At 67.5% G+C, this 44,410-nt stretch carries 24 protein-coding genes and 2 pseudogenes (1 of these 26 cut by a window edge); 14 read left to right on the top strand and 12 right to left on the bottom strand.

Annotation, left to right across the window (positions count from 1 at the left end; translation table 11 throughout):
- Positions 1-286: 286 nt before the first annotated feature.
- The 3 genes from MED15_RS34770 to MED15_RS05540 form a co-directional block, all read right to left on the bottom strand.
- A complete protein-coding gene (locus MED15_RS34770; protein WP_425271067.1) occupies positions 287-1,129 on the bottom strand; it encodes an SAVMC3_10250 family protein in 843 nt (280 codons plus the stop codon).
- Positions 1,130-2,402: 1,273 nt separating this feature from the next.
- A complete protein-coding gene (locus MED15_RS33170) occupies positions 2,403-2,633 on the bottom strand; it encodes a hypothetical protein (RefSeq protein WP_146766689.1) in 231 nt (76 codons plus the stop codon).
- 54 nt (positions 2,634-2,687) lie between these two features.
- Complete coding sequence (locus tag MED15_RS05540) at positions 2,688-2,930, bottom strand: acyl carrier protein (RefSeq protein ID WP_112583061.1); 243 nt, start codon at positions 2,928-2,930, stop codon at positions 2,688-2,690.
- 395 nt (positions 2,931-3,325) lie between these two features.
- On the opposite strand from MED15_RS05540, the gene MED15_RS05535 reads away from it, so the two are divergent.
- Positions 3,326-4,012 carry an HflX-like GTP-binding protein gene (locus MED15_RS05535; protein ID WP_244220369.1) on the top strand — a complete coding sequence of 229 codons (687 nt, stop codon included), beginning with the start codon at positions 3,326-3,328 and terminating at the stop codon, positions 4,010-4,012.
- A gap of 5 nt (positions 4,013-4,017) precedes the next feature.
- On the opposite strand, the gene MED15_RS05530 is transcribed toward MED15_RS05535, so the two are convergent.
- On the bottom strand, positions 4,018-4,362 hold the full coding sequence (locus MED15_RS05530; protein WP_425271071.1) for a cyclic-phosphate processing receiver domain-containing protein: 345 nt from the start codon (positions 4,360-4,362) through the stop codon (positions 4,018-4,020).
- A gap of 769 nt (positions 4,363-5,131) precedes the next feature.
- On the opposite strand from MED15_RS05530, the gene MED15_RS05520 reads away from it, so the two are divergent.
- Both MED15_RS05520 and MED15_RS05515 read left to right on the top strand, forming a co-directional pair.
- On the top strand, positions 5,132-5,704 hold the full coding sequence (locus tag MED15_RS05520) for an RNA polymerase sigma factor (protein ID WP_112583064.1): 573 nt from the start codon (positions 5,132-5,134) through the stop codon (positions 5,702-5,704).
- Between the two features lie 92 nt (positions 5,705-5,796).
- On the top strand, positions 5,797-6,846 hold the full coding sequence (locus MED15_RS05515) for a hypothetical protein (RefSeq protein WP_146766688.1): 1,050 nt from the start codon (positions 5,797-5,799) through the stop codon (positions 6,844-6,846).
- A gap of 150 nt (positions 6,847-6,996) precedes the next feature.
- On the opposite strand, the pseudogene MED15_RS05510 reads toward MED15_RS05515, so the two are convergent.
- Both MED15_RS05510 and MED15_RS05505 read right to left on the bottom strand, forming a co-directional pair.
- Positions 6,997-7,332 (bottom strand): annotated as a pseudogene (locus MED15_RS05510) (helix-turn-helix domain-containing protein); the annotation flags it as partial.
- 388 nt (positions 7,333-7,720) lie between these two features.
- On the bottom strand, positions 7,721-8,314 hold the full coding sequence (locus MED15_RS05505; protein WP_112602370.1) for a carboxymuconolactone decarboxylase family protein: 594 nt from the start codon (positions 8,312-8,314) through the stop codon (positions 7,721-7,723).
- A 490-nt stretch (positions 8,315-8,804) separates the two neighbouring features.
- Between MED15_RS05505 and MED15_RS05500 the strand changes: the two genes are divergently transcribed.
- Positions 8,805-10,418: an FAD-binding oxidoreductase gene (locus MED15_RS05500; RefSeq protein WP_112734900.1), complete on the top strand. Its 1,614-nt coding sequence runs from the start codon at positions 8,805-8,807 to the stop codon at positions 10,416-10,418.
- A gap of 99 nt (positions 10,419-10,517) precedes the next feature.
- Here MED15_RS05500 and MED15_RS34515 read toward each other — a convergent pair whose 3' ends face one another.
- The 3 genes from MED15_RS34515 to MED15_RS05485 form a co-directional block, all read right to left on the bottom strand.
- The gene (locus MED15_RS34515; RefSeq protein WP_258397758.1) at positions 10,518-10,649 is read right to left on the bottom strand and encodes a hypothetical protein; all 132 of its coding nucleotides are present in this window, start codon (positions 10,647-10,649) and stop codon (positions 10,518-10,520) included.
- Between the two features lie 263 nt (positions 10,650-10,912).
- A complete protein-coding gene (locus MED15_RS05490; protein WP_112731030.1) occupies positions 10,913-13,981 on the bottom strand; it encodes an AMP-binding protein in 3,069 nt (1,022 codons plus the stop codon).
- 128 nt (positions 13,982-14,109) lie between these two features.
- Complete coding sequence (locus MED15_RS05485; protein WP_167457596.1) at positions 14,110-19,341, bottom strand: non-ribosomal peptide synthetase; 5,232 nt, start codon at positions 19,339-19,341, stop codon at positions 14,110-14,112.
- 45 nt (positions 19,342-19,386) lie between these two features.
- Between MED15_RS05485 and MED15_RS33385 the strand changes: the two genes are divergently transcribed.
- Positions 19,387-19,641, top strand: a complete 255-nt coding sequence (locus MED15_RS33385; RefSeq protein ID WP_167457595.1) for a hypothetical protein — start codon at positions 19,387-19,389, stop codon at positions 19,639-19,641.
- Here MED15_RS33385 and MED15_RS05480 read toward each other — a convergent pair.
- From MED15_RS05480 to MED15_RS05470, 3 genes are read right to left on the bottom strand one after another with little or no spacing between them, the layout of a single operon-like run.
- Positions 19,617-20,642, bottom strand: a complete 1,026-nt coding sequence (locus tag MED15_RS05480) for a TauD/TfdA family dioxygenase (RefSeq protein WP_112583070.1) — start codon at positions 20,640-20,642, stop codon at positions 19,617-19,619. The genes MED15_RS33385 and MED15_RS05480 overlap by 25 nt on opposite strands.
- On the bottom strand, positions 20,639-21,667 hold the full coding sequence (locus MED15_RS05475; RefSeq protein ID WP_112734898.1) for a TauD/TfdA family dioxygenase: 1,029 nt from the start codon (positions 21,665-21,667) through the stop codon (positions 20,639-20,641). The genes MED15_RS05480 and MED15_RS05475 overlap by 4 nt, the downstream gene beginning before the upstream one ends.
- Positions 21,664-24,825, bottom strand: coding sequence for a non-ribosomal peptide synthetase (locus MED15_RS05470; RefSeq protein ID WP_146766687.1), 3,162 nt, complete (start codon positions 24,823-24,825; stop codon positions 21,664-21,666). The genes MED15_RS05475 and MED15_RS05470 overlap by 4 nt, the downstream gene beginning before the upstream one ends.
- Positions 24,826-25,404: 579 nt before the next feature.
- Between MED15_RS05470 and MED15_RS05465 the strand changes: the two genes are divergently transcribed.
- The 9 genes and pseudogenes from MED15_RS05465 to MED15_RS05425 form a co-directional block, all read left to right on the top strand.
- Positions 25,405-26,781 (top strand): phosphotransferase, encoded by a 1,377-nt coding sequence (locus tag MED15_RS05465; RefSeq protein ID WP_167457594.1) that lies wholly within the window; start codon positions 25,405-25,407, stop codon positions 26,779-26,781.
- Positions 26,782-26,827: 46 nt separating this feature from the next.
- A pseudogene (locus MED15_RS05460) lies at positions 26,828-27,001 on the top strand (MbtH family protein); the annotation flags it as partial.
- Between the two features lie 58 nt (positions 27,002-27,059).
- Positions 27,060-28,805: an ABC transporter ATP-binding protein gene (locus MED15_RS05455; protein ID WP_112583074.1), complete on the top strand. Its 1,746-nt coding sequence runs from the start codon at positions 27,060-27,062 to the stop codon at positions 28,803-28,805.
- Positions 28,802-30,544 carry an ABC transporter ATP-binding protein gene (locus MED15_RS05450; protein WP_146763095.1) on the top strand — a complete coding sequence of 581 codons (1,743 nt, stop codon included), beginning with the start codon at positions 28,802-28,804 and terminating at the stop codon, positions 30,542-30,544. The genes MED15_RS05455 and MED15_RS05450 overlap by 4 nt, the downstream gene beginning before the upstream one ends.
- On the top strand, positions 30,541-31,554 hold the full coding sequence (locus MED15_RS05445; protein ID WP_112726897.1) for a TauD/TfdA family dioxygenase: 1,014 nt from the start codon (positions 30,541-30,543) through the stop codon (positions 31,552-31,554). The genes MED15_RS05450 and MED15_RS05445 overlap by 4 nt, the downstream gene beginning before the upstream one ends.
- Before the next feature lie 150 nt (positions 31,555-31,704).
- On the top strand, positions 31,705-32,463 hold the full coding sequence (locus MED15_RS05440) for a thioesterase II family protein (RefSeq protein WP_112602315.1): 759 nt from the start codon (positions 31,705-31,707) through the stop codon (positions 32,461-32,463).
- A gap of 135 nt (positions 32,464-32,598) precedes the next feature.
- The gene (locus tag MED15_RS05435; protein ID WP_112734896.1) at positions 32,599-35,793 is read left to right on the top strand and encodes a non-ribosomal peptide synthetase; all 3,195 of its coding nucleotides are present in this window, start codon (positions 32,599-32,601) and stop codon (positions 35,791-35,793) included.
- A 136-nt stretch (positions 35,794-35,929) separates the two neighbouring features.
- A complete protein-coding gene (locus MED15_RS05430) occupies positions 35,930-37,246 on the top strand; it encodes an enoyl-CoA hydratase/isomerase family protein (protein ID WP_112583079.1) in 1,317 nt (438 codons plus the stop codon).
- Positions 37,247-37,337: 91 nt separating this feature from the next.
- Positions 37,338-44,410, top strand: partial view of a non-ribosomal peptide synthetase gene (locus MED15_RS05425; RefSeq protein ID WP_167457592.1) — the 5' portion only. Its footprint extends 724 nt past the window's final position; 7,073 of the gene's 7,797 nt are visible here — the first part of the coding sequence; the start codon lies at positions 37,338-37,340; the stop codon falls past the right edge of the window.

The following is a 44,410-nucleotide window of genomic DNA, read 5'->3' as shown; positions in this document are numbered from 1 at the left end:
CCTCTTCGGCGGCACCGAAGAGGTCAGCCATGGTGCTTCCGGTCGTCACTCGGGCGGCGTCCGCTCATCCAACTCGGCATCCCACAGCTGAGGAATTCCAACGCTTGATGCATCGCCCCCACCTCACCCAATGCCCCTGTCCTGTCGCCGGTGCCATCACCCGCCAGCTGCGGATCTTCGACTTTGACGAATAGGCGTAGGAAGTCCTTGTATCGAAGGTTCGTCGATCGAGTGAGGCGTTGCATTCCTAGCGTTCACCGGACGCGGCGACTCCTCAAACCATGGACTAAGGGGTAGATCTGCGTCTTGACTGCTGGCCCTGATTCGCTCTCTCAACATACAGTGGACTAGCGATAACGAGGCGGCCCTGATCGAACCGCGTGTCCAATTCCAAGACCGTAGTGACTTGGGCGAGGCCGACCATCTTTTGAGCCATGCGAACGGCCAGTTGGTCGATGAACCGGTCAGCGGCCTCGCTGCGCTTAAGTTGGAGCGCGTGTGAATCGTTGCCGGCCCGCTGAGTGGGGGGGCCGCCATCAAGGTCACGAAGAACTTGGCCCGCATACTTCTCTACGTCAGCATGGTCGCGACGAACATCGCCTTGATCGTTGCGAGTATAACTATCATCATCCCTAGCTATGCCTTCCGATACTCGCGAGAGCCACTCCGCGAAATTTGGACCATACGAGAAGCCAAATTCACGGTCGGGGGCGGCGGCAGCACCCACAAGATGGGCAGGCGAGCCATGAAGGAGGATCCGTGTTGTAGTACCCGACTCAAGAGGTGCCGGTTGCCAGAATAGAAGAGCTGCGCGGGCTTGATCATTCCGATCTCTCCACGTCCTACACTTGAAGCTTAAACGAGCGTCGAACGAAACCCACTGTCCCGACTCCAATGACTCGTTCTGGTATGAAGTGATGGGTCGATTCGCGCGTTCGACCAATTTGATCGCTTCGGCGAGCTTAGGCCGGGAAGCTTCAGCCCCATCTGCTAACGAGAATGTTAGTTCACCCAATCCTAGCGGAGCTTTAAACCCTAAGCTGCTAATCCGACTCCACCACCTCCTCCTCTCATTTCCAAACTGGATCTGAGAAACTTTCCGTGTTGACACGTACACGAAGTCGCGCATGCCTAAGCTTCGCTGCAACGAGAACCTCGCGCAACAGGCACTTCGCCATCACGGACCGTTAAAGGACATCGACAGGAAGCCACCTGCGGCGAGCCAGTTCATGGTCGTCTTGGTAGAGCCGGTCTCGCCCGTCATCGCCACCCACTTCGCCCGGCTTGTCAACACTCCAGATCGATGCGAACGCCGACACCAAGCTCATGCGGGCGTCACCGGCGGGCGTCGCGCCGGCTCAGGGACTGGCGGGCGTCGGGAGCGTACGAGCCAAGAAACCCGGCGACGATCTCCACCTGGGCGAGGCTGTCATCGACTCGCATAGGTGGGCCCAGGTCCGTGACACTCCAGCGCGCTTTGGCCGGTCTTCAGATAGACCGACGCGTCCAAGGTGCGTACCAAGCCGCCGGGCAGCCAGGGTTGTTCACCTGTACGTCGATCCGGAAGCCACGCGTTCAGCCTCGCATCCCGTCCGGACCGCCCGCTCACCCGCAACGTCACGGGGTCATTCCCAACGCGCACATCTGCCGCTGACAAGGCGCGGCGATCGTGAGCGTGCTTCCCGATCGATCAATGCGGCTGCGGGAGTCAGCGCTGCCGCCAACCACGGCACTGAGCCGGCAGCTCACGATCGGTCGGCGGCGCGGTGCGAGCCCGGTTGAGGGGGAGCAGGTTGGGAGCAACGGGGTGCCCTGAACGGCCTTGAACTGCGTCCAACGGCATCGAACGGGGCTCAACTGCACCCACCCCTACCTGCGGCTTTACGTTTCCCCAGGCCAGAGTCGGTCCAGTGTCCTGTTTCCCGCGGAGTGCTCCGCGGTTCTATATAGCGGTCGACAGCGCTCTATGTCGCCTGGTGGGCGAGTGTGCGCAGGTCAAGACGGTAAGGAGCCGTTGGTTGGCCTGGCCTTTCATGTGGGAGCAGATTGGGTGCAGGTTGGCGAAGAGGTCTCCGCGCCCGAAGTGCTCACCGTTGCCGGACAGAGACGAGCGGCCTTGACCTGCGGTGATGGAGGTCGACCGGTGTGGCGCGACCTCCCAGTAGAGGTCGAAGTGGTCAGGCGTGTTGCTCCAGGATGGCCGTCGCCGGCCGGCGTCTCGGGTCGCCTAACGCCACGCCTGTAGGTCTTGCTGTGGATCGATGCGAAGCTTCGCGGGCGAGCCTGGAGTCCGTCACGGTTCCGTCATCTGAGACGCCGATCCCACGGGCAGCGCCGTGACCAGGACCTTCAGTCTGGTGACCTCTTCGGCGGTTCCGAAGAGGTCACCATCGCAGCTCGACTTACGCGAGCTTCAGAGTCGCGCTGAGGGTTATCGGCGGTGGGGCAATGGGTCGTGTCGCCCCTCGGACACAAATGATTTGCCCACGGTGTGCGCTGAGATCGATTGCAGCGCGCACCGTTTGCGTTTCAGGCTGGTAGTTCAGCCGGAGAACGAGTTGCCGGTGGACCTCGGCCTTGTCGGCGGGATCGGCGTCGCGCAGCACGGCGGTGATGTCGCCGAGCGCGTTCACCAGGGTCGTCTCCGCAGTCTCGGCGCTATCTGAGCCTGCGGAGACGCCGGTGGTTCAGCCGTTCTGCGGGCTGGTGTTGTCCGTGCCGCCGAGGCGGGCCAGGAACTCGTGGCACTTGTGGGCACGCGCGGAGTCCTCCGCCATGACCTGCTCGAAGAACGACGCGATCTCGTCTTGGCCGGCGTTCTTGGCGTCGCGGACGTATTGCCCGTAGTCGTGCCCCGCTTTGAGCGAGTGGTACTGCACGGAGATGAGGTCGAACGTCACGTCGTCGAAGCCGGTTTCTCCGGTAGCCATGTGCTCTCCTTCCCCTCAGGGCCGCGTTCGCACGCGTCGTCCAGTAGTCCTACCCATGCGGACGTCGTGCACTCCCCAAACCTCATGCCACGGCGGTGGCGCACTCCAACGCCGGCAGTCATGACGGTCTCAGGCTCTGCCGAAGACGGCACCGCTCTCTGAGCGCGGAGGGCGGCGGTGCTGTCTGCCGGCCCGTTGTCGGGCCCGTTCTTGAGACCATCTCGCTGCCGGGGAGGGGGCGTACGCCTCGTGCGCGGGGGACTGGTGCCGGCGCCACCAAGGGCCGACGCGGCGATCGCGGGGCAGTCGACCAGCCGGGCTGGGAGCGGGTGGCCGGCATGGTCGCTTCCGGCGGGGGTAGGTGACACGCACCTGAGACGAGGTGAGGTGGCACCATGGCCGGATCGTGGTTGCTGGGGCCGGACACCGGTGGCCAGGGCGAGCGCCCGACGGCGGTTCTGGTGGCGGTACGTGACGACGGCGCAGCCGACAGTAGTCCCGGCTCGCAGACCTCGCTGACCGAGCCGCGCCGGCTCGCCGCCACCGACGGCCTGACCGTCGCCGACGAGGTGGTGCAGAGGCGGCCAAACCCCGACCCGGCGACCTACGTCGGCTCCGGCAAGGTCGACGAACTGGCCGCGCTGGCCGAAAGCGCACACGCCGACCTGGTGATCGCCGACCCCGAACTGACCCCCGGTCAGGTACGCAACCTGGAGGAACGCGTCGGCGTACGGGTGGTCGACCGCACCGCACTGATCCTCGACATCTTCGCCGAGCACGCCCGGACCAGCGAGAGTCGCGTACAGGTGGAACTGGCGCAGCGCGCCACCCGACTACGCCGCAACGCCTCCGAACTCGCCCGACGGCGCGAGCGCACCCGCACCCGCACCCGCACCCGCCGCGCCCGTAACCAGGTGCCCTCGGTGTCGATCACCGGCTACACCAACGCCGGCAAATCGGCGCTGCTCAACCGGCCGACCCGCGCCGACGCCCAGGTCCATGACGTGCTGTTCGCCACCCTGGACCCGACCGTCCGTCGAATCAGCACCGGCGATTTGACCTACACCGTCACGCGCGTTTGAGCCGGTCAGTTCATTGCTTGGCCGTCGAGATAGCCGACCTCGGTTGAGCCCGACGCGACACGGACGTAATACCCCCAGCGTCTTAGGACCAGGGCGACCTTCGCGGCGCCCGCCGGGTTGGCGGAGTGGACGTTGATGACACCGACGTCAAGGGGGCGTTTGTCGAAGGCCGCCCGCTCCAGGACCTCCACGACCGGCCAGATCGTGTCATCCCCGCCGAGGTCATGGTCCAGCCACAGTTCATCCAAGCGCCGATCCCGGTACCGACCGAGTAGTTCAACTCCGGCGTCGCTGGTGCGGGCCACCTCGGCGATACGGCCATCCACAAACGAACGCAGGTCATCCACCATGACGATCGTTCGGCGGGCGTCCACACGATGATGATGCCTGCTGGGAGACCCTTTCGGTGGATCCGAAGAGATAGGACGCCGCGTCCGTGACGGTGCTTCCCAGCGACCAATGTGGGCGCGGAAGCCAACGCTGGTAACAGCAAGGTCTAGGGGTGCCAGCTCACGATCAGTCGGTGGTCACCGGTCTGGCCCGAGCCGGTTTTGGGGGAGCCGACTGAGAGCAGCCGGATGCCCTGAACGGACTTGAACTGCACCCAACGGCGTCAAACGTCGCTCAGGTCAGCACGCCCTAGGTGTTCTGCCCAGCGAGGTTGGGGACGCGGCTGACGGGTGGGCCCAGAGTGCGGTCTGATGGCGGTGGTGATTGTAGGCGTGGAGCCAGGCGGGTAGGGCCGTCCAGAGGGGTAGGGCCGCCCGTCGGGCGGTCTCGGATCGGTAGGCCCGGTCGTCGCGCCCAAGTCGGGCGAGCCGCCATTTCTCGGCGCCTCTGGCAGCCCCGTCGAGAACCAGATCCAGCCCTGAAAACGGCGGAGAGACTGTCGATGTGGGGTGGCAGCCTCGCTGCCGCGACGCTGCCTCTACCTCCCGGCTTCGGCTCTCGGCCCTGGCCTGGGCGCCACGCTTGGGCCCACGCTGACCGCGCCGCAGCCGCTCATGCTGCCCGGAGGTCGCTATTGGGCGACCGCTTGCCGTCGGACCTCGGGGCCTGAACACTTTCCCGCCTGATCGGCAATGACAGGTTGAAGCGCCGACTTTGCCGAGGAGGGCCATGGCTTCGGATGCGGATTTGATAGGCCGGTCGCTGGATGGCGATGTCGACGCCTTCGTGGAGGTGGTCGAGCGTCATGAGGCCGCTGTCGGTTTGTACCTCGTTCGCCGGGCGGGGCGGGATGCGGCTGAGGACCTCCTGGGCGAGGTTTGGGTTGCGGCGTTCGAGTCGCGGCGGTTGTACGACCGGTCGTACAACGATGCGCGGCCGTGGCTGTACGGGGTGGCATTGAATCGCTTGCGGCGCTACTGGCGGTCCCGGCCGGCCGAGGACCTGGTCGCGGACGTACCGGACGTGGCTACTGGGTGGGATCCGTGGTCGGCGGTGGACCTCGGCGTGGACGCCCGGGCGGTGCTCCGGTCGGCCCTGACGCGGCTCAAACCCGAAGAGCGGGAGGTCCTGAGGCTCGTCGCCTGGGAGGACCTGACCGCAGCCGACGCCGCGCGGGCACTCGGCATACCGGCCGGCACCGCGCGGCGGCTGCTGAGCCAGGCCAGGACGGCATTGCGCGACGCGCCGGGAGTATCCGCGCTTCTGAAGGACCGCAACAGCGCGAAGGAGAGACACCGATGACAGACGAGCTCGATCTGGTCGGTGCGTTGGGCAGCGCAGAACCACTGCGCCCGGAGGCGTATCAGCGGGCGCGGGCGGTGCTGCGGGCGGCTATGGCCGACCCCGGAACCGTGCGGCTGCTGGGCGCGATATCAGCGGAGGACACGACTATGGAGGCGACTTCAACCATGGAAACGACGACAACCACGCGGGACCACGAATCCAGCCCGGCGATTCAGCGCCGCCGCCGGATCGGTATCGCGGGCCGACTGGGCATCGGCGCCGGGGTGGGGGTTGCCGCCGCGGCGGCAGTCGTCACTGTGGTGCTCAACTCGCCGGCGACCGGGGGCTTGGAGGCCGGCAAGGATTCGTCGGCCGCCACCTCGGCTTCGACCACCGTCGACGGGTCCGCCGAGCGCGCACCGCTGATGACCCTGGCCGGGTCCATCACGACGGTCACCCCGTCGGCGGGCGACGCGTGGCTGGTGAAGGCGACGCAGGTCCACGGCACCAAGACCATGCAGGTCGTCTACACGCTGTACACCGACGGTCACGCGATCTATACGGGCAACAGCGTGCAGGACATCAAGCGTGCGATCGCCCGTCACCAGGACCAGATGACGGACGGCGGCTACGCTCCGCTCCTCAAGGCAGCCGTCGCCGCGGCGGACATCAGCCCGGCCGACGGCCGGACCCAGATGCTCAAGGCGGCCAAGGATCCGCTGGTGGGCCTCGACCCCGCAGCGCAGAAGGCGGTGTGGGACAAGCAGCAGGCGGCCGCCCAGGTGATTATCAAGCAGAAGGGCGGCAACGCCGAGCCGAAGCCGTACAGCCCCCAGGCCGTTCAGCGGCACTTCGACAACGCCCTGTGGACGTTCAGCACCCAAGCGCTGTCCGCTGGCGACGGCAACACGCAGGTCCGGGCCGGTGTGTTGCGTCTGCTGTCCACCATCTCCGCGGTCAGCGTCAAGAACTCGACCACCCACGGCAAGGCCACGCTGACGATCACCGCTGGCCCCGAGGTGTTCGGCGGCGGGGTCAGCGAGGTGCTGACCATCGACGCCAAGACCGGCATGCTGGTCAAGGACGTCTCCACCGTGCCGGGCCTCCCCCAGTCCTTCACGACGTACGAATCCTCCCGCGTGACGAAGGCCGACCTGTAGGCCGGGAACTCCCACCCGCCAGCATTCCGGCAGACGGGCGTAACGCGCCCGGCGTTCGGTAACGGTGCGGGCCGCCTCCAGGCGGCCCGCACCGTTTTCTAGTTGTTTGCACGGCCGAGGGTTGTGTGCACCTGGCGGAGTAGTACGCCCCTGATCGGCGACGCGGTCGATCGGGATCAGGATGCCACCGAGGCTTGCGTACGCCAGCTGGCGGATCCTGCTTATCGCGGCTTGTAGGTCGTCGGTGCCTGCGTCGAGCAGGGTGATCGCCTCGCGGACGTAGCTCCAGGCGGTGGCCACACCGATGTCGAACCCGGCGGCCAAGCGGGTGAAGGTGTCGCCGTTACGCAGGTGAGCCAGAGCGAGCAACGCCTGAGGGCAGGGCTCCAGGCGCCGCCAGCGGGATCGTCGCTGCTGACGGTGGATACGGATCAGATTGGTGGCTTGACGCGGAGATCGTGGGCGTGCTCTCCCGGATCGACCAATGCGGTCGCGGGAGTCAGCGCTGGTGCCATTCACAGCACTGGGCCGGCAGCTGACGATCGGTCGGCGGTCGCGGTGCTGTCCATCATCCGGATACGGCTCACCGCCACGGACAAGAGGCACGCCGGGATCCTCGCGATGCATCCGCAACGCATGATCAAATAACGACAAGTGGGGTCCGAGCAGTCCAGGCTCGGGAGTCACGCTCACCGGCGGACAGAGGACTCTATTCTTTCGATCATTCCCGGATCACGCCAGGCGCTTTACCCGACCAGCAACCCCGCGCCGGATTGGTTGACCTCCCGGCCAATTGCTGGACGTTCCTGCAGAGCGACTGGCCCGGCCGCGGTGCTGTACGTGTCGAAACCGGAAACAGGAGTCGATGCGGGGATCACGCTTGTCTGTGCTCAGACAGTCGGTGATCCGGTTGGCTCGGGTCGCCCGTCGGGCGGTAGCCGAACTTGACGATCCGGCGTGCGGAGTCGGTGTAGGCCTCCTGCCCGTCGGGCGCGAAGGCGCCGAGGCCATCGACGTAACGGTTGTACATGCAGAACGCGGCGGCGATCAGGACGCTGTCGTGAATCTCCAGGTCGGTGGCGCCTTCCGCGCGAGCGTTCGCGACCATCTCGGCGGTGACGCTGCGGCCGTCGACCTGTACCGCGCCCGCGATGCGCAGCAGCGCGCGTAGCTTGGCCGGGATCGGGGCGGTATCGAGGTCGGCGCGCACCTGGTCGACGAGGGTCATACCCTGCTCGAGCTGCATTGCGGCGGAGGCCGAATGCGACGCGCAGCAGAAGGTGCACTCGTTGAGCCCGGAGACGTATGCGGCGATCAGTTCGCGCTCGCCGGCCGGGAGCGAATGCGGGGTGCGCAGCAGTACCTCGGCCAGCTCGCTGAGCGGCTTGGACGTTTCCGGGCGGTACCGCATGAGGCCGGTGATGCCGGGGAACCGGGTCTCGTCGACGCCGAGATCGATGTGTGCCATGGTCTTCTCGCCTTTCAGGCATGGGCCGCGGCCCAGTCGGACGTTGCCTCTGCCGATCACGCTGGCCAGCACGGGGGCGCGTGACCGATGCTGCGCAGCGTCGCCCGAGGCCTGTTGACACCGGTCCGGGACACCGTCGTCACGCCGATCACGCTCCCCAGGTCCACCGGACGGAACGTTCCTTCGTGCTCTCCGTAGCTCGTGACGGGTCGATCCGGGCCGTCGATCGATGATCGTAGTGGTCAGGTTGGCCACCGTCGACCGGGTGCTGAACAGCGCAGTGCGGTCGCGCTGGTCATGGCCCGTGGGCCCTGCGCCGGGCTGGACCTGGTGGTCACCCCGGACACCGACGAGCCGGGACCCACGACTGGACCCACGCGGCGACCCGGCGCCCCGGGTCGCGCGCGCCCCTGCCACATCGACGGGAGTTCAGCTGTCGAGTACGTTACCGGCGAGTCGATCCGGCGATCGTGGACAGCGGGGAGGCCGCGTGGCCGAAAAGCACCGTTCGTGGTGGGGCTGGGGGGACATCGAGGACGCGGTGACTGGCGCGGAGGCCACGGCGTTAGTCAACCGGGTGCGGACCCTGCTGCCCGATGCTGACCTGACCGAGCACGTCGCGCCGCCGGTAGCCGAGCTCGGCCTGCGCCTGCCGCGGGTCGATCCGCCGGCGTCACTCGTGCGGTTGTGCTCGACGGACCCGGGCGACCGGGCGGCGCACACACACGGTAAGGCGTTCCGGGACGTCGTTCGCAACCTGCACGGGGACGTTCACGATCCGCCGGACCTGGTGATCCGGCCGGCGACCGAGCAGGATGTCGTTGACGTGCTGGACTGGTGCGCGGGCCGGGGCGTCGCAGTGATTCCCTACGGCGGTGGCTCGTCAGTGGTTGGCGGCGTGGAGCCCCGGTTGGACGGCCGGTATCCCGCGGTGGTCAGTCTCGACCTGGGGTGCCTCGACCGGGTGCTGGAGGTGGACGAGACCAGCCGGGCGGCCCGCATCCAGGCCGGCGTGTTCGGCCCGGCGCTGGAGGACCAGCTCCAGCGGCACGACCTCACGCTGCGGCACTTCCCGCAGTCGTTCGAGTTCTCCACCCTGGGTGGCTGGTTGGCCACTCGCGCCAGCGGTCACTACGCCACCGTGCTGACTCACATCGACGACCTGGTGGAGTCGTTGCGGGTGGTCACCCCGGCGGGCATCAGCCAGTCGCGGCGGCTGCCCGGCTCCGGCGCCGGACCCGCGCCGGACCGGCTGTTCCTCGGCTCGGAAGGCACGCTCGGCGTCATCACCGAGGCGTGGATGCGGCTGCAGCAGCGGCCGCGCTGGCGGGCGGACGCCGCGGTGCACTTCACCGACTACGACACTGCGGTCGCCGCCACCCGGGCCATCGCCCAGGCCGGGCTGTACCCGAGCAACTGCCGGCTGCTCGACCCGGCGGAGGCGCTGCTCAACGCCGGCGCCGCCACCACTGGCGGCGTTCTCGTCCTGGGGTTCGAGTCCGCCGACCATCCGGTCACACCATGGCTGGACCGCGCCGTCGAGCTGTGCTGCGACCACGGGGGAGCCCTGCCGGAGCCACCCAGAGGCGACGACTCGTCTGGTCCACGGCAACGGACCGCCGCCGCCGAGGCCTGGCGGTCGGCGTTCCTACGGATGCCGTACCAACGCGACGCGCTCGCCGCCCGGTCGATGATCGTGGAGACGTTCGAGACCGCGTGCACCTGGGACCGCTTCTCCGCCCTGCGGGCGGCCGTGCTCGCCGCGGCCGGCGACGCGCTCCGAACGGTCGGCGCGACAGGCGTGGTCACCTGCCGTTTCACCCACGTCTACCCGGACGGCCCCGCACCCTACTTCGGCGTATACGCCACCGGCCGCTGGGGCGCCACCGTGAACCAGTGGGACCAGATCAAGCACGCCGTGTCCGACGCGCTGCTCGCCGCAGGCGGCACCATCACCCACCATCACGCCGTCGGCCGCGACCACCGGCCGTGGTACGACCGGCAGCGTCCCGACCCTGTCGCGCTCGCGCTGCGGGCCGCCAAGAGCGCGGTCGATCCGTCTTGGATCCTCAACCCTGGCGTCCTCGTCGATCCGGCCAGCTGATGGGGTACCGAGCATTCGTAGCGCGGGCCGGCTTGTGCGACCATCGCCTCGTCGATGGGGGTGGACCGCACCGACGAGGCGATGGTCAAGGGAAGAGCGCTACTTCTTGGCGATCGTGATCGTCGCCGTGCGGTAGTTGCCGCGCTTGTCGCTCTTCGTCGGGTCGTAGTTCTTCTTGATATTGCCGGCGCTGTGGACGGAGAACCAACGGAACGTGGTGGTTTCGGTCACGTGGAACACCTGCCCGGCTTCCGGAACTCGGTCGGGGCGACTCTAGGGTGGGCCGGCTGCCGTCCGTCGTGCCCGCCGCGGTGTGCAGAGGGAAGTCGCCCAGCCACTCCGAGTCGTTGTAGATGGCGCCGGCGATGGGGCCGCCAATCTCAGGGACCCAGAGTTCGACGCCGTAATGGGCGAACAGTGGCACCGTGAGGCCGAACTGGTTGCCGTAGAAGGCGCGGTGAGGTTCGCCGACGCGGCGTCCCAGAAAGAGCGCCTTAATCGGTGAAGTCACCGCAGCATCGCAACTGCCGCAGGAGCGTGACAAAGGCTTCACCGATCTGCGCCACAACCTTCGACGACATCGCGGTGACCGAGAAATGCAGTCGCAGCGTGGCACCACCGTCTTGTGCCGGCCAGACTTCGGTCAAGAGTTCCGTCACCGGTGCGTCGGGCGACGGTCGGAAGAAACTGGCCGTCCCTTTAGGCAGAGTCAATTCGGGGCTACGGTTATCCTGCAGGGCGAACATCGTCTGGAACAATGACGCCCGGTCGCCCCGGTCCCGGCCGAGCAGTGGCACGATCTCCGAGATCGGGACGTCGGCGGCGACCATTCCATCCTCGACAGTCTGCTGACACGCGTTCAGGGAATCCTTCCAGGCCGCGTGGCGTCCGGGACGGAGGCGGAAACACACGATGCCGGTGAGGCAACTCACCGCGAGTTGGCTGGCAGGGGTTCCGCGTTGGGCCACCGGGACGCCCACCCCGAAGTCCGCGCTGCCAAGTACCTGGTGGACCGCCTCGGCGTAAGCGCACAGCCACACCACGAATGGGGTGGTGCCATGCCCGCGCGCCTCGCGCTGGCATCGTGTCACCACGGCAGGCTCCAAGATGATCTCCAGCACCGGCGATGCGTCGGCCGGCGGAGAAGGGGGCGACGGGAAGATGAGGTCCGGCATTCCGCTCAGGGCCTGTTTCCAGTAGGCACGTTGGGCGTCCAGGTCGGTCCGAGCCATCGCTTCGGCATGCTCGCGGCTGACCTCGGCCAGTCGTGGTGCCGACGGCCAGGCCGGTGCCGAGCCCGCCGATCGCGCCTGATAGGCGGTGCTGAGGTCTGCGGCAATCAGCGCCTCCGACCAGCCGTCAAACGCGGCGTGGTCGATCGCCACGCCGAGCAGGTGCCGGTCGCCGGTACAGACGATTGCGGCCCGCCACAGTTCGCCTTCCTCCGGGGTGAACTCTCGAAGCAGCCAGGCTAGCAAGTCCTGCCGGGCCGTATGCTCGTGTCCCGACAACACCGCCCACTCGGGGGCGGACGGCCCCTTGGGTACGTCCGCGACCACCGACTCCTGGAATTGGTATCTGGCGCGCAGCGCCTCATGTCGCTGGTGTACGTCCTGCACCGCCTGCGCCATGGCCGACACGTCGAACTCCCCGTCGATCCACCACGCCATCATGCAGTGGCCCGCCAAAGGGTCCTCCCGGAGCATGCCCTCGATGAGGGCCTCGGCCTGCATGCTCGTCAGGCGTACAACGTCTCGGTCGCCCTCCGCGTCGCCCTGGGGCGCACCGAGAGATCGGTCCGACGCGGTCCGGATCCAATCCGCCAAGGCCCGCGGTCCGGGATGACGAAGGAATTCCGAAATGGGCACCGGCACGCCCAACCGCTCAGTGATTCGCGCGCAGGCTCGGGCGGCGTCCAATGACGTGCCGCCCAGATGAAACAGGGACGCGGTGTCCGGGACCCGCGGAAGGCCGAGGATCTCCTGGTAGACGGCCGCGACGGCAGTCAACACCGTGTCGTCGTCGCCCGGCGGACCGTCACCGGAGGCCGCAGCGGCGGTCGGTTCGTCGTCGGTGCCAGCCAGCAGCGCTGCGGAGTTCAACTTGCCGTTCGTCGTCAGGGGAAGCGCTCGAACATGGCGGAGCAGGTCTGGCACCAGATAGTCGGGAAGCTCCGTCCGCAGGGTTTCCTGTAGGTTCTTTCCGTCGGGCGCTCCGGTGTAAAAGGCGGCCAGGCGCGTGTAGTGACCCTGTGAGTCCGGAACGGGTACGACGGCGCACGCCTCGACCCCAGGCTGTTGCCGCAGAAACTCCTCTACGCGTTCCGGCTCGATACGACGACCGCGGACCTTTACCTGCCGGTCCGCCCGGCCAGCGAAGAAGAGGACTCCCGGCGTCTCCCACCGGCCCAGGTCGCCACTGCGGTACACCCGGCGTCGACCGACAGGAAGGTCCATTGTGACGAAGCGACGGTTCGTCTCCTCAGGATCGCCGACGTAGCCGTTCGCCAGACGGTCTCCGGCTATGAACAGTTCCCCCACGTCGCCGGGCTCGCGCAGGCCGCCCTCACCAACGACGTAAACCTCGGTACCCACGGTGGGAACACCGATCGGGATCTCCCCTCGGTCACAGTCATCTATTGTGACTCGATGGGTCGTCGAAAAGATGGTGCATTCTGCGGGCCCGTAGCCGTTGACCAGTGTGACATCGGGGTGCGCCGTCAGGAAACGACGGGCGTACGTAGGCGACATCCGCTCACCACCGGTGAGCACCTGCCTCATGCCAGTGAAGCTGCCGGAATCTTCATCAACGAAAAGGTTGAACAGAGAGCTCGTGAGCCACGCAGTGTCGACACCTTCCTCCGCGATGAGTGCACGCAGCCTCGTCGGCACCAGGTACGGCTCGTCCAACAAAACCGCCTTCCCGCCGTTGAGCAGCGCCGCCCACAACTCCAGTGCGAATCCGTCCCAGTGCGCTGGCGACACCACTGGTATGGCAGTGGCGGGTCCCAGGTCTGCGAAGCGGCACTCCGCGAGCAGCCTGCTGATCGCCCGGTGCGGCACGCTGATTGCCTTTGTGGTGCTCGTCGTGCCGGAGGTGAAGAACATGCAGCAGCTACTGTCGGCGTCGTGGCCGTGCGGTTCACTCGATAGGGTGCTTCGCTGCCCGCTCGGAGCATGGAGGCAGTCGTCGGCGGTGGAAACCACCCGTGCAGGCCGGATCTGCCGCATCAACAGTGACGTGTGGGCGGGCGGCCAATCCGGCGGCACGATGCAATACGCTGCCCCGGCGCGCAAGACGGCGAGCACGGCGACGACGAGTTCCACGCGTCGGGGCAACGCGAGACAAACCCAATCGCCGGCCTGCACACCCTCGCTCGCCCAACGGCTGGATACCACTGCGGACCACTCGTCGAGCTGGCGGTAGGTCAGCCGCCGACCTTCGTGGACGACGGCCACCGCGTCCGGCCGTTCGATGGCGTGGCGGCGTACCAGCGCATCGAGTGGCAAGGCGTTCGGTGAGCCGGGGGACCCTGTCCTGTTCAACTGCTCCGGAGCAAGCATCGCTCACCGTCCTCTTGTACGTCGTCCTTCGTCATCGCCCACAGCTCCGTCGGTGGTTTTCGGGCACCGGACGAGCCAGTCAGGAGCCCGGCCGTGGCACCCGTCGGGCGACGCGTGCCACGGCCGGGCTAGTTCACGCGTTGCCGGGACGCCTCTGCCATGACCAGAGCCACCAGCGTGTCGAAGCGCGCGTTACGGTGGATCTCCGCAAGGTCCACCGTAACGCCGTGCCGGTCCCGGAGGATCGCGGTCAACCGCAGGGCCGACAGCGAGCTTCCGCCACTGGTGAAGAAGTCGGCGTCACCGCTCGGCGCCGTACCTGTGGTCTCTTGCCAGAGGTCGGACAACCGGTCGGCCCATACCGGCCCGCCGCCGTCGACCGCCGGGGAGGCGGCGAGGTCCGGCAGCGGCTGCTCCGGGGCGCGCACCAGCCCCTCCAACAGCTCGCGGTAGCGGGCAGCGAGTGACTGTACCCGGTAGCCGGACAGCCAGCGGGCGTCGTACTGCAACTCCAGGTGCAACGAGTCGTCCTGCGGGTCGATCGCACAGTCGACGGCGAGCGTGAAGGCGACGTCCACCGGCCTGTCCTCCTGGCCACGCCGGTGTGTGATCGCAGCTCCGCGCGCGCCGTCGAACCGGGTGTAGTTGAAGAAGACGTCGAACAGGGTGCCTTGACCGGCGAGAAGTGCCACCTCCGTCAGGGGAACGAGATGGTGGCCCATGAGGTCCTGCTCCGCGCGCCACGCCCGTTCCGCGAGGCTCAGAAGGCTGTCCGGACCGACCGTCAGGCGTACCGGCAACGTGTTGAGGAACAGTCCGAGGGTTTTGTCACCGCCCGTCTCCGCCGGCCGGCAGTTCACCACCAGGCCGGTCAACAGGTCCGCTCGGCCGGTCGCCTCGGCCTGGACTCGCACGTGCGTCGCCAGCAGCAGTGACTTGAGCGGTAAGCCGCTGGCTGCGGCGACCTCACCGAGCCGCTTGCCGAGCCCGGCCGGTAGCGGCTCCACCCACAGCGCGGTTATCCGAGGGATGTCCGAGGCGTCCGTCTCGGCCGACGGCGCGAGGCGGGCCGGCTGTGCGCCGTGCAGCGCCTGCCGCCAGTACTGGCGCGATTCCTCGCGGTGGCGGGCCTCACTCTCGAGCTGCACGTGCCGCCAGAACGGCAGCGCCGGTTCGGTACGGCGTTCGTTGGTGATGCCCGTCCGATGCCGGTCGTACCGCTCGAGCACGTCGTCGAGGAACAGGTTGAGGCTCAGCCCGTCCATGACCGCGTGGTGGTGTGTGACGACGAGGGTGGACGAGTCGGGGCCAGTGCGAAGGGCCTGGATCCGTACCAACGGTGCCGTCGCCCATGTGAACGGTTGTGCGCGCTGCTCGTCCACGACTGTGGCGATGCGGCGGGACCGTCCCGCCTCGTCGAGCCCGCTGACGTCTTCGACGCTGAGTGGGATGAGCGTCGACCGCTGCACCAGCTGGAGCGGCTCGCTGTAGCGCCCGAGGTCGAACGACGTGCGCAGCACCGGGTGGGCGGCGCTCGCCCCGGCGAGGGCCGCGGCCAGGGCGTCCGGCTCCAGCCCGCAGTTGATCTCATGGACGGTGACGACGTGGTAGGCGCTGCTGCCGCCCGTCATCTCGGTGTGGTATACCATGCCGAGCTGCAACGCCGTGAGGGGGTACGCGTCCTCGGCGTCACCGGGCAACCTGGTCCGGTCTGCCGGGCGAACCAGCCGGAAGTTGCTGTCACCCGGTTGTGTCTGTCGTTCGGCGCTCGCCGACATCGACGCCCCACCGTGACGGACGAGTGCACGGATCGTGTGGTGCCGAAAGACTTGGCGAAGCGGGAACGTGACGCCACGCCGGGCGGCCGCCGCCCGCATCCGGATCGCGCGCAGCGAGTCGCCGCCGACCTGGAAGAAGTCATCCTCCACACCCACGTCGGTGCGACCCAGGAGCTCCGACCAGACCTCGACGAGCACCTGTTCCATCGGGTTCTCTGCGGCGGCCGGCGTAACTGTTGGTTGCTCCCCGTGGGGCGCTGGCAATGCTGCGCGGTCCAGCTTTCCCCGAGGCGTACGGGGGAGGGCGTCCAGAACCACGACGAAGGCGGGCACGAGGTATTGAGGGAGCCGTTCGGCCAACCAGTCGCGTAACGCCCCGGGTTTTGCCGCGATCGGCGGCGGCGGGCTGATGGTGACGGAGTTCTCCACCATGGATGACTCCCGGCCCGCATAGCCGGGCCGGACGCCGTACAGGGAGTGGCGGTCGGTGCCGTCGAGCAGAATGTCCTGTTCGACGGCGACGGTGAACCCGTGGCTCTCAAGCAGCCGCGTGATTTCGGCCAGCCGCCCGGCGGTCGGTGTTCGCGGTGCCTCGTGAACCTCCATCGTCACCTGCTGGACCAGCGGCCAGTGGCGGTCATCGAGGCCGCGCAGCACGTCCAGCTCGGCACGCTGCACGTCAATCTTAAGCAGGTCGATGCGTTCGACTCCCTGCTCGTCGATCACGTCGGAGAGCCGGCGCAACCTGCACTGGTGCTCGACACCGTCGAACCGGTCGGCCAGCACCTCGCCGGCCTCGGCGAGCAGATCGTCGCGACCTGCCGCCCCCTGTGCCCGTTCGTTGGCCAGATAGCGTTTGATGACGTCGATCTCGGCATCGGGATCGGCGTAGGAGCTCTGCCCGGACATCATCGAATAGCCGGGGTAATAGGTGAAGGCGACGTCTTTCTCTTCAGCAGACAGACCGAAGGGGAAGCGGTGCGCCGCGACGCCGTGCCGGGTCAGGTTGCTCTCGAGTTTGTTGAACGCGGGGGCCAGCGGCTCGAACGCGTACAACGCGACATCGGGACATTGGGCGTGCGCGAAGAGCGAGAACATGCCGATGTTCGCCCCGACGTCGAAGACGACAGCGCCGGGCTTGAGAACGACCCCGCCGCGCAGGTACACCCGTTGGATGAAGATCTCGTTGTACAGGTACCGGGTTTCGTGTGGGTTGAGGCCGTCCACCTTGGCGGGATCGACCACTGCGACGCCGCCGCGCTTCGCCACGGCATAGGCAACGAGCTGCGGCTCGCCGGTCGTCTCGTCGTTGCGAGCCACCACCACGGCCTGGTCGACGTCGGGGTGCCGGGCCAGGACGGCCGCCACCTCGGCCGGCTGCACTCGGTGGCCGCGCACCTTCACCTCGTCATCCAGGCGCCCGAGGTACAACAGCGTACCGTCCGGGAGGAAACGCGCCCGGTCGCCGGTGCGGTACACCCGCACGCGGCGGCCGTCAGGCACCCCGGCCATGGCGAACCGTTGCTCCGTGGCAGCAGTGGCGCCCAGATACTCCCGCGCTACCTGCGGCCCCGAGACACAGAGCTCACCCGCGACTCCCGGTGGTACCGGCCGCAGGTTCTCGTCGAGGATCCATACGCACGTCCCGGGCAGTGGACGACCGATCGACACAGCCGCGTCAGCCACGATCTCCGCTGCGGTGACGTCGACCGCGCACTCAGTTGGGCCGTAGAGGTTGATTGCCCGCACGTTGTCGATCGCCGCCAGGCGTTGCCAAAGGTCCTCGCTGATCGCCTCCCCGCCGACGAGCAGCGTTGCTGGCCACCGCACGGAGTCGTCGAGCACGTCCAGCAGAATCCGGACGTGGGAAGGCGTGCAGTCGAAGACGTCGACCTCGTTGTCGGCGAGGAATCTAAGTAGGGCCTTGCCGTCGTGGCGGACCTCGTCCGGTACGACGCAGAGCGTATGGCCGCCGGCGAGTTGGATGAGTTGCTTGATTGACGCGTCGAAGCTCAGGGGTGCGTTCACCGACACCCGCAGTGGCCCGTCGGCGGACCCGCACACCACTTGGCGCAGCGCCGAGTAGAGGTGCGCAGCGGAGCGGTGCTCCACGACGACCGGCCGCGGTTCACCTGTCGAGCCGGACGTGAAGATGATGTAGGCGCCATGGTGGGGCTCGACCACCGCGTCGGCGATGCCGCCGTCGTCGGCCCGTGCCTCGAGGTCGGCGGTGATGAACTCGTGGCTGAGGCGAGCAAGCAGCTCACCCTGGGCCGGGCCACCGAGTACGACCCGGGGGTCCACGGCACGCGCCAAGAGCCGGATTCGCTCCTCCGGCTGGTCCGGGTCCACGGGGACGTACACGGCGCCGGCGCGCAGCACGCCCAGCAACCCCACGACCGACAAGCGGGAGCGTGCGGCGAGCAGCATGACACGGTCTTCGGTCCGCACACCGAGCGCCGTCAGGTGTCGGGCGACGGCGGTGGCGGCGGCGTCCAGCTCCCGGAACGTCAGATTGCCGTCGTCGGCCACCACGGCCGCGGTGTCAGGAGCGGCCTGAGCGATGCCGCGGTCGAGCAGCCGGACGAGCGTCTCCGGTGTCTCGTTGGTCGGCGTGCCAGCCCAGCGCCGAAGCACGTCGGCCTCATCGGCTCCCATCAGCTGCTGCGACGCGTCGTCGTCCGCCACAGCCAGGGTGCGCAGGATTTCGGCGACGCTCTGCAAAAGCCAGCGCGCGCTGTTTCGCCGGGGCGCGGGCAACTCGCCGTGCAGCGTCAGCTCCAAGCCTTCCGGGCTGAGCACGCACTGGAGGTGGATCGGTCCGAAGGCCGCAGGGGGATCGATCGCCACGCCGCTGACGGGCAGGGGCTCGAAGGCGGTCGCACTCGGCAGCCGAGTCGTGGCGAAACTTGCGAGCACGCCAACGAGTCCTTCGACCACGTCAGTTGACGCCATTTCCGGCGCGACGGCCGCGCGGGCGGCTGTGACGGCCGCGAGTAGCTGCTTGACAGAGGCCGGCAGCGGCAGCGGCAGCGCCAGCGATGCCCAACATCCCAGAGTGCCGACGACGTCTGCGGTACCGTCGGCCGATCGGGCAGGGTCGTACCACGCGACGGTGAGCGCGTCCCCCGAGGTGCCGCCGTCCGCGGGCTCCGCGGGGACGTACCGGGCCAGGGCCGTCAGCCAGGCCCCGAGCAGGAGTGTCTCCACGTCGCCGTCATGGGCCTCGGCCGTTCGCAACAGCCTTGCCAGCTCTGCGCCATGCACGTCAATGCGCAGCTCAGCATGCTCTCGCCCCGCGTCGGGCGCGCCGTTCTCGGTGACGACGGGGAGTTCGAGCGCACGCGTTCCGGCAGCCTCGCTCGGCGTGCCGGTCCGCGGGGCGACATCGCGTTCTTCCAGCAACCACTCGGAGACGTCCAGGAACTGCAGCCGGTCGGGATCGTGGGGCAGTTCGACGCCGCCGTAGCAGGCTGCGATGTCGCGGAGCACGACCGTGATGCTGGCCGAATCCAACACGAGCGGCGAGGCCGCCACGACCAGTTCGTCGTCGCTGACGATGACCTGCACCGGATCAGTCATCGGATCCGGCGCTGCGGGGGCCGACCGTTCGTGCAGAGCGACCCGATGGTCGTCGTCGACGAACTGTACCGGTACTCGCACGTCGCGGGTGGCGACGAGGCGCAGTCGAAGCGCCTCGTGATGTGCGGTCACCGCGTCGAGGGCGGCTCGCAGCCGGGCCCGGTCGACGGGCCCGGCGAGGCCGAGCCGTGCCGAGATCGGGCGATCGTAGTGACGCTGGGTTCGCGCCCACTGCTGACGCTGGGCGGGCGAGAGACGGTATCCGCTGGCTTGATTCACGAGCTTTCCTGTGTCACGTAGAGGTCGGACATGGCCACGAGAACCCGGCGGTCACCGGTGAACGGTTCCCGCCCGTGAGTTACGAGAAAGTTGTCGGCGACGAGCACGTCACCGCGCTGCCAGGAGAAGGTCATGGCGCTTTCTTGGTACAGCGAGCGGATGAGGGTGATGACCTCGTCATCGATGGCCTGCCCGTCCCCGTAGTAGGCGTTGCGGGGCAGACCCTCGATGCCCACCTCGTTGACCAACGTCGCCGCGACCTCGGGCGCCATGGCCGCGACGTGGAACAGATGGGCGTGGTTGAACCAGACGGCCTCCCCGGTGCGGGGATGGTGGGCCATGGCTTGGCGGACAGATCGCGTCCGCAGGGCGTCTCGCCCGGTCCAGGTGAACTCGGCGCCGGACGCCCGGCAGTAAGCCTCCACCACCGTACGATCCACTGTCTGGAAAACCTCCTGCCAGGGCAGATCCAGATCCGGACCGTAGTTGCGGACGTAGCACACACCGTGCCGCAGAAAGCGCTCCCGGATTTCGGTGGGGATCGCCGGCACAACCGTCCGCTCGCTCGCGAGCGGCGTGGCGCCACCCTGATCGGCCGCCACCTCGCAGTAGAAGTACAGACGGCTCGGCCAGCTGTGGGCGTACGACATTTCGTGGTGCAGTTCGATCCACCGGTCGGCCGCGAGCTCGGTCGACGTGAAGACCCCGTCTGCTACCTCGTTGCGTGGTGCCGCCCGTTCCAGGTACTTGAGGAGCTCGGGACTGAGCGCCCGCGCCGCGTCGCCGAACTCGCCGGGCGAGTTCACCGCGAAGCCACGGAAGAGAATCGCGCCGTGCAGGTCCAGGTCGGCCAGGACCTGCGGCTGGTTCCCATCCAGGAAGGCAGCGAGGTCGAGGTCAGGCTCCCTGGCCTCAAACAAAAGTCCGAATGTGTCGTGCAGGGGACTGCGCCGGACAGGTGTCAAGCGCGTGGTGCGATCGGAGCGCCGACGGGGTCCCGAGCCGACCCGCGACGTACTCATGCCGGGACACCGGCGGAGGAGTACGGATCGGACATGGCCGCAAGGATCCGTCGTCGCCCACGGTACGGCTCCCTTCCATGGGCGACCAGCATGTTCTCCACGAGCAGCACGTCGCCCTGCCGCCAGTCAAAGGCGATCGTTTCCGCGTCGTACGCCGCGCGTAGCTCGCCCAAGACCTCGTCGTCGATCCGTTGACCGTCGCCGTAGTACGTGTTGTAGGGAAGGTGCTCCTCGGGAAGCGCGGTCCGTAGTTCCTCGCTCACCTCGGGGGGCAACGAGCTCACGTGGAAGAACAGCGCGTGGTTGAACCAACTGGCTTCGCCCGTCACGGGATGGGTACGCACGGCCGCACGAACCTGGGTGGTTCGCAGGTGGTCGGCGCCGAGCCATTCCCACCTGATGTCCGCCGCGCGGCAGTATTCTTCGACGTGGTCCCGCCGTTCCGTCTGGAACGCCTCCTGCCAGGACAGACTAATGCCCGGAAGGTAGTTGCGGACGTACCGGATACCCGTTCGGGTGAACCTGGAGACGACGTCGGGACGCAGCCTGGCGAGTACCCGGCGGCTGTCCGCCAGCGGGGTACGGCCGTCCGCATCCGGCTCGATAGTGCAGCAGAAGACGATCCGCATCGGCCAGTCGAGCGTGTACGACTGCTCGTTGTGCAGCACGATTGGCTCATCCGGAGGGTGGTCCGTCGACGTGTACACGCCAGACACCACCTCGCTGCGCGGCGACGAACGCTCGCCATATCCGAGCACCTCTTTCGACAGGGCGTCCATGGCGCGGCGGAAATCCGCAGCCTCGGTGACGGGAAAGCCGCGGAACAGCACGGCCCCCGCCGCGTGGGCCAGCGCGTCGACGGTGTCGGAGTGGTCGCGGATCCACTGCTGCAGGTCGACGTCCAGGCCTCGGGCTCTGACGAGGGCAGGTAGCGTCGAACCGTGCCATTCGCGGTGAACCGAAACGGACTCACGAACCGGGTCGCGCCGTCGGATGACCGGTCGCCGCTGGGTGTCGTCAGTCATCGGCGCTCCTTGTCTCGGTAAGTCTGGTCAGAATCGGCGACGAGCTCCGTGATTGGTCGGTGCTCGTCCTCGACGGCGGCGGCCAGGAGGTGCCCGAAGCGATGATGCAATCGGGCGACCGTGGCCGGGCCGAACAGCTCGGTGCTGTACGTCCAGAGCGCCTCAACCTGTGAGTCCTTCTGTTCGAGCCAGAGGGTGAGGTCCAAGCGCGCGTCCTGGGACTGGACCTCCCAGGCCCGCAGCCCGACCGTGGCACCCTCGTAGGTGGCGGGGGCGGTGTTCTGCACGCCGAACGCGACCTGGACCAGTGGTTGGTGTCCTGTCGTGCGCGGAAGCTGCAACCGCTCGACCACCTTCTCAAACGGCACGTCCTGGTGAGCAAGGCCGAACAGAGCGGTCTCCCGGACTTGCGCGAGCAGCACGCCGAACCCCAGGTCAGGCCGCGCGTCGATGCACAGCGCGACGGTGTTGACGAAGCATCCGATGTGCTCTTCGGTGGCGAGGTCGGTGCGTCCGGCGAACGCGGTTCCGATCACCATCTGTCCTTGCCCCGACCATGTGCCGAGCAGGGCGGCGAACGCTGCAAGGCCAACCATGTACAGGGTCGCACCGTGGCGTCGGGCGATGGCCGACGCCGCGTTCGCAGCCGACGCAGGGAGGGCGGAGAGCAGGAATGCGCCGCTGTGGCCCCGGTCGACGGGGCGCGGCCGGTCGGTGGGCAGGGCGAGGAAATGCGGAGCGGTACGCAGTGATGCGACCATGGCGTCGAGGGCCGCTCGCCCAGCGGCACTGGCCAGCCACTCCCGTTGCCGGGTGCCGGCGTCGACCGTGGCGTACGAGCCGGTCGGCGCAAGCGGACTGCCCTGAATGCGCCTCTCATAACAGGAGCCGAGCTCACGGACGAACACGTTGAGCGACCACGCGTCGAAGACGATGTGGTGTGTGGTAAACACCAGCGCGACCGGTCGTCCGGCCACAACCACGATGCGGCACCGCAGCAACGGCGCAGTTTCCAGGTCCATCGGCGTGGCGGCGGTGTCCGCGGCGACGTGGCGGAGCTGCTCCTGCAAGTCCACTGTCGCGGCGACCGCGACCCGCGTGACCGGCACGGTTGCCCGTGGGTGGGCCTGCCGCATGGGTGCGTCGCCGCGCCAGTGGAACGACGTCCGGAACGCTTCGTGCCGGGCAACCACGTCACCAAGCGCCGCCTCCAGCTGAGCGGCGGTTCCCATGGAGCGGACCTCGACCACCGCAGTGATCAGATATGCCGTTCCCTCGGGCGTGAGCTGGTCCAGGAACCACAGGCGTTGCTGACCGAAAGAGAGGGGACCCGCCACCGCCCGCGTGATGGACGCCGGCCGCGCGGGCCGGCGGTGCGCCGCGCGGACGTGGGCCGTGAACGAGTCGAACGTCGGGTGTTCGAACAGCGCGCCGACGGCCAGGTCGGCGTGTAGGCGGGAGCGCAGCCGGCTGATCGCACGGGTGGCCGACAGTGAGTCACCGCCCAAGGCGAAGAAGTCGTCGGTACGGCCTGGCCAGACGCCGAGCAGTTCCTGCCAGACCGCTGACGAAGTGGCGTGGACTTCGTCCTCGCCGGACGGTGTGCTGGTTCCGACCGCCCGCGTGCCGGTCGACCACTGAGGTGGAGGCAGCGCTGCCCGGTCGACCTTGCCGTTCGGGGTCGTCGGCAGTGTGGCGAGCCCGACGATGTGGGCGGGGATCAGGTGCCCCGGAATGCGGGTGCGCAAGTGAGCGACGACCGCGGCCCTGTCCACGACCGCGTCGCCCACGACGTATCCGACGAGGCGAGTGTCGCCGCCAGGTCCGGTAACGACGGTTGCTGCGGCCTGCCGAATACCAGGAACTGCCTGAAGCGCTGCCGCTACTTCACCGAGTTCGATGCGGTAGCCGCGGACCTTCACCTGCTCGTCGGTCCGGCCGACGAATGCGAGCTGTCGATCGGTGCGCTGACGCACCCGATCACCGGTCCGGTACATCCGGCCGCCCGGCGTGCGATCGAAGGGATCGGGCAGGAACCTTGAAGCCGTCTCCGCTGGCCGCCCGAAGTACGCCCGGGCGAGCCCGGCACCGGCGAGAAACAGCTCACCCACAGCACCCGGCGGGACAGGCCGGAGCTGCTCGTCGAGGACATAGGCCCGGGTTCCGGGTAGCGGAGCCCCGATTGACGGGGTGCCCGGATCAGCAGACTCCAGTTCGGCGCAGGTGGAGTACGTCGTGTCCTCCGAAGGTCCATACAGGTTCAGGATCCGCCGCACGTGCGGCAACCTGCCCACCCGCTCAACCAACGCGGACGTCAACGCCTCGCCCGCCAGGCAGACGATCGCGAGGTCGGCCGGCAGCCCGCCCACGCCCAGCAGTTCCGACATGGCCGATGGGACGGTGTTGACCAGCCGGACCTTCGCGTCGGGAGGTAGCCGCAGTATCTGCAGCACATCGGGGACCAGAACGAATCGACCGCCCCACGCCAGCGGCGCGAAAATCTCAAAGACGGAGAGGTCGAAGCAGACGGACGTTGCGGCCAGCACGCCGTCGAGTTGCGGCCAGGGAAAGGCGTCCCGAGCCCATCGCAGGAGTGCTGCCGCCGACCGGTGCTCGATCGCGACGCCCTTGGGCCGACCGGTCGAACCGGAGGTGTAGATGATGTATGCGAGGCAGCGGGGATCGACCCGCACGTCGGGCCGGTGCGCGGGGGCCGTCGCGAGATCCAAGTCATCGATGCACCGGACGGTGCGAACCTCGGAGACCCGACTCGCCAGCTCCCGCTCGGTGATGACCAGGCGAGCCCTGGAGTCCCGCGCAAGGTAGCTGATCCGTGAAGCGGGGTAGGCAGGATCGATGGGCACGTAGCACGCGCCTGCCTTCAGGACACCGAGGATTGTCGCGATCAGGTTTGGCCCACGGCGCAAGCAGATCGCCACGCGGTCCTCCGGACGCACGCCGTCGGCCAGCAGCCGGTGCGCGATCCGATTGGCCAGTTCGTCCAGGCCGCCGTAGCTGACGACCTCGTCGCCGCAGCGGAAGGCCTCCGCGTACGTGCTGCGATCCACCTGCTGCTCGACGAGTTTGTGCAGCAGGCTGGTTTGCGGCATGGCGGTCGGTTCAGCAGGAGGTGCGAACCCTGGTGAGGTGTCGGGCAACGCGAGTCTCCTCCAGCGCTCTGTTGCGAAAACCTGCCGAATAATGAAAGGTTGCCGGTTGGGCGGTGCCGCTTAATGGTTGGCCCCGGCTATCAGGGAGGCAGTTGCCGCCACCCTTCGTCCGACGGTCGTTGTCGGAATCCTGCACTTCTCGGTGCACGGCATTCTTAGCGCAGACCGTACCCTTGTTCAACGGCTGCGGCCTTCTTGCGGTGTAATTCTTTGGTGGTCGGTGGGACACGACCGCGCAGCCACATGGATGCTACCCCAACAAGCGCAGTACACGCTGCCCGTCAGGACGGAAAAAGGTGTAACGGTCTCGTCGAGCGGACGGTAGTGGCTTCGTGACTTAACGCTCACTCAACTGCGGGTCACGCGTTGCGTCGCCGTTCGCGCACTGCCGCTCGTGGGGTCTCGTGCGGCTTCAACCAGGCGTTATAGCGTGTCGCGAGCCCAAGGAAGAGCTATCTGTAAGTGTTCGTTTTTGTGGCGACATCGTCTTGACTGGCGTGCATGAGGTGAGGTAGAAAGTTTCTGCCAGGCAGCAAGCGGGGGCTTCTCAAGGCGTAAGGATGGCTGGTGGCAGATCCACAAGAAACAACCGGCTACAGCATAATCTCGTACGATAGCGGCGCGGCGACCCGGGTGCTTCTCACCGAATTATCCGATGGATTTTCCTTGCCGGCGCATCCGCACTTCGAGGCCGCTGCGATCAATTCGTTTATCCAGCGGAGTTTCGGGCTCGACGTCATCACACTCGAATGCTTCCGAGAGTCGACGCAAGGGCTCGGTGCGGGCGGATCACGGGTGTTCGTTCACGAGATTCGTACACCGCCGCCGGCGAATTTCCGCCACGGGGCCTGGCTGTCGGCGCGGGATCTGACGGCCGTGCCGTTCGCCGTGCCGGAGCACCGTGCCGTGCTGCGGGCCTGGTTCGAGGAGTCAGCCTCTACGGAATGCCGCGGTCGGCGACTGCCCTGGGCCCGCCCGGGCTGGTTCGCCGACGCCTCCACCTGGATCGCCGAGCGCTTGGTGGAATCCGGTCTGTCTCCGACCGGCCGGGTGCAGCAGGTCGATTCGCGGCTGTGGTCGGCTTTGTTGCGGGTGCCGACGACTGCCGGGGGGGCCTACTTCAAGGCGGTCCCGCCGGTGTTCAGGCACGAGCCGGCGCTGACCCGGTTGCTCGGCGAGCGGTTCCCCGCCCAGGTGCCGACTGTTCTCGCCGTCGACGCCGAGCGCGGCTGGATGCTGACGGAGGACTTCGGGCCGGAGTCGGAGTATGCCGACACAGCTGAAATCGTCGAGGCATATACGCAGGTCATGCCGGTGTTGGCCCGGATGCAGGTGGCACTCGCCGCAGACGCGGACAAGCTCGTTGCCCTAGGGTGCCCGCGGCGCCCGGCGGCGGTTCTTCCGAAGCTCTACGAAGAGCTGCTCGCCGACACCGAGATGTTGTATCTGGACGACCCCAACGGTCTCGGGGAAGATGAATACGAGCGTCTCAGAAAATATGTGGGTGAGTTCACCGCAACTACCGAGCAGTTGGCGGGTGCGCCGATTCCGGAAACGCTCGTGCACGGCGACGCCTGGCGGGGGAATTTCCTTTCTCCGCGCCCGGGCGCGGGTCCACTGATATTCGACTGGGCGGAGAGCTCAGTTGGGCACCCGTTTCTGACGCTTGCGGTGGTTTACCGGGACGTGCGTGAGTCCGTGCCAGCCGAAGAGGCGGAGTCCGCAATCGTCCGGATAGCCGACGCGTACCTTGCCGAATGGACGCAGTTCGCCGATGAGAGCGAGCTCCGTGAAATCCTGCGGTTGTCCGTCACCGCAGGCATCGTCAATCGCGCCATAGAATGGCGAAACAGCGTCGCCGAGCTGGATCCAGATCGCGCCATGTTCTACCGGTACGCAGTGCCGGTTAACCTGCGCCGGCTCCTGCCTTTCATCGCCGGGTAAGTGCCCACATTCACCACGAGTACCGGGAGAAACAGTGCCCGACGAGATGTATCGTGTCGTCGTCAACCAAGAGGAACAGTATTCCGTGTGGCCGGTTGACAGGGAGTTGCCTGCTGGATGGTTGGCGACCGGGCACCGCGGCACCAGGGATGACTGTCTCGCCCACATTGAGGAGGTGTGGACGGACATGCGACCGCTGAGTGTGCGCCAGCACCTGGCCGGGCTCGGCGGGCCCGGCGGCTCCCAGCCGTCAACGGGCGTGGGGCCGGATCGGTCAGATGGGCACCACTGAGCCACGTTTCGTCCTGCGGCAACAAGCCACGTTACTGCGGACCTATCTCGGCCCACAGTGGCGCAAGGTCGGCGTGCTGGTTGTCCTGCTCCTGGCCAACATCGTCCTCGAACTGCTCGTGCCGTTGTGGCTCGCTCGCTTCATCGACCAAGCCCTGGCAGGTGCGCAGCTCGCCGTGTTGCAGGTGACCGCACTGGTATTCCTCGCGATGGCCCTCGGTCGGCAGGTGATTGTCGGCGCGGCCGGGTACGTCAGCGAGGACGTCAGCTGGGTGGCCACCAACGGCGTTCGTGCGGATTTGGCTGCGCACTGCCTCGATCTGGACATGTCCTTCCACAAGTCGCACCGCCCGGGTGAACTCATCGAGCGGGTCGACGGCGACGTAACCGCGCTGGCGACCTTCTTCTCCAGCTTCGTGTTCGAGGTTATCGGGCGTAGCCTGCTGATCTTCGGCATACTGACGCTGGCGTTCCTCGCTGACTTCCGCCTCGGCCTCGTCCTCGCCAGCTTCGCAGTCATCGGCGCGATCGCCCTGCGCCGGATACAGGGCGTCGCAGTGCCCCAATTCAAGACGTTGCGACAGGCCAGGGCCGATCTTTCCGGATTCTTCGAGGAACAACTCAGCGTCACCGAGGATCTGCGTGCGAGCGGTGCCCGTCCGTATGCCATGAGCATGCTCGCCGGCTTGCTCAAGCAGTACCGCGTGGCCAACCGCAAGGCGTCAGTCAGCTCCCGGTACTCCTCCAGCGTGCTGGAGGTGACGGTGTCGATGGCGTCCGCCGCCGTCATCGCTGTCGGTGGTGTGCTGCTGGAGCGCGACGCCGTCACCGTCGGTGTGATCTACCTGGTCTACACGTACACCAACCTGTTGTCGATGACGCTGTTCCGGGTCACCCGACAGCTCGATCAGTTTCAGGCCGCGACCGCGAGCATGCAGCGCATTGCCGAGTTGTACTTCACCCGGAGCGCGGTGACCGAGGGCTCCGGCTCTCCATTGCCGACCGGTGCGCTTTCGGTCGAATTCGCTGACGTCTCGTTCCGGTACGGTCCCGACCGGCAGACCCTGCGCAACCTCTCCTTCGATATCGCACCAGGGGAGTCGCTCGGACTGGTGGGGCGTACCGGAAGCGGCAAGACCACCATCGGGCGACTGCTTTTCCGCGGGTACGACGTGGGCGGCGGAGCGGTGCGCATCGGGGGCGTCGACGTGCGCCAGTTGACGCTGGCCCAACTGCGCTCCCGCATCGGTGTCGTCACCCAGGACGTGCAACTCTTCCGGGCGAGTCTGCGGGACAATCTGACCCTGTTCGATGCCGGCATCCCGGACCACCGCATCGAGGCGGCAATCGACAGCCTGGGACTGTCCGGCTGGTACCTGTCGCAACCGGCCGGTCTCGACACACCGATCGACAATGACCGGGGCGTGTCCGCGGGTGAGGCCCAGCTGCTGGCTTTCACTCGTGTCCTGCTGCGGGAACCCGACATCGTCATCCTGGATGAGGCGTCCTCACGGTTGGACCCAGCCACGGAGAGGCTCGTCGAACGGGCCGTGTCCCGGCTGCTCGAAGGTCGTACCTCGCTGGTGATCGCGCACCGTCTGGCGACCGTGACGCGGCTCGACCGCGTGCTGGTTCTTCAGGACGGCGAAGCCGTCCGACACGGCAGGCCGGACGAACTGGTCCGGCCCGGGACCGACGGCCTGCTGGCACTGTCTGCGGAGCGTGGGGCGTGAAACCACGACAGGCGCTCTGGCGCATGGTGCGGGCTACGCCGAAGTTGTACGTGACCGATATCGTGCTGCAGTTGTTTCGCAGTGCCATCCCGCTCCTACCCGCCCTCGTGGTGTGGAAGGTGCTGGACCAGTACTCCCACGGCTCGAACCTGACGAGCGGCGTTTGGGTCATGGTGGGGCTCCTCGCCGGTATCGCGGTGGCGCGGGTGACGGTTCTTCTCATGAGCGTGGCCATGGACGCCGAGGTCGAGTCTGCCGTTGGTTCGATGCTCATGCGTAACTCCTTCGCTCGCATTCTCGATGCGCCGGGCGCCGCCGCGCTGCGGAAACCAGTGGGTGACGTCGTCAGCCGACTCGGCGGGGACACCACGACCATTGCGGAGATGTTCGTCTACGCGCTCATGGTGGCTGGTGCGGGTGTCCAGGCACTGTTGGCCGTCATCGTGATGATGACGATCGACCCGCTGGTGACCCTGGTGGTCTTCGTTCCGCTCGCGGCGGCCGGCGTGCTCATCAATCTGGCGAGCAGCAGGATCAAGGACTACCACCGGGCAAGTCGTCTCGCCGCCGGTGAGGTCAGCGCGTTCCTCGGTGACGCCTTCAACGGTGTGCAGGCGATCCAGTTGGCTGGGGCTCAGCGTCCGATCATCGCGCGCCTCACGTCTCTCAACGAGCAGCGGCGCCGCCGGACCCTGCGAAGTCGGCTGTTCACTGAGACGTTCATGGTGTCGCTGTGGACGAACACCGCCCACGTCGGTGTGGGCCTGGTGCTGATCATCGTCGCGGGTCAAATGAACGAGGGCACTTTTACGGTCGGTGAACTGGCATTGTTCGTTGCCTATCTGGGCTGGATCGCGGACTTCACGTCGCTGTTCAGTCAGAACTTGGCGATGTACAAGCAGTCGGTGGCGTCACTCAACAGGCTGGAGGAGATCTTGCCTGCCGGGGGATCGTTGGCCTGCCTCACCACGTCGGCATCCACCAGACTGGTCGACGTTGACGCCCCGCGTCGCGTTCCGCTGATGTGCCTAGAGGTGAGAGACCTTACCTTTTTGCATCCCAACTCCGCCAGGGGGGTGCACGACGTTAGTTTCGATGTGCAGCGCGGGACGTTCGTCGTGGTCACTGGCCGCGTCGGCTCCGGAAAGTCCACATTGCTGCGGTCGCTGCTCGGCCTCATACCCCTCCAGGGCGGCGAGATCCGGTGGAACGGCGAGCTTGTTACTGATCCGGCGCAGTTCTTCGTACCGCCGCAGAGCGCGTACACCCCGCAGGTTCCCCGGTTGTACAGCGACACGATGCGGCACAACATCCTGCTCGGCCTGCCGGAGGACGACGAGCGGTTGCGGTTGGCGGTGCGGTCGGCGGTTCTGGAACAGGACATCGACCACCTCGAGCACGGTCTCGCCACCCTGGTCGGTCCGCGCGGGGCCAAGCTCTCCGGTGGTCAGCTGCAACGGGTGGCGGCGGCCCGGATGTTCGTTCGTGAGCCGGAGCTGTTGGTCTTCGACGACCTTTCCAGCGCCTTGGACGTGGACACCGAACGTCGGCTGTGGGAGCGACTGGCGGAGGTGTCCGGGCGCACCTGTCTCGCAGTGTCCCACCGTCGTGTGGCATGGGAGCGGGCCGATCACATCATCGTCATGGCCGACGGTCGGATCGAGGCGCAAGGGACTTTGGAAGATGTGCTGCGCGCCAGTTCTGAAATTAAGCACCTGTGGCATGAGGAGGGCGCATGACATCAGTCGGGACGCAGCACCAATTCACGATCGACCTTCCCGCGCCATGGGCCCGGGAAATGATGGACGGCCTCTTGGCCGCCCCGTTCTCGCCTTACCGGTCGGACGCCGAGTTGGAGCGACTATGGGAGCACGCGAAGCGGTGTGTTGAGGATTTTCCCGATGAGGTGCGCAGCGAACTGATCCGGTTCGGCAGTCGGCTCAGCGGACGTGGCGCACTGCTGCTGCGCGGCCTGCCGATCGCCGACGCCACGCTCGGTCCGACGCCGGCTGACTGGACGGTCGAGGCGCTGGCCAAGAGGACGTGGGAGACGGAGACCTTCCTGCTGGCCGTCGCGTCCGTCCTGGGCGAGGTCTTCGCATTCGCACGGCAGCACGACGGCAATGTCGTCCAGAATGTTGTACCGATCTCCGCCGACGCCTACACCCAGAAGGGCACGGGCAGCAAAGTCTTCCTTCAGTGGCACACCGAGGACGCCTACGACCGCCTGCGCGCCGACTTCGTTGCCCTCCTGTGCGTGCGCTCAGATCCGTCCGCCAAAACAGCCATCGTCCACCCTGACCAAGTGCCGGTTACCCCGGAGCATCGGAAGATTCTGATGCAGCCCCGTTTCCACATCGGGGTGGACCCGGCGAGCGGCGGGTCCGGGCGCCCCGAGGACGGACCGATGCTGCCGATTCTGGGCGAGGATGCCGACGGCAACCTGACCATCCGGCTCGACACGGACCAGGTGTGTGCGGTGGCCGGCGACATCGGCGCAGCCGAGGCCCTCGAAGCGTTCCGGCGAGACATCCCCAGCGCCGCGCGGTACCTCACGCTAGCCGCCGGTGACCTACTTATCCTGGACAACTACCGCACGTTGCATGCACGTACGGCCTACAGCCCTCGCTTCGACGGCACCGACCGCTGGCTGCAACGCGTAAGCATCACCAAGGATCTGCAAAAGTCCGCCGAGGTGAGAACGCGTCGTCTGCGCGTTGTAGACCTTGACGCGAGCCTCCTCGGCTGATGCGAAGGCATCCCGACATGGCCTTGGAAGCACACCAGAACCACGTGGCTGGGCTGGATTGTGCCATCGACGGTAGGACCATCTCCGACGCCCACCTCGTCGATCAATCCGAGAGACCGATCCCGTGGCGGGGCGGGGCGGGGCGTAACGATGAGTGATTCCTTTCTGCGCCTCAGTAAACATGTCGACGCCAGTGTCCGGCTGTTCTGCTTCCATCATGCGGGTGGCATGGCAGCCATGTTCTCGCGTTGGCCCGCCGGGTTGCCGAACGATGTCGACGCGGTCGCTGTGCAATTGCCCGGCCGGGCCGAACGTTACGCGGAGCCGGCGTTCCGGCGGATGGAGCCGCTCGTCCGGTACCTCGCTGACGAGATCCGGCCACTGCTCGAGATCCCATTCGTATTCTTCGGGCACAGCATGGGGGCGAAGGTCGCCTTCGCCCTCGCCCACGAGCTGCGTGCCCGAGCCGTCGCCGCACCACGTGCGGTCTACGTCGCGGCCAGCGCCGCTCCCTGCCTCTCGGCGCCCACTCCGGGGTGGGCACCGTCGGACGACGACCTGATCGCCTATCTCACCGCTGTCGGCGGCACGCCTCAGCAGGTCCTCGCCGATCCTGCGGTGATGGCCGTCGTCCTGCCGCCTCTGCGAGCAGACCTCGCACTTGCGGCCGCTTGGTCGTACTCCGAACCGGAGCCGCTGAGCTGTTCGATCCATGCCCTCGTCGCCGAGGGCGACCAGGGCGTGACTGCTGCCCGCGCACGGTTGTGGGAGCGGGAGACGAAGTCCGCTTTCACCCTCACCACCTTCGCGGGCGACCACTTCTTCGTTCGGGACGAGCCGGCCGAGGTGCTGTCCTACCTCTCCCGTGAGCTGCGACGCCATGCGACCGTGCGGGAGGCGACGCCGTGATAACGGCCGACCGCGTCCTCGACCCGCCGTTTCCACACGCGCTCGTGGACGGGCTGGACGGCCTAAGTGCTTCGCCCTGCCCTCAACGTCGGCGACCCGACTTCAGCGGACTAGCCAGATCGATGGGACCATATCTTGAACGCGTCTGAACCCATCCACGGGGACGACATCCTTGCCGGTTTCCCGCGACGCCTGCTGTCCTGGTGCCGTTGGGCGGCAACGGCACCACTCTGCCGGACCTTGCTCGCCCGATCCGGCGAGCTGGACCAGGAGGCGCTGGATGCGTCGCTGGCCGAGCTGGTCCGCCGGCACCCCAGCCTGACCGGGGGGTCTGCCTGCGCCGCACCTGCCGACACCGGCGTGTCGACGAAACCCAAACAGCCAGTGGTGCCGCTGACCGTCCACCGCCTCGATCGCTCCTCGGACGACCGGCGCGACCAGGACCTCGACCGCCTGCTCGATACGCTGAGCAAGGCTCAGTTCGACCTTGAGCGAGGTCCGCTGCTGCGGGCCGACGTCATCCGGTGGGGCGACGGTCAGTCGCTCCTCCTGCTGTCGGCCCACGCGGTCGCCGCCGATGCGGATTCGATGGACGTACTGGCCGGGGAGCTGGCGGAGCGCTATGCCGTGCTGTCAGGCGAGGCGCGTGACGACACCGGGCCGCACGATCATCCGTGCGACCTACCGACGGCGATACCGGCGGCCGTGACCCTCGAGCCGGTGGACGCCGTGGACTCGGGTGCCGCACTCACGGCACTCCCAGGGCCTACCGACATCCCGTACGACGATCCACCGGTGCCGGACCCGACGTACACAACCAGCACGATCATCCTGCGCCTGTCTGATGAGCAGACGCACGCCCTGCGGGCCGCCGCCGAAAGGGCCTCCACGACGCTACAGGTGCTGCTGCGGGCGGCCTTCGCGGTGCTCGTGCATCGCTGGAGCCGGGACGCCGACGTGATCATCGGCACCGCGGTGCGGCCTGGACCGCCGGAGGGCGCCGACCCGGTGGGTCCATACGTTGACGATGCGTTCGTGCGCGTCAAGCTGGATGGCGATCCGATAATGCGCGAGCTGGTTGAGCAGCTGCACCGGTCCACGGAAGCCGCCAATACGCGGGATTACGCCCCGTTTGCGGCAGCTCTCCAGCACCTGCGGGGGGCCGGCGAGGAGGATGCGGTGTGGCCCTTCACCGTGCGGGCGGTGCATCGCACCGCGTCAGGCGCCAGGCAGGACGAAAGCACGTTCGTGCCAGTGCTCGGCGGACACGAGGCTGGTGCCTCTCCGCACCCGCTGAATCTCGAAACCGTCGAGGAAATCGGCGGCGGCCTCGTGGGTCACCTCCGGTACGGCACGGACCGGCTTCGGTCGGATACCGCAGGGCGGCTCGCCACCCAGTTGGAGGTGTTGTTGACCTCCCTGCCAGGGCGCCTCTACGAGCGGATTTCGCGGCTGCCGTTGATGTCGGAGCCGGAGCGCCAGCGGGTCCTGCAGGACTGGAACCGCACTGCGGTGACACTGCCGTCCGACCAGACGGTGACCGGTCTCTTCGCCGAACAGGTCCGGGTGCGGCCGGACAGCACGGCGGTGCTCTTCCGTGCCGAGGCGGTGACCTACCGGGAGTTGGACCTCCGCGCCCGGGCCGTCGCCCGTCGCTTGAGTGATATGGGCGTACGGCCGGGGGCCTTCGTGGGTGTCCATGCCAGGCGGAGCATCGACGCGGTCGCGGCGCTGCTGGGTGTGCTGATGGTCGGGGCGGCCTACGTGCCGCTGGACCCTGACTATCCGGCCGAGCGGTTGGCCTTCGTCATGGAGGACTGCGGGCTGGACGCGCTGCTGACGCAGCACGACGTGGTGCTGCCGGTGCATAGCACGGTCCCGGCCGTTTACCTAGAGGACTGCCGGCCGGTCGGCGGGGCTGACGACTGGTGGCCGCCGGCTGGTACGTGCGCTCCGGTGAGCGCCGCCTACGTCATCTACACCTCCGGGTCGACGGGCCGCCCGAAGGGCACCGTCGTCCCCCACCAGGCCGTCGTCCGGCTGGTTATCGGCGCGAACTACGCCATCCTGCAGCCGAGCGAGGTGATTCTGCACCAGTCCTCGTTGTCCTTCGACGCGTCTGTGCTGGAGTTGTGGGGCCCGCTGCTGAACGGGGCCACCATGGCCATCGCGCCGCACGGCGACGGATCGATGCAGACCACCGTCGAGGCGATCCGGCGCCATCAGGTTACGGTGGCCCTGCTGATCTCGCCCCAGTTTCACCTGCTCGTGGATGACCGGGTGGCCGACCTGCGATCGGTGCGGCAGTTACTCGTGGGCGGCGACGTGGTGTCTGCCGAACACACCCGCCGTGCCGTGACGGCGCTGCCGGACACCCGCATATCCAATGTGTACGGGCCAACGGAAACAACTCTCTTTGCCACCCATTTCCCGGTGACGAATCCGCAAGACTCGGCGCACACCGTGCCGATCGGACGGCCCATCTCAAACACCGAGTGCTACATCCTGGACAAGTGGGGCGAGCCGGTGCCGGTGGGCACCACAGGCGAAATCTACGTCGGCGGCCTCGGCATCGCTCACGGTTACCTGCGGCGTCCAGGCCTGACGGCGCAGCGGTTCGTCCCAGATCCGTTCAGCGGGCGCTCGGGCTCGAGGTTGTATCGCACCGGCGACCTCGGCATGTACCTGTCCGACGGCTCAATCGAATTCTTCGGCAGGGCCGACGAACAGGTCAAGGTCCGCGGATACCGGGTGGAACTCGGCGAGATCGAGACTGCCGTGAACCAGTACGCCGGGGTTGGGCGGAGCTGCGTGCTCGCCGTGGACGAGGGACACACGAAGCGCCTGGTCGCCTTTTTCGTACCGATTGGTGGCGCGGACGACGCCCTGGCACCGGCCCTGCGCCGGCACCTGACCGACATCCTGCCGGCCTACATGATCCCCGACCAGTTCATCTCGCTGCCCGACCTGCCACGTACCGCCAACGACAAGGTGGACCGCGAGGCGCTGCTCCATCACGTCGTCATGTTCGACCGTCCTGCATGGGGGAAATCCGTCGTGACCAATCCTTGTACACCGACCGAAGCTGCCGTCCTGGGGATCTGGCGTGAGGCACTGGAGTCGACCGCGAATTTGAACGTCACGGACAAGTTCTTCGAGGCGGGCGGCAATTCGCTGCGCATGTTCCAGCTCTTCTGGCGCCTCTCCGAGATCTATCCCGGTCTCCTGGAACTGGCTGAGCTCTTCGAGCTCAACACGGTGCGGAGTCAAGCCGCCGTCATCGATGAGCGGACCAGCGGCAGGGTCGGCTCCGCCGACTCTTCGCAGTAGTCGGGCGTCGACGATGGACATTGTGAACGGCGCTACGCACACGTCTGAGGAAGCCGGCCGAACGCTGGCACCCTTCGCAGGGGGCGAGGTGGTCCTCGGGACGGGTTCGCCTCCTACCCGTCTTGATCCACCGAGGATGACCGGGCGCTATCAATCGGACTTCGCGGCGACCCGGCGCTTCCTCGACGTCGGCGAGCAGATGCTGGGAACGCTTTCGACCACCCAGCGCCACTCCCGGCCGCAGGACCCCCGGGCGCGCGCCGTGCACCAGGCCTGCCGGACGGCCCGACTCGCCTTTCTGGCGGTGCACGCCGACCAGCTGTATGCCGAGCTCACCGACGGGCGGCGACGGCACTTGCGCGTCGATGTGTTGTGTACGGCGGCCGGCGAGCTGATGCCGGGCCTCGTGCCCACTGCGGAGCAGTTGGCGGAGGAAGGGCGCTACCAGCAGCCGCGCAAGGAGGGGCGGGAAATCGACCAGGGTCTTCTGCTGTGGAGTGTGCTGCGGTCTCCGGGTTCTGGCGCGCACCTCATGGAGGCGATGGCGCGGCCCACGCCGCGCGCCTCGACGCTCTTACCCGCATTCCGTGCCGACGGGTTCGTGGACTTGGGTGAGGTGACAGTGGAACGGCGGGCCGGCGTCGGGCATGTGACCGTCCAGAACCAGCGCTGCCTCAACGCGGAGGACGACGCAGTGGTGGAAGCACTGGAGACCGCCGTGGATCTCGTACTGCTCGACGATGACGTGCGCGTCGGCGTCCTGCGGGGTGGGGTGATGCGGCACCCGCGCTACGCCGGTCGTCGGGTGTTCAGTGCCGGCATCAACCTGACCGAGTTGTACCGCGGAGGGATCACTTTCCTCGGCTTCCTCATGCGACGGGAGATGGGTTACATCGCCAAGATGGTCCGGGGACTCGCGCCGGATCCGGACGACCCGACGCGCCGGCCGGCCGCGGAGAAGCCCTGGGTGGGCGCCGTGGACACGTTCGCCATCGGCGGGGGACTGCAGATCCTGCTGGCCGCCGATCACGTGGTTGCCGAGAAGGACGCCTATTTCAGCCTGCCTGCGCTGCGGGAAGGGCTTGTTCCAGGGGTCGCGAACCTGCGCCTGCCGCGCTTGGTGCCATCGCGGCGGGCGCGGAAGGCGATCTTCTCCGACCACACGATCCGGGCAGGGGACACCGACGGCGCCCTGTTGTGCGACGCGGTCGTCGACGCCGACGAGATGGCCGAGGCCGTGGCGTCGGCCGCTGCGCGGCTCGCCGACCCGGCCGTGGTGCCGAACCGACGGATGCTGCGTCTCGCCGAGGAACCGGAGGACCGCTTCCGTCAGTACCTGGCCGAGTACGCGCTCGAGCAGTCCCGTCGCATCTACAGCGAGGATCTGTTCGCCAAGCTGGAGCAGACCTGGCTTGCGCGCTTCGGGTCGATAGTTGCGGGAACGAAGCCGTGACCGCATCCGTCGTGCCATGCCTGTGCCGGGAATTCTCACGACCGTCCGGCAACCGCATCTCACCTGTCCGGACCGACCCAGGACTGCCGACGTGACCCACAGCGCGGACACTCTCGCCCAACTTTCGTCATTGCAGGAACAGTTGTGGTTCCTCGACCGCCTTGAGCCGGAAAGCGCGTTCTACAACATCTCGGTCGCGCTGCGGATGCGCGGACCGCTCGACGTGGCCGCACTGGGCGGAGCCTTCGCAGAGATCGTCGGACGGCACGGGATCCTCCGGGCCCGCTTCCCCGCCGCAGACGGTTCGCCGGTCATGGTCGTGGCATCTCGCAGTGACATCCCTCTGCCGATCGTGGACCTGACCGCCGTGGCCGCGCACTCGCGTGACGTCGAGGTGCAGCGGCTGCTCGGGTTGGAGGCCAACACGCCGTTCGACCTGGCGACCGGGCCGTTGATCCGTCTCAGACTGCTGCGCCTCGGCGCCGAGGACCACGTGCTTGTCGTCACGGCCCACCACATCGTCTTCGACGGGGCTTCTGTGGGCATCCTCTACGAGGAGCTCGGCACCGCCTACGGCGCCCTGCGGGCGGGTCGACGGCCAGAGTTGCCGGTGCTGACGGTTCAGTACGTGGACCACGCCGGCGAACAGCGGCAGCGCTCGTACGCGGAACAGTTGGAGTTTTGGCGGCGACGACTGGACGACGCGCCAGCTCCGGTGCAACTGCCGGTGGACCGGCTGCGGGCGCCGGTCCGCAGCGGGCGTGGGGCGGTTGAACGTCTCTCACTCTCGGCCGACCTGGTGGCCCGGCTCGTCGAGTTCGGCAGGGGTGAGCGGACGACCCTGTCGACCGCCGTGTTGACCGGCCTGGCCATGCTGCTCGGCCGCTACGGTGACCAAGACGAGGTGACGATCGGCACCGTCATGCTCAATCGACTCGACAACGAGCTCGATCAGGTCATCGGCTTCTTCGCCAACACGGTGGTACTGAGGGCCGACCTGTCCGGCGCGCCCACCTTCCGGACGGCGGTGCGCCGCGTGGCCGCCGAACTGCTGGACGTCATGTCGTACGAGGACGTGCCGTTCCACGAGGTGGTCCGGGCGGTCTCGCCCGAGCGGGACGCGAGTTCCACGCCCCTGTTCCAGGTGATGTTCAACGCCGTTCACGAGGAGATGCTCGGCCTGCCAGAGCTGCCGGGCCTGCTCGTCGAGGCGGTGGAGGTGCCACGGCAAACCGCGCCGTTCGACCTCAGCGTCGACCTTCGGATCGCCGAGGACGGCGTGCTCTGCGAATTCGAGTACAGCACCGACCTGTTCGACCCGGCGACTGTTCGACGGATGGCCGGCCACCTGCACCAGCTCCTCGAGTCAGCGGTGAGGGCGCCGGATCGGCCGTGGCGGTCGCACAGCCTGCTGACCGCGCCCGAGCGCCGTCAACTGCTGGCGGAGTGGAACGACACCGATATGGTCGACTTCGAGCCGCACTGCTTGCACGAGCTGTTCGAGGCGCAAGCTCGTCGTACGCCCGACGCCGTCGCCGTGGTGTTCGAGGGTGAGCGGCTGACGTACCGGGAACTGGACGAGCGTGCGAACCAGATGGCATGGGCATTGCAGGCCCGGGGGGTCGGACCCGAGGTTATCGTGGGCGTCTGCCTGTACCGGTCGACCGACTCGGTCGTAGCGCTGCTCGCCGTCCTCAAGGCCGGGGGCGCCCTGGTGGCCCTGGACCCGGAGCATCCGGTGGACCGGGTGAGGTTCATGCTGGACGACTCCAACGCCGGTTTGCTGGTGACGCAGGCTTCGGTTGTCGCCGCGGTGACGGACGGCACGATGCCGACGCTGCTTGTGGACGCCGACGCGGCCGAGCTGGCCGCCCTGCCCGTGATCTCGACCATCAATACGGCGACGCCCGCACAGCTCGCCTGCCTGATCTACACGTCCGGCTCGTCGGGTACGCCCAAGTGCGCCATGCTGACGCACGAGAACTTCGCTAACTACTTCCACTACTTCGATCGCCAGTATGGCCTGAGCGCAACAGTGCGGGCGCATTTGCAGATGGCCAGCTTCGCGTTCGACCTGTTCATCGCGGACGTCATGCGGGCGCTCTTCACTGGGGCGGCCCTCGTCCTCTGTCCGCGTGAGGTGACTCTCTCCCCGCGCCTGCTCTACGAACTGATGGTCCGGGAGGGCGTGAACAGCGCCGAGTTCATTCCGCCGTTGCTGCGTCTGCTGCTGGATTACGTCGAGGAGGGCGGACACTCCCTGGCGTTCATGGATCTCCTGATGGCCGGTGGCGACAGTTGGTACGTGCGTGACTTCGACCGGGCGAAGAGGCTGAGCGCGTCAACGACCGTGCTCATCGACACGTACGGGCTTACCGAGGCCGCGATCGACAATGCCCACTTCGTCGGCGAGCACGCCGGTGACGACCCGGACAGTGTCGTCCCGATCGGTCGGCCCATCGGCAACAACCGGCTCTACATCCTCGACCGCAGCATGCAGCCTGTGCCGGTGGGTGTGATCGGCGAGCTTTACATCGGTGGCACTGGCGTTGGACGTGGCTATCTGGGGCGCCCACGGCTGACCGCCGACCGCTTCCTTCCGGATCCATTCGGTGGGCAGCCCGGATCTCGGCTCTACCGCACGGGCGACCTGACCCGCTTCCGCTCCGACGGGACGATCGAGATTCTCGGCCGGGCCGACCAGCAGGTGAAGATTCGCGGCTTCCGAATCGAGCTGGGCGAGATCGAGGAGGCGCTACGGCGTCACCCCGCCGTCCGGGACGCGATTCTGCTCGTACGCGACAAGTCCCCCGGTGACCGACACCTGGTGGCGTACATCGCGGTCGGACCCGCGCCGTCCGACGCCGCGGACGCCCGGTGGCAGGACGAGGTGCGTGAGCAGATCCTCGCTCATCTGCGGGATCTACTGCCCGGTTACATGGTTCCCTCGGCATTGGTGGTCCTGGAGCGGATGCCGCTGAACTCCAACGGCAAACTCGACCGACGGTCGCTGCCGGATCCCGGTCTGGAGCTGTTGCCGACCGGTCACCTGGTGCCGCCGCGCACGCCTGAAGAGGAGATCATCCGGGGGATCTGGCAGGATCTCGTAGGGATCGGCGCCGTCGGGGTGGAGGACAACTTTTTCGCCCTCGGCGGCCACTCGTTGCTGGCAACCCGGGTGCTGGCGCGCATCGGCGCGGCACTCGGCGTCGAACTCCCGGTCCGGGCCATCTACGACAATCCCACGATCGCCGGGCTCGCCGATCAGGTGATGGCCGCTCGCGACGTCACGGATGCGCTGCCGGTCGCACCGCCGATCGTGGCGGTGCCTCGCGGCGACCTCGACGAATACCCCCTCTCGTTCCATCAGGAGCGGCTGTGGTTCATCGACCAGCTGGAGCCAGGGAGCAGCGCGTACAACCTGGCGACACCGTTGCGCCTGAAGGGTCCGCTCGACGTGGCGGCACTGCGCAGCAGCTTCGAGGCGCTCGTCCAGCGACACGAGTCGCTGCGTACGGTATTCGGCAGCAAGGACGGGGTGCCGTTCCAGCGGGTCCGTGACGTGCCCCGGTGGGAGCTGCCTGTCCGGGATCTGACGTTCCTGCGGGTGGCCGAACGCGACCCGGAAGTTGCCAGGTTGGTGCAGGCGGAGACGGAGCGGCCCTTCGATCTGGCTCGGGGTCCATTGATGCGTACCGCGTTGCTGCGCCTCGCCGACGAGGAGCACGTGCTACTGCTGACGATGCACCACATCGTCACCGACGGGTGGTCGGGCAGCATCTACTTCCAGGAGCTCGCGACGCTCTACGCCGGCTACGCGAGCGGTCAGGCGCCGAATCTGCCCCGGGCGGCGGTGGACTACGTCGATTTCGCGGTGTGGCAGCGTGGATGGCTCCGGGGTGAGGTGCTCGACCGGTCGTTGGTGTACTGGCGGCGGCAACTGGCAGAAGCGCCGGCCGCCATCGAGCTGCCCTTCGACCGCCCGAGGGCGAGCGCTCGAGGGTTCCGGGGACGCGCGGTCAAGGTAGGCATCCCGGCAGATGTGTGCGAGGGCCTGCGGGCATTGAGCAACACGGAGAACGTCACGCTCTTCATGACGCTGCTCGCGGCCTTTCAGACGCTGCTGGCGCGGTTCTCCGGCGAGATTGACATCGTCGTCGCCACGCCCACCGCCGGCCGTGGCCGCGTCGAACTCGACCGAGTTGTCGGCTTCTTCGTCAATACGCTGGCGCTGCGGGCGGACTTCTCCGGTGACCCCCCGTTCCGCAGCCTGCTGCACCAAGTGCGGGCCATGACCCTGGACGCCCTCGCACATCAACACGTGCCGTTCGAGCGCGTGGTCGCTGAGGTCGCCACTGATCGCAGCCCCGGGTACAACCCGGTGGCTCAAGTCCTGTTCGCCCTTCAGAACACCCCGCCCGAGGCGGTCGAGTTGCCTGGCATGACCGTGAGCCCCGAGCCGTTCGACGCGAGTACCGCCCAGTTCGATCTCAGCCTGAGCCTCACCGAGACGGTCGACGGCCTTGAGGGCGACCTGTGGTACCGCACGGAGTTGTTCGACGCGCCGACCGTGGAACAGATCATCGACTCCTGGCGGGTTCTGCTGCGAGGCGTCGTTACCAGCCCGGACGCCCGGATCTCCGAATTGCCCCTGCTGCCGGCCGCACCTGCCGCGCCGCTGGGAACAGATCCCGCGAGATCGCACACCCTGGAGGCCACGCTCCCGGAACTGTTCGACAATCAGGTGCGCCGCACACCGCACCGGGTGGCCGTGGTGGACGGCGCCACCGAGCTCACGTACATCGAGGTGCAGCAGCGTGCGGACGCGGTGGCGGCTGCCCTCGCGGCGCTGGGTGTGGGGCCGGAGCGCCCGGTGGCGGTCGTGCTGCCGCGTTCCGCCGACTTGGTGGTGGCGTTACTCGGCGTCCTCAAGGCCGGCGGGTGCTACCTGCCGATCGAGCCGGACCTACCCGCCGATCGCGTGCGATATCTGCTCTCCGATTGCCCAGCGACCGCGGTGGTCACGAACCCGGCCGGGGCCGGACTCCTTCCGCCGGACCTGCCGGTCATCGATGTCGGCGCGGTTGAGTCGAGCGTGCCGGCGGGTGGGCCGACGACCGCCCCTCATCCGGATCAAGCGGCGTATGTGATCTACACGTCGGGCTCGACGGGCCGACCGAAGGGTGTGGTCGTCTCGCACCGACATGTCGTCCGGCTGTTCAGCTCCACCCGGCACTGGTATGGGTTCCACCAGGACGACGTCTGGACGCTGTTCCATTCATACGCCTTTGACGTGTCCGTCTGGGAGATGTGGGGCGCGTTGCTGCACGGCGGCAGGCTCGTCGTGGTGCCATGGGACACGGCGCGCTCACCGCAGGAGTTCCTGCGGCTCCTGGCAGAGCAGCGCGTCACCGTGCTGAGTCAGACCCCGTCCGCCTTCTACCAACTCATCCAGGCGGATCAGGATGATCCGGACACGGGGGATCTGCTGGCGCTGCGGTACATCGTCCTGGCGGGCGAGGCGCTGGACCTTGGTCGCCTTCCCCAGTGGTACGACCGGCACCCCGATCGGGCGCCACTTGTCGTCAACATGTACGGGACCACCGAGACCACGGTGCATGCGACGTACCTGGCGCTGGACGGGGAGACGGTCCGGCGGGACGGTCACAGCCTGATCGGTACCGCCATCCCGGACCTGCCGATCTACGTCCTCGACGGAGCCGGACGCCCGGTGCCGCCCGGTGTTGTCGGCGAGTTGTACGTGGGTGGTGCGGGCGTCTCACGTGGATATCTGGGTCGGGCGGGCCTCACGGCGGAGCGCTTCCTTCCTGACCCGTTCGGACCAGTGAGCGGTCGGATGTACCGGACCGGGGACCGTGCCCGGGTTCGCCGGGACGGGTTGCTCGACTTCGTTGGTCGCGCCGACGAGCAGGTGAAGGTCCGCGGGTACCGGATCGAGCCGGGGGAGATTGAGGCCACCCTCGCACGTCACCCTGAGGTGAGCCGGGCTGCCGTGATCGTCCGGGAGGACGTGCCGGGCGACGTTCGGCTCGCCGCGTACGTGGTGGTGGTGGCCGGGGGGCGCCCCTCGGCCGCCGAGCTACGTGCGTACGTCGCGCGCCTGCTACCGAGCTATCTGGTGCCGTCGTCCTTCACGCTGCTGGACGACTTGCCGCTCACCCGGAACGGGAAGTTGGACCGTCGGGCGCTGCCGGTACCGCAGAGCGACGGCTCAACCACCGGCGGCGCCCCGCGGACGGCCACTGAGCGTTTCGTGTGCGCGCTGTTCGCCGAGGTGCTCGGGACGTCCGAGGTGGGGGTCGACGGCAACTTCTTCCATCTCGGCGGCCACTCTCTCCTGGCCACCCGAATCGTCTCCCGGCTGCGAACCGAGGTCGGGGTGCAGATCAGCCTCCGGACCCTGTTCGAGCATCCGGCCGTCAAGGCCTTCGCCGCCGAGGTGGACCGGGCGCTGCAAGCGGCCGTCGCCGATCCGCCAACCGCCGATGTGACCGGGTTGCCGGCGAAGTCGATCACACCGGTCCGAAGGGAGGCGCTCGAGCCATGCTCGACAGATCAGGAGCGGGTGTGGTTCCTGGAGCAGCTCGACCAGTCCGTGTCACTCTACGTGACGCCGATGCTGTACCGCCTGCGCGGTGCGGTGTCGCACCCCGCACTCGACGGCGCACTGCGTGCCGTCGTGGCACGGCACGAAGCGTTGCGGACCACCTTTGTGTTTCGAAGCGGACGACTGTGGCAGCGAATCAGCGACCAGTTGGACAGCCGGGTGCGTCAGCGTGATCTGTCGGGCCTGCCCGACGGTGATCGGCAGAGCGAGGTGCGGCGGCTGTTCGCCGAGGTGAGCGAGCACCGGTTCGATCTGGAGAACGGTCCGTTGCTCGACGCCGAACTGGTCCGACTGGGGCCAGACGACCACATTCTGGTGATCAACCTGCATCACCTGGTCTCCGATGGTTGGTCGACCGACCTGCTCCTACATGAACTGGGGGAGTTTTACCGGGGCGACGTAACCGGCCTACCCGCGAAGCTGGAAGAGCTGCCGATCCAGTACGCCGACTACGCGGCGTGGCAGCGCACATGGTCGCAGAGCGACGACTGCGAGCGGCAGCTTGAGTACTGGCGTACCAAACTCGCCCAACTGCC

It is taken from the genome of Micromonospora noduli (genome assembly GCF_003264475.1).
Classification (GTDB): Bacteria; Actinomycetota; Actinomycetes; order Mycobacteriales; family Micromonosporaceae; genus Micromonospora; species Micromonospora noduli.
Note: the sequence above shows the minus strand (reverse complement) of the source record. Positions and strands in the feature narration are given on the sequence as shown.

Coding starts and splice junctions, on each gene's coding strand:
- MED15_RS05445 (WP_112726897.1), top strand. CDS start 30,541: ATGACATCAGTCGGGACGCAGCACCAATTCACGATCGACCTTCCCGCG.
- MED15_RS05490 (WP_112731030.1), bottom strand. CDS start 13,981: ATGCTTGCTCCGGAGCAGTTGAACAGGACAGGGTCCCCCGGCTCACCG.
- MED15_RS05515 (WP_146766688.1), top strand. CDS start 5,797: ATGGCCGACCCCGGAACCGTGCGGCTGCTGGGCGCGATATCAGCGGAG.
- MED15_RS05535 (WP_244220369.1), top strand. CDS start 3,326: ATGGCCGGATCGTGGTTGCTGGGGCCGGACACCGGTGGCCAGGGCGAG.
- MED15_RS05440 (WP_112602315.1), top strand. CDS start 31,705: ATGAGTGATTCCTTTCTGCGCCTCAGTAAACATGTCGACGCCAGTGTC.
- MED15_RS33385 (WP_167457595.1), top strand. CDS start 19,387: ATGGTCGTCGTCGACGAACTGTACCGGTACTCGCACGTCGCGGGTGGC.
- MED15_RS34770 (WP_425271067.1), bottom strand. CDS start 1,129: ATGCGCGACTTCGTGTACGTGTCAACACGGAAAGTTTCTCAGATCCAG.
- MED15_RS05505 (WP_112602370.1), bottom strand. CDS start 8,314: ATGGCACACATCGATCTCGGCGTCGACGAGACCCGGTTCCCCGGCATC.
- MED15_RS05520 (WP_112583064.1), top strand. CDS start 5,132: ATGGCTTCGGATGCGGATTTGATAGGCCGGTCGCTGGATGGCGATGTC.
- MED15_RS05540 (WP_112583061.1), bottom strand. CDS start 2,930: ATGGCTACCGGAGAAACCGGCTTCGACGACGTGACGTTCGACCTCATC.
- MED15_RS05530 (WP_425271071.1), bottom strand. CDS start 4,362: ATGGTGGATGACCTGCGTTCGTTTGTGGATGGCCGTATCGCCGAGGTG.
- MED15_RS05455 (WP_112583074.1), top strand. CDS start 27,060: ATGGGCACCACTGAGCCACGTTTCGTCCTGCGGCAACAAGCCACGTTA.
- MED15_RS05475 (WP_112734898.1), bottom strand. CDS start 21,667: ATGACTGACGACACCCAGCGGCGACCGGTCATCCGACGGCGCGACCCG.
- MED15_RS05485 (WP_167457596.1), bottom strand. CDS start 19,341: ATGACTGATCCGGTGCAGGTCATCGTCAGCGACGACGAACTGGTCGTG.
- MED15_RS05430 (WP_112583079.1), top strand. CDS start 35,930: ATGACCGGGCGCTATCAATCGGACTTCGCGGCGACCCGGCGCTTCCTC.
- MED15_RS05480 (WP_112583070.1), bottom strand. CDS start 20,642: ATGAGTACGTCGCGGGTCGGCTCGGGACCCCGTCGGCGCTCCGATCGC.